This is a genomic window from Nocardia sp. NPDC004718, assembly GCF_053601535.1.
Genome location: NZ_JBSGCA010000052.1, coordinates 1 through 46,863 on the forward strand (window position 1 = coordinate 1; position 46,863 = coordinate 46,863).

47 protein-coding genes and 1 pseudogene are annotated in these 46,863 nt (G+C 70.3%); 18 read left to right on the forward strand and 30 right to left on the reverse strand.

What is annotated here, in order from left to right:
* The 3 genes and pseudogenes from ACWEH3_RS29355 to ACWEH3_RS29365 all read left to right on the forward strand — a co-directional run.
* A pseudogene (locus tag ACWEH3_RS29355) lies at positions 1–340 on the forward strand (hypothetical protein); the annotation flags it as partial.
* On the forward strand, positions 337–840 hold the full coding sequence (locus ACWEH3_RS29360) for a VOC family protein (protein WP_450024438.1): 504 nt from the start codon (positions 337–339) through the stop codon (positions 838–840). The pseudogene ACWEH3_RS29355 and the gene ACWEH3_RS29360, both read left to right, overlap by 4 nt.
* Positions 841–967: 127 nt before the next feature.
* The gene (locus ACWEH3_RS29365; protein ID WP_450024436.1) at positions 968–1,843 is read left to right on the forward strand and encodes a TIGR03619 family F420-dependent LLM class oxidoreductase; all 876 of its coding nucleotides are present in this window, start codon (positions 968–970) and stop codon (positions 1,841–1,843) included.
* A 13-nt stretch (positions 1,844–1,856) separates the two neighbouring features.
* Here ACWEH3_RS29365 and ACWEH3_RS29370 read toward each other — a convergent pair whose 3' ends face one another.
* The 5 genes from ACWEH3_RS29370 to ACWEH3_RS29390 all read right to left on the reverse strand — a co-directional run bounded on the left by ACWEH3_RS29370 (position 1,857) and on the right by ACWEH3_RS29390 (position 5,863).
* Positions 1,857–2,714: a fructosamine kinase family protein gene (locus tag ACWEH3_RS29370; RefSeq protein ID WP_450024434.1), complete on the reverse strand. Its 858-nt coding sequence runs from the start codon at positions 2,712–2,714 to the stop codon at positions 1,857–1,859.
* Complete coding sequence (locus tag ACWEH3_RS29375; RefSeq protein ID WP_450024432.1) at positions 2,711–3,490, reverse strand: helix-turn-helix domain-containing protein; 780 nt, start codon at positions 3,488–3,490, stop codon at positions 2,711–2,713. The genes ACWEH3_RS29370 and ACWEH3_RS29375 overlap by 4 nt, the downstream gene beginning before the upstream one ends.
* A 155-nt stretch (positions 3,491–3,645) precedes the next feature.
* The gene (locus tag ACWEH3_RS29380; protein WP_450024430.1) at positions 3,646–4,269 is read right to left on the reverse strand and encodes a hypothetical protein; all 624 of its coding nucleotides are present in this window, start codon (positions 4,267–4,269) and stop codon (positions 3,646–3,648) included.
* Between the two features lie 92 nt (positions 4,270–4,361).
* The gene (locus ACWEH3_RS29385; protein ID WP_450024428.1) at positions 4,362–4,925 is read right to left on the reverse strand and encodes a TetR/AcrR family transcriptional regulator; all 564 of its coding nucleotides are present in this window, start codon (positions 4,923–4,925) and stop codon (positions 4,362–4,364) included.
* Positions 4,922–5,863, reverse strand: coding sequence for an esterase/lipase family protein (locus tag ACWEH3_RS29390; protein WP_450024426.1), 942 nt, complete (start codon positions 5,861–5,863; stop codon positions 4,922–4,924). Before ACWEH3_RS29390 ends, ACWEH3_RS29385 begins: the two co-directional genes overlap by 4 nt.
* A 185-nt stretch (positions 5,864–6,048) precedes the next feature.
* Between ACWEH3_RS29390 and ACWEH3_RS29395 the strand changes: the two genes are divergently transcribed.
* The 3 genes from ACWEH3_RS29395 to ACWEH3_RS29405 are packed head-to-tail and all read left to right on the forward strand — an operon-like array spanning position 6,049 to position 6,835.
* Positions 6,049–6,429 (forward strand): inorganic diphosphatase, encoded by a 381-nt coding sequence (locus tag ACWEH3_RS29395; protein ID WP_450024424.1) that lies wholly within the window; start codon positions 6,049–6,051, stop codon positions 6,427–6,429.
* Positions 6,430–6,478: 49 nt separating this feature from the next.
* Positions 6,479–6,595: an LPXTG cell wall anchor domain-containing protein gene (locus ACWEH3_RS29400; RefSeq protein ID WP_450024422.1), complete on the forward strand. Its 117-nt coding sequence runs from the start codon at positions 6,479–6,481 to the stop codon at positions 6,593–6,595.
* A 9-nt stretch (positions 6,596–6,604) separates the two neighbouring features.
* Positions 6,605–6,835, forward strand: coding sequence for a DUF6480 family protein (locus ACWEH3_RS29405; protein ID WP_450024420.1), 231 nt, complete (start codon positions 6,605–6,607; stop codon positions 6,833–6,835).
* 67 nt (positions 6,836–6,902) lie between these two features.
* Here the strand turns inward: ACWEH3_RS29405 and ACWEH3_RS29410 are convergent, their stop codons facing one another.
* The 4 genes from ACWEH3_RS29410 to ACWEH3_RS29425 all read right to left on the reverse strand — a co-directional run bounded on the left by ACWEH3_RS29410 (position 6,903) and on the right by ACWEH3_RS29425 (position 14,384).
* Positions 6,903–7,742, reverse strand: a complete 840-nt coding sequence (locus tag ACWEH3_RS29410) for an SDR family oxidoreductase (RefSeq protein ID WP_450024418.1) — start codon at positions 7,740–7,742, stop codon at positions 6,903–6,905.
* 37 nt (positions 7,743–7,779) lie between these two features.
* A complete protein-coding gene (locus ACWEH3_RS29415) occupies positions 7,780–8,340 on the reverse strand; it encodes a hemerythrin domain-containing protein (protein ID WP_450024416.1) in 561 nt (186 codons plus the stop codon).
* A 158-nt stretch (positions 8,341–8,498) separates the two neighbouring features.
* Positions 8,499–13,103: a cation-translocating P-type ATPase gene (locus ACWEH3_RS29420; RefSeq protein WP_450024414.1), complete on the reverse strand. Its 4,605-nt coding sequence runs from the start codon at positions 13,101–13,103 to the stop codon at positions 8,499–8,501.
* 90 nt (positions 13,104–13,193) lie between these two features.
* Positions 13,194–14,384, reverse strand: a complete 1,191-nt coding sequence (locus tag ACWEH3_RS29425; protein WP_450024412.1) for an alcohol dehydrogenase catalytic domain-containing protein — start codon at positions 14,382–14,384, stop codon at positions 13,194–13,196.
* A 167-nt stretch (positions 14,385–14,551) separates the two neighbouring features.
* Between ACWEH3_RS29425 and ACWEH3_RS29430 the strand changes: the two genes are divergently transcribed.
* Positions 14,552–16,027, forward strand: a complete 1,476-nt coding sequence (locus ACWEH3_RS29430; RefSeq protein WP_450024410.1) for an aminotransferase class I/II-fold pyridoxal phosphate-dependent enzyme — start codon at positions 14,552–14,554, stop codon at positions 16,025–16,027.
* 12 nt (positions 16,028–16,039) lie between these two features.
* Positions 16,040–16,651 carry a flavodoxin family protein gene (locus tag ACWEH3_RS29435; RefSeq protein ID WP_450024408.1) on the forward strand — a complete coding sequence of 204 codons (612 nt, stop codon included), beginning with the start codon at positions 16,040–16,042 and terminating at the stop codon, positions 16,649–16,651.
* 128 nt (positions 16,652–16,779) lie between these two features.
* Here the strand turns inward: ACWEH3_RS29435 and ACWEH3_RS29440 are convergent, their stop codons facing one another.
* Positions 16,780–17,451, reverse strand: a complete 672-nt coding sequence (locus ACWEH3_RS29440) for a response regulator (RefSeq protein ID WP_450018285.1) — start codon at positions 17,449–17,451, stop codon at positions 16,780–16,782.
* The gene (locus tag ACWEH3_RS29445) at positions 17,448–18,611 is read right to left on the reverse strand and encodes a sensor histidine kinase (protein WP_450018283.1); all 1,164 of its coding nucleotides are present in this window, start codon (positions 18,609–18,611) and stop codon (positions 17,448–17,450) included. The genes ACWEH3_RS29440 and ACWEH3_RS29445 overlap by 4 nt, the downstream gene beginning before the upstream one ends.
* Positions 18,612–18,831: 220 nt before the next feature.
* On the opposite strand from ACWEH3_RS29445, the gene ACWEH3_RS29450 reads away from it, so the two are divergent.
* Positions 18,832–19,755 carry a sterol desaturase family protein gene (locus tag ACWEH3_RS29450; protein ID WP_450018281.1) on the forward strand — a complete coding sequence of 308 codons (924 nt, stop codon included), beginning with the start codon at positions 18,832–18,834 and terminating at the stop codon, positions 19,753–19,755.
* Positions 19,756–19,846: 91 nt separating this feature from the next.
* Here ACWEH3_RS29450 and ACWEH3_RS29455 read toward each other — a convergent pair whose 3' ends face one another.
* Positions 19,847–20,653 (reverse strand): nuclear transport factor 2 family protein, encoded by an 807-nt coding sequence (locus tag ACWEH3_RS29455; protein WP_450018279.1) that lies wholly within the window; start codon positions 20,651–20,653, stop codon positions 19,847–19,849.
* A 280-nt stretch (positions 20,654–20,933) separates the two neighbouring features.
* Between ACWEH3_RS29455 and ACWEH3_RS29460 the strand changes: the two genes are divergently transcribed.
* A complete protein-coding gene (locus tag ACWEH3_RS29460; protein WP_450018277.1) occupies positions 20,934–22,283 on the forward strand; it encodes a TIGR01777 family oxidoreductase in 1,350 nt (449 codons plus the stop codon).
* Positions 22,284–22,646: 363 nt separating this feature from the next.
* Here the strand turns inward: ACWEH3_RS29460 and ACWEH3_RS29465 are convergent, their stop codons facing one another.
* On the reverse strand, positions 22,647–23,492 hold the full coding sequence (locus ACWEH3_RS29465) for a MerR family transcriptional regulator (protein ID WP_450018275.1): 846 nt from the start codon (positions 23,490–23,492) through the stop codon (positions 22,647–22,649).
* 239 nt (positions 23,493–23,731) lie between these two features.
* Between ACWEH3_RS29465 and ACWEH3_RS29470 the strand changes: the two genes are divergently transcribed.
* Both ACWEH3_RS29470 and ACWEH3_RS29475 read left to right on the forward strand, forming a co-directional pair.
* Complete coding sequence (locus tag ACWEH3_RS29470; protein WP_356960837.1) at positions 23,732–24,355, forward strand: lipocalin family protein; 624 nt, start codon at positions 23,732–23,734, stop codon at positions 24,353–24,355.
* A gap of 156 nt (positions 24,356–24,511) precedes the next feature.
* Positions 24,512–25,837 carry a cryptochrome/photolyase family protein gene (locus ACWEH3_RS29475; RefSeq protein ID WP_450018273.1) on the forward strand — a complete coding sequence of 442 codons (1,326 nt, stop codon included), beginning with the start codon at positions 24,512–24,514 and terminating at the stop codon, positions 25,835–25,837.
* Positions 25,838–25,847: 10 nt separating this feature from the next.
* On the opposite strand, the gene ACWEH3_RS29480 is transcribed toward ACWEH3_RS29475, so the two are convergent.
* A complete protein-coding gene (locus ACWEH3_RS29480) occupies positions 25,848–26,336 on the reverse strand; it encodes a hypothetical protein (protein WP_450018271.1) in 489 nt (162 codons plus the stop codon).
* 457 nt (positions 26,337–26,793) lie between these two features.
* Entirely contained in the window at positions 26,794–27,771 is a 978-nt protein-coding gene (gene galE, locus ACWEH3_RS29485) for a UDP-glucose 4-epimerase GalE (RefSeq protein WP_450018269.1), read from the reverse strand.
* Between the two features lie 403 nt (positions 27,772–28,174).
* Between galE and ACWEH3_RS29490 the strand changes: the two genes are divergently transcribed.
* Positions 28,175–28,570 (forward strand): hypothetical protein, encoded by a 396-nt coding sequence (locus ACWEH3_RS29490; RefSeq protein WP_450018267.1) that lies wholly within the window; start codon positions 28,175–28,177, stop codon positions 28,568–28,570.
* Positions 28,571–28,592: 22 nt separating this feature from the next.
* Positions 28,593–29,393: a PIG-L deacetylase family protein gene (locus ACWEH3_RS29495; protein ID WP_450018265.1), complete on the forward strand. Its 801-nt coding sequence runs from the start codon at positions 28,593–28,595 to the stop codon at positions 29,391–29,393.
* Between the two features lie 295 nt (positions 29,394–29,688).
* Here the strand turns inward: ACWEH3_RS29495 and ACWEH3_RS29500 are convergent, their stop codons facing one another.
* From ACWEH3_RS29500 to ACWEH3_RS29520, 5 genes are all read right to left on the reverse strand, one after another.
* Complete coding sequence (locus ACWEH3_RS29500) at positions 29,689–31,227, reverse strand: sensor histidine kinase (protein ID WP_450018263.1); 1,539 nt, start codon at positions 31,225–31,227, stop codon at positions 29,689–29,691.
* Positions 31,224–31,940, reverse strand: a complete 717-nt coding sequence (locus ACWEH3_RS29505; RefSeq protein WP_450018261.1) for a response regulator transcription factor — start codon at positions 31,938–31,940, stop codon at positions 31,224–31,226. The genes ACWEH3_RS29500 and ACWEH3_RS29505 overlap by 4 nt, the downstream gene beginning before the upstream one ends.
* Before the next feature lie 142 nt (positions 31,941–32,082).
* The gene (locus ACWEH3_RS29510; protein ID WP_450018259.1) at positions 32,083–34,212 is read right to left on the reverse strand and encodes an ArnT family glycosyltransferase; all 2,130 of its coding nucleotides are present in this window, start codon (positions 34,210–34,212) and stop codon (positions 32,083–32,085) included.
* Positions 34,213–34,335: 123 nt separating this feature from the next.
* Positions 34,336–34,944, reverse strand: a complete 609-nt coding sequence (locus tag ACWEH3_RS29515) for a malonic semialdehyde reductase (RefSeq protein WP_450018257.1) — start codon at positions 34,942–34,944, stop codon at positions 34,336–34,338.
* A gap of 26 nt (positions 34,945–34,970) precedes the next feature.
* The gene (locus ACWEH3_RS29520) at positions 34,971–35,390 is read right to left on the reverse strand and encodes a nuclear transport factor 2 family protein (protein ID WP_355077921.1); all 420 of its coding nucleotides are present in this window, start codon (positions 35,388–35,390) and stop codon (positions 34,971–34,973) included.
* A 173-nt stretch (positions 35,391–35,563) separates the two neighbouring features.
* Between ACWEH3_RS29520 and ACWEH3_RS29525 the strand changes: the two genes are divergently transcribed.
* Positions 35,564–36,346, forward strand: a complete 783-nt coding sequence (locus tag ACWEH3_RS29525) for an SDR family NAD(P)-dependent oxidoreductase (RefSeq protein WP_450018255.1) — start codon at positions 35,564–35,566, stop codon at positions 36,344–36,346.
* Positions 36,347–36,361: 15 nt separating this feature from the next.
* Positions 36,362–36,829: an acetyl-CoA carboxylase biotin carboxyl carrier protein gene (locus ACWEH3_RS29530; RefSeq protein WP_450018253.1), complete on the forward strand. Its 468-nt coding sequence runs from the start codon at positions 36,362–36,364 to the stop codon at positions 36,827–36,829.
* Here the strand turns inward: ACWEH3_RS29530 and ACWEH3_RS29535 are convergent.
* Together ACWEH3_RS29535 and ACWEH3_RS29540 are read right to left on the reverse strand one after the other, a co-directional pair.
* Entirely contained in the window at positions 36,790–37,224 is a 435-nt protein-coding gene (locus tag ACWEH3_RS29535) for a lipocalin-like domain-containing protein (RefSeq protein WP_450018251.1), read from the reverse strand. The two genes, ACWEH3_RS29530 and ACWEH3_RS29535, sit on opposite strands and share 40 nt — an antisense overlap.
* Positions 37,225–37,253: 29 nt before the next feature.
* A complete protein-coding gene (locus ACWEH3_RS29540) occupies positions 37,254–37,748 on the reverse strand; it encodes a luciferase domain-containing protein (RefSeq protein ID WP_450018249.1) in 495 nt (164 codons plus the stop codon).
* Positions 37,749–37,851: 103 nt separating this feature from the next.
* On the opposite strand from ACWEH3_RS29540, the gene ACWEH3_RS29545 reads away from it, so the two are divergent.
* Entirely contained in the window at positions 37,852–38,217 is a 366-nt protein-coding gene (locus tag ACWEH3_RS29545) for a winged helix-turn-helix transcriptional regulator (RefSeq protein ID WP_450018247.1), read from the forward strand.
* Positions 38,218–38,350: 133 nt separating this feature from the next.
* On the opposite strand, the gene ACWEH3_RS29550 is transcribed toward ACWEH3_RS29545, so the two are convergent.
* The 8 genes from ACWEH3_RS29550 to ACWEH3_RS29585 all read right to left on the reverse strand — a co-directional run bounded on the left by ACWEH3_RS29550 (position 38,351) and on the right by ACWEH3_RS29585 (position 45,119).
* A complete protein-coding gene (locus ACWEH3_RS29550) occupies positions 38,351–39,112 on the reverse strand; it encodes an alpha/beta fold hydrolase (protein WP_450018245.1) in 762 nt (253 codons plus the stop codon).
* Between the two features lie 2 nt (positions 39,113–39,114).
* Positions 39,115–40,368, reverse strand: coding sequence for an FAD-dependent oxidoreductase (locus ACWEH3_RS29555; protein WP_450018243.1), 1,254 nt, complete (start codon positions 40,366–40,368; stop codon positions 39,115–39,117).
* Complete coding sequence (locus ACWEH3_RS29560) at positions 40,356–41,282, reverse strand: MBL fold metallo-hydrolase (protein WP_450018241.1); 927 nt, start codon at positions 41,280–41,282, stop codon at positions 40,356–40,358. Before ACWEH3_RS29560 ends, ACWEH3_RS29555 begins: the two co-directional genes overlap by 13 nt.
* Positions 41,279–42,217 carry an aromatase/cyclase gene (locus tag ACWEH3_RS29565; RefSeq protein WP_450018239.1) on the reverse strand — a complete coding sequence of 313 codons (939 nt, stop codon included), beginning with the start codon at positions 42,215–42,217 and terminating at the stop codon, positions 41,279–41,281. The genes ACWEH3_RS29560 and ACWEH3_RS29565 overlap by 4 nt, the downstream gene beginning before the upstream one ends.
* Before the next feature lie 145 nt (positions 42,218–42,362).
* Positions 42,363–42,617, reverse strand: coding sequence for an acyl carrier protein (locus ACWEH3_RS29570; protein ID WP_355077911.1), 255 nt, complete (start codon positions 42,615–42,617; stop codon positions 42,363–42,365).
* Positions 42,614–43,852, reverse strand: a complete 1,239-nt coding sequence (locus ACWEH3_RS29575) for a ketosynthase chain-length factor (protein WP_450018236.1) — start codon at positions 43,850–43,852, stop codon at positions 42,614–42,616. Before ACWEH3_RS29575 ends, ACWEH3_RS29570 begins: the two co-directional genes overlap by 4 nt.
* Positions 43,849–44,703, reverse strand: coding sequence for a beta-ketoacyl-[acyl-carrier-protein] synthase family protein (locus tag ACWEH3_RS29580; RefSeq protein ID WP_450018234.1), 855 nt, complete (start codon positions 44,701–44,703; stop codon positions 43,849–43,851). The genes ACWEH3_RS29575 and ACWEH3_RS29580 overlap by 4 nt, the downstream gene beginning before the upstream one ends.
* Positions 44,688–45,119: a beta-ketoacyl synthase N-terminal-like domain-containing protein gene (locus ACWEH3_RS29585; protein WP_450018232.1), complete on the reverse strand. Its 432-nt coding sequence runs from the start codon at positions 45,117–45,119 to the stop codon at positions 44,688–44,690. The genes ACWEH3_RS29580 and ACWEH3_RS29585 overlap by 16 nt, the downstream gene beginning before the upstream one ends.
* Before the next feature lie 198 nt (positions 45,120–45,317).
* On the opposite strand from ACWEH3_RS29585, the gene accD reads away from it, so the two are divergent.
* Positions 45,318–46,863: acetyl-CoA carboxylase, carboxyltransferase subunit beta (accD, locus tag ACWEH3_RS29590; RefSeq protein ID WP_452358421.1), on the forward strand; the 1,546-nt coding region annotated here is incomplete at its 3' end.

Here is a 46,863-nt window from a genome sequence, read left to right on the forward strand (position 1 = left end):
GACACCGGTGGCGCCGTCGGCCGCCTACGCGGTGGTCGGGCTCGGCACCGCGCTGCGCGTGGAAGCGGCCGCCGCCGGTGTCCGCGTGAGCGTGGCCGTGCCCGGCGGTGTCGCGACCGACATCGTCGATTCCGGGATCGACCTGCCCGGATACGCGTATCGCGAACTGTTGCGCCGGATGCCGATCGGGATGACCGGTTCCGAACGGGCCGCGCGGCACATCCCGCGCGGCATGCGGAAGAACCGGCCCTACATCGTGTTTCCGCACTACAACAGGGCGGTGGTCGCCGCACACCGATGGTTTCCCGGTCTGATGAGCCGTCTCGGAGGCCGCCCATGATCGCGGGCGGCCCGATCTTCCAATTGTGCTGGGTGGTGGGTGATCTGACCTCGGCCTGCGAGACGTTCACCACCCGGTACGGAGTCGGTGAATGGTTCACCATTCCGGAGGTCCACTTCGGGCCCGATGCGGCCGAATTGCGCGGGGCGCCGGCTGATTACACGATCGGTGTGGCGCTCGGTTATGCGGGTGGCCAGCAGTTGGAGCTGATCGAGCCGCGTGGCGGGGTGAGCCTGTACGCCGAGCATCTCGACCGGGTCGGCCCCGGACTGCATCACGCCGCCTGGGTGCCCGAGGACTACGACGCCGCGCTCGCCGAGGCCGCCGCGGCCGGTATCGAGATCACCGCGCGCGGCCGGTTCGATGGCGTCGGGATGGACTTCGCCTATCTCGCGGGCGGGTCGATCGGCTCGCACATCGAACTGCTGCGGTTGTCACCGCAGATGCGAGCGCTGTTCGACCATTTGATTCCGGAAGGATTCAGCAACCCATGGCAGTAGGCGGCGACCCAGGGCAGTCCGCGATGCCGTCGCGGCGGCACGGTCGCGCCTGCGGCAGTTCCCATCACGTCTCGGCAACCGCCCGGGACCCGCGCGGCGCGCTCGACGCGCCAGGAAGGCAGGCACCATGCGTTTCACCTACGCCGAGACGATGACCGACCCGTCGTATTACCTCGCTCTGGCCAAGGCCGCCGAGGAGGCGGGCTACACCTCCATGGCGGTCGCCGACAGCGTGGCGTACCCGAAAGAGTCCGACGCGAAATATCCCTACACCCCCGACGGGAACCGGGAGTTCTTGGAGGACAGGCCGTTCGTCGAGGCATTCGTGCTCAGCGCGGCGATGGCGGCGGTGACCACCACGCTGCGGTTCACGCCGTTCGTGCTGAAGCTGCCGATCCGCCCGCCCGTGCTGGTGGCCAAGCAGGCCGCGTCGGTGGCCGCGCTGAGCGGCAACCGGTTCGGGCTCGGTGTCGGCATCAGCCCGTGGCCGGACGATTTCGAGATCATGGGGGTGCCGTTCGACAAGCGCGGCGCGCGGATGGACGAATGCATCGACATCGTGCGCGGACTTTCGGCAGGCGGGTACTTCGAATACCACGGGCAGTTCTACGACATTCCGCCGATCAAGATCAGCCCGGTGCCGACCGAAACGGTGCCGATCCTGATCGGCGGCCACAGCAGGCCCGCGTTGCGCCGGGCCGCGCAGCGCGGCGACGGGTGGATGCACGCCGGTGGCGACGGCGGCGAATTGGACCGGCTGCTGGGCGAATTGGACACGTTGCGCGCGGAGTACGGCACCCGCAAGGACTTCGAGGTGCACGTCATCTCGCTGGACGGTTTCACTGTCGACGGGATCAAACGTCTCGAGGACAAAGGGGTCACCGATGTGATCGTCGGCTTCCGCCTCCCCTACACCACCGAGCAGGACACCGAGCCGCTGGAGGCCAAGATCGCCAACCTGTCCCGCTTCGCGGAGAAGGTCATCGCCCGGGTCAACGGGTGACGCCGGGTGCGGGTCAGGACCCGAGCGCGGCGGCGGCCGTGGCGAGGGTCCGCGCTCGGTAGCCCGCGCCGAACAGCGCGACGTGCACCAGCAGCGGATGCAGCTGGTGCAGCGGCGTGCGGGTGCGCCATCCGTCGGCCAGCGGGTTGGTTTCGTGGTAGACGGCGCGGATACGGTCCAGGTGTGGAGCGCCGAAGAGGACGAGCATGGCCAGGTCGGTCTCGCGGTGGCCCGCGTGCGCGGCGGGGTCGACGAGCATCGCCCGTTCCCGCGTCCACACGATGTTGCCCGACCACAGGTCGCCGTGGATGCGGATCGGTGGTTCGGCGGGGCCGGCCAGCTCATCGATGCGATCGATGACGCGTTCGATCAGGCGGGTGCCGTCGGCGCCGAGCGACGCCGCCGCCCGAGCGAGGTAGGGCGCGAGGCGCTGCTCGGCGTACCACCGCGACCACGGGCCGTCGGTCGGGGTGTTGGGCAGTGGCAGGCTCGCGATCCAGCCTTCCCACGGGGCCCCGAACAGCTCGGCGCGGGCGGCGTGCAGCGCGGCCAGTTCACGGCCGAATCGCTCGGCGGCCGCGGGGGTGGGTCCGGTCTCCTCCAGCCAGGGCAGCACCAGTGTCCGGTCGTCGGCGGCCAGGACCTGCGGCAGCAAGGCCCCGGCCGGGTCGGGCGCGGTGGCGCGCAGCCAGGACAGGCCCGCCGCTTCGGCCGCGAACACGGCTGTCGGCTCGGCCGATGCCTTAACGAAAACGGTTCTGCCGTCAGCTGTTTCGGCGCGGTACAGCGTCCACGCGTGGCTGGCGCCGAGATCGGTGACGGCGCGGACGGGCACGTCCAGCAGGGCGGACAGCTGGGCCGCGCGGCTCACCGGGTGCCCGCGGTGAGCCGTTTCATGGTGGCCTCGTCGGCGGGGAAGAACGACTCGATGGCCAGTTCGGCGACGGTGACGTTCATCGGGGTGCCGAACACCGTCGTGACGCTGAGGAACGACAACTCGTCGCCGTCGTGCTCGATCCGCAGCGGGACCACTGCCTGGTCGGGTTCGGGCACGGTGAGCTCCACTTCGCCACCGGGGTAGGACCGCAGCTCCTCGAGCAGGTCGGCCAGGTCCCTGGCGCCGGTGACCTCTACTTGTCGCGCGAGACGGGCGAGGATGTGGCCGCGCCATTCGGCGAGGTTGCGGATGCGGCCGGCCATGCCGTCGGGGTGCAGGCTCAGCCGCAGCGCGTTGACCGGCGGCTTCGTCAGTGCCGGATCGATGTCCGCGATGAGCACGGCCACGCCGCTGTTGGCGTCGATCATCGTCCAGTTCTGATCGATGGCCAGCGCGGGGTAGGGCTCGTGGCCCGCGAGGATCTGGCGCATGGCGCCGCGGACGGCGTTCATTGCCGGAGTGTCCAGACCGGGCTGCGCGTAGGCGGGCGCGTAGCCCGCGGCCAGCAGGACGCGGTTGCGTTCGCGCAACGGGATCTCCAGATGCTCCGACAGGTGCACGATCATGGTGCGGCTCGGGGTGGCGCGCCCGGTTTCGATGAAGCTCAGGTGCCGCGCCGAGGTGTCGGCCCGTCCGGCCAGCTCCAGCTGGCTCAGCCTGCGTTCCAGGCGCCAATGTCGCAGCAGGTCACCTGCCGTTGGGGTAGTCACGCCCCGATCCTACGAACGGCCGGCCGTCGCGGCCATTACCTCTCGGGTAAGGGGCGCCGATACCTCCGGCGTCCTGGTCGTTCCGCTGGCCGTGCCCGCGCGGGAACACGAATGTCCGGCCGGAAGCGTGTGCTCCGGCCGGAACTCGGGCGGTGTCAGGCCATTTCGGGGACGCGCAGATGCGCGAACGCCAGCTCGAACTCCCCCACCTCGAGCACGTTGGCGCCGACCCGGTGAGTCGCCACGCTCCTGATCCGATTGCTGTGCTCGCGGGTGGCCTCCATCGCCTCGCGAGTCGCCCACACCATCGCGCCCACCGCTCGGCCGCTGTCCCGGTCGACGAACAGGCTGGCGCTGCAGAATCCGTCGAGCGTCTCGATCTGCGGCAGCACTTCCATCCGGAACGTGTCGATCAGGCGCTCGACCTGCCCCGGGTCGACCTGCACCCAGCTGCACCTGGCGCAGGCGGCGTCGCCGGCGGGACGGTCGCGGTGCATCGCCGCGATCTCCCATTCCTCGACGCGCTCCACGCTGCCGCCGAGTCGGCGGGCCAGGCCGTCGCGCAGTTGCTGGGCCCGTCCTCTGCTGGCCTGCAATGCCTCCTGCGATTCCCACGAGGTCGTAGCGATGCAACGTCCCGTCGACCGGTTCACCAGCAACGACATGCCGACCCACCCCTGCAGCTCCGGCAGATTCGACATCACTTCATCGCGGAGGTATGCGATCCCGTCGTCCATCGATGACGGCTGGGCCGCGATTGTGCTGGAACGTGCGTACACGGGCCACCTCCCGACTGCTCAGGGCGGCGCCCCGGTGGCGCCACCGGACATACTCACCTTCCTCCAGCCCACGCCCACACGCAATGCCTCTGCTACCGCTCGGCTACCCCGACGCCGTGGTGTCCGGTGGCCAGGCGCACCAAGGCCGCACGCAGGTCCGGGCGGGTCCGCGACGCGGTCAGCTCCGCGAGCGCGATATCGGCGATCGCGGCCACGATCAGCGTCGCGACCGGTTCCGGGTCCTCCCACCCGGCGGCGGCTAGGTCGTCCGTGATGATCAGCGCGGCTTGCCGATTGCGCGCCGCGACCTGCTCACCGAGGCCCGCTTCGGAGCGCGCCTGGATCAGCAGCGCTTTCGTCGCCGGCTGGGCCAGGCAGCCGTCGAGGTAGGCGTGCATCCCCGTGGTCAGCCGCTCGATGCCCGGGGCCGCGCCGGAGACGGTGTCGAGCACCTGGGCGAACAAATCCTCGTGGAAAGCGTGGTGCAACGCTCGGATGTAGTCGCCGCGGCTGGACCAGTGCTGGTAGAAGCTGCCTTTGGCCATGTTCGCCTGCGCGACGATCGCGTTCACCGACAGTTTGGCCAGATCCGCCTGCCCCAGCAGGGTGTGGCCCGCGTGCAGCAGTGCCTTGCGGCCCGGCTCGGCCGACCTCACGACCCGGCCACCGAGGTGAGCGGTCCGACGATCGGCGCGACCACCGGGCACTCCGCAGGCCGGGCGTGCTCGGGATCCAGCGCGTTGAGCACCTCGCGCACCGCGACCGGATCGGAGGTGAGCCCGTAGTGTTCGGAGTAGTCGGTGGCGCACACGTCCTGCAGCACGATGTTGCGTGCGTTCGGCCCGTCGAGCATGCCGGTGGTGTAGGGCGTGGCGATCTCGTCGTAGCGGCTGACGATGTCGACGAACTGCACGCCGGGCACCAGCCGGGCGTCCGCTTTCAACTCCCGCAGAAACGGCGAGTCCGGCGACATCTGGCAGGGGCCGCAGTCGGCGATGGCATCCGCGGTGCCCGGCAGATCCCGCAGGGGCTTCGCCGCGGTGTCGGCGCCGCTGAGCGTCGAGCCGTGATAAGGAGCGCCCAGCCCGATGTGGCGTGCGACCTTTCCGGCGCCGCCGAGGTGGTGGAAGTAGTAGAACGGCACCGCACCGCCCATCGAATGCCCTACGACATCGACCTTCGCCGCGCCGGTGTCGGCCAGGACGCGGTCGATGAACGCTCCGATCTGGCGGGCGCTCTCGGGGACCGGCGCCACCGCGCCCAGCGCCGGACCGAACGCACCGGTGCCGTAGGTGGTGGTGTACACGCAGTAACCGGCGGCCGCCAGCAACGGCGACAGGGTCTGCCAGCTCACCGTCTCGTTGCCCAGGCCGTGCAGCAACACGACGGGATTCGGATGTGCGGCCCCCGGGCGGCAGGTCCAATCGTTGGCTCCCGGCGGAGGCGCCCCCGGCGCCGCCAGCTGCGCGGCCAACCCCGCCAGATAGCTGTAGGCAACGCTCGCGGGCTCCTGCGCCCCGGCGACGGCCGCGGCTCCCAGGAGGCACACCGCGGCGGTGGCCGTCGATGCGGCAAATCGAAGCAAGGGTCGCACCTGCTACTCCTTCACTGAACACGCTATGACCGACCGGTCGGTCATAGCGTACAGGTGGGGCAGCCTGGCGGGAAGGGCCAGCGCAACGCCCCGATCGACCGGCCTGCACCCGCGCGGCGTGATGCCGTCGACCCCCGTCGCGGCTTGCGCGCCACGGCATGATCGATCTGCCGTAGCCTGGGGCGGTGACCGATCCGGTGAAACTCGAGGATTCCGAATCGCTACGCTTGGCGCGTCTATTCCTCGGCCGCACAGTGGATCTGGTCATCGACCGCCCATACGGCAGTCACCACCCGCGATGCGGATTCCGCTATCTCGTCAACTACGGATACGTTCCGCTCACCCGCGCCCCCGACGGACAAGAACTCGACGGGTACTTCCTCAAACCGTCCGAACCGCTGGCCTTCGCCCGCGGACGCTGCGTGGGGATCATCCACCGGTTCTACGACGATGACGACAAGCTGCTCGTCGTCGCGGACGGTAGCCCCGCGCTCGACGACGCGGCGATCGCCGACGCCGTCGAGTTCCAGGAGACCGCCGGTCACTACGTGATCATTGGCAGGTGACCGGCGGGCCCTCTCGATTGGGCACGCGGATACCGGGTAGGCCCCTGCCATGGAACTGTTGGTGATTCTCGGACTCGCGGTGCTGGTCGGCGCGGTGATCCTGTATCGCAAGAGGTCCGGCAAACGGCCCCACGCACCCGAGGCACCCGGAAACGACGGCGAGTAGGGAGCGGCTATGAACGCGATGGACCCCGACCCCGCGAAAACTCCCGACCTGGAACCCGGCGGCGGAGTGTCGCCCGGCGCCACACCACCGGACACCCCGCAGACGTCCGGTCTGTCCGCGCCGGAGCCGAGCACCCGACACCACTTCCCGGTCACCGGCGTGATGGCGATGCTCATCGGGGCGCTGGTGATCCTGCTGTTCGTCGCCGTCGCGGTCGGGCTCGTGGTGACGATGCTGTGACCCGCCGCCACCGGCGGTCGGCCGATCCGGGAGATCGGCCGACCGCGGGGCTATCGTGCGCCCAGAGTCACAGGATCGGCCTGCCGCCGGTGACGGCGATCCGAGCGCCGGAGACATAGCTGCCGTCGTCGGAGGCCAGCAAGACGTAGGTGGGCGCCAGTTCGGCCGGTTGACCGGCGCGGCCCAGCGGGGTGTCGTCCCCGAAGTGGGTGACCTTCTCGACCGGCATGGTGGACGGGATCAACGGAGTCCAGATCGGTCCCGGCGCAACGCTGTTGACCCGGATCCCGCGCTCACCCAGTAGCTGCGCCAGGCTGGCGGAGAAGTTCGCGATGGCGGCTTTGGTCGCCGCGTACGGAGCAAGGGTGGGCGAGGGCATGTCGGAATTCACCGAAGAACTGCCGATGATCGACGACCCCGGCGGCATGTGCGGCAGCGCCGCCTTCACCAGGTAGAAGTAGGCGTTGATGTTCAGCTTGACGGTGTGCTCGAACTCCTCGTCGCTGATCTCTTCCAGGGTCTCGTGCGTCATCTGGAACGCCGCGTTGCTCACCAGGACGTCGATCTTGCCGAATTCCCGCACCGCCCGGTCGATGACGGCGCGGCAGTGGGCGGCCTCGGACAGGTCGCCGGGCACGAGCACGGCTTTGCGTCCGGCCTGCGTCACCAGATCGGCGACTTCCTTCGCGTCCTCGTCCTCGTTGAGGTAGGAGATCAGGACGTCCGCGCCTTCGCGCGCGTAGGCGATCGCCACCGCCCGCCCGATGCCGCTGTCCGCGCCGGTGATGACGGCGGCCTTGCCGGTCAGTTTGCCGGAACCGCGGTAGCTGTCCTCACCGCAATCCGGTACCGGAGTCATCTTGGCCTGGATACCGGGGACTTTCTGCTGCTGCTCGGGAAACCCCATGTCGGTCCTCCTTCTGGCGTTCGGGGCTGGGGGTGGTTCAGCTGTCGTGCTGCCTGCGCCAGTCGCGCACCGCGTCGCGGGCCCGGTCGAACAGCGCCAGCGGCGGGCCTGCCGCCAGGTTCGCGAGCGCGGACTCCCCCGCGTGCGGGTGCGGCCGGGTGGGCGCCACGGCCTCGGCGGCCCGCAGCGACCCGGCCATCCGCTGGAGCTGGCTGCTGGAGAACTGCGCGCGCAGCAGGGCGAATTCCTCGGCCTCCTCGTGCGCGGCGTGCTCGTCCACCGCGTCGGCGAATTCGGCGAGCCGGGCATCGAACTCGGGATGGTCCACCCCGAGGTCGTAGAGGTCGGCCAGCGCGCGTTTGGCCGCGTTCTCCTCCTCCAGCCGCGGTTGCACGATGTCGGCGTCGGCGCCGAAACGGGCCCGTCCGGCGACCGGATGCACGACCTCCTCCTCGGCGCTCTCGTGCACGGCCAGCAACCGCACCAACTCGGTGAACAGGTCCTGTTTCGCGTCGTTACCCGACTTCAGTCGCGCCAGCAGCGTGCGGATCTCCTCGTGCTGGGCGGTGAGCAGGTCGACGACATCCTGGTCGGTCATCGCAACACTCGTTTCTGTCGCTGTGGAATGCGTTCGTGGGCTCGGGTTTTCGTGCCCTGGGCGACCGGCCGCCGCGCGGACCGGGGATGATGTGCCGGTGGCGAGGTCCGTCGCCCGGCGGGTACCCGGGCGGACGGACGCCAATCAGCGCGCCGCTGCTACTCCGATTCCGGTGGGGGCAGCAGCCGCGGAACCAGCACCGCGGCGACGGTGGCGGTGGTCGCGCAGGTGGTCGCGATTCCCCAGCCGACCGGATCCAGCGGGCGGCAACCGAAGTAGCCGCACAGTCCCGGCGTCATCACGACCGCGCCGAGCACCGCACCGCTGGCGGCCGTGGTGAGCCACACCAACGGGCTGCGGTAGCCGGAGACCAGCGTCTGACCCAGCTGTGTGCCGATGAGCGCGACCAGGCCGATGGTGGCGGCGCGGCGCTGCGTGCCGGTCATCCGGCCGAGGGTCCAGGCGACCGAGGCGCTGGTGGCCGTGGCGACGCCGCGCACGCCGAGCGTGTGCAGCAGGTCGGGGCCCAGGCGTGCGGGCGGCAGTTCGGCCAGCCGCTCCGCGGCGCGCTGCGCTTGGGCCTGCGGGTCGTCGGTGTCGTCGGGATCGACCGCGTCCCGTTCCCGCGACACCGCCAGCGCCATGGCGGGGAACATGTCGGTGAGCATGTTCACCAGCAGGAATTGCCGGGTGCCCAGCGGCGCCTGGCCGCTGACGGCGGTGCCGTACAGCGTGAACGCGACCTCGCCCGCGTTGCCGCCGACCAGCACGCCGACGGCGTCGGTGACCCGCTGCCACATGCCGCGGCCTTCGACGAGGGCGTGCAACAGCACCAGGGGGTCGGGATGGGTGAGCACCATGTCGGCGGCGTTGCGGGCGGCGACCGAACCCTGTGCGGCCAAACCGATTCCGACGTCGGCGGTGCGGATCGCGGCGGCGTCGTTGCTGCCGTCGCCGGTCATCCCGACCACGTGTCCCGCGCGGCGCAGCGCCGCGACGATGCGCACCTTGTGTTCCGGGCTGACGCGGGCGAACACCGTGCTCTGTTCGATCAGTTCCGCACGCGCGGTCTCGTCCAGACCGTCGAGATCCGCGCCGGTCACCACCTTCCCCGCCTCGATGCCGAGCTGGCGGGCCACCGCCGCCGCGGTCACCGGGTGGTCGCCGGTGATCATGCGGACGCTGATTCCGTTGCGCTGCAACGCGGTGACCAGCGGGACCGCCTGCGGGCGCGGGGCGTCGGCGAGGCCGATGAAGCCGAGCAGAGTCAGTTCGGCGACCGCCGCCTCGACGTCGTCGGGTTCGGTCGGCAGGTCGCGCCGGGCCACCACCAGCACCCGCAAGCCCTGCTCGGCCAGATGGCGAACCACCTGTTCGGCGCGTTGGCGCAGGCGGTCGTCGAAGGGATGGTCGGTCTCATCGATCCGCACGCCGGTGCAGCGCGAGAGCACCACTTCGGGCGCGCCCTTCACGATCAGCCGCAGTTTGCGGGAGGTGTGGCCGAGGGTGGCGGCGTAGCCGCGGTTGGATTCGAACGGGATCTCCTCGATCGCGTCCCAGCGGCGGGGGTCGTCGCCGAGCGCCTCGGCCGCGGCCTCGACCACCGCGCGGTCGGTGGCGTGCACGATCGGGCCCTCGGCGGGATCGGGGCAGGCTCGGGTCGCCGCCCGCAGCAGGCGGCGCGCGTGCTCGGAGTCGGCGTCCGGGGACCACTGCTCGTCGAGATCGGCGAGGGTGGTCAGGCGCAGCCGCCCCTCGGTGAGGGTGCCGGTCTTGTCGAAGCACAGGGTGTCCACCCGGCCCAGTGCCTCGACGGTGCGGCTGGCGCGCACCAGCACGCCGTGTCGCGACAGCCTGCGGGCGGCGGCGAGCTGAGCGACCGTGGCCACCAGCGGCAGTCCTTCGGGGACCGCGGCGACCGCGACCGCCACGCCGTCGGCGATCGCGGTGCGCAGCGGCCTTCCGCGTAGCATGCCCAGTCCGGTCACGATGCCGCCGCCGCTGAGCGTCAACGGCAGGGCCCGGTCGGTCAGGCGGCGCAATTGCGCTTGCACACCGGCCTTTTCCGGCGGGATGGCCCCGGCGGCGGCGCGTCCGGCCTGGGTGTCGTGACCGACGGCCACCACGATCGCTCGCCCGGTGCCGTTGACCACGGTGCTGCCTTCGAAGACCATGCAGGCGCGCTCGGCCAGCGGTCGGCCCGGGGTCGCCGCGACCTGTTTCTCGACGGTGATCGATTCGCCGGTGAGGCCGGATTCGTCCACTTCCAGATCGTCCACGCGCAGCAGCCGGGCATCGGCGGGGACCACTTCCCCGGCCCGCAGCACGATCACGTCGCCGAGTGCGAGGACCTCGGCGGGCACCAGGTACTCGTGCGGTTCGGCGGTATCGAGGTCGGCGCGGTCGATCACGCGGGCGCTGAGCTGCTCGCCCTCGAACAGGCGGAACAGCGCGTTCTCCGCGCGCTGGCGCTGCCAGGCGGAGACCAGCGCGTTGACGCCGAGCACCGACGACAGCAGCACCGCGTCCGACGGCGCGCCGAGCACCGCGGTGGCGACCGCGCCGACCCCGAGGATCGGGGTGAGCGGATCGGCGAGTTCCCGGCGCAACTGACCGGCGAACGACGCCGCCGACGCGATGACGCTCACGCCGGGGATGCGGGCGACCGCGCCGGGCCGGGTGCGCTCGGGCACCGCGGGCGGCTGCGGCAACCGGCTCAGCACCTCTTCGGGTTCGAGGGCGTGCCAGGGCAGCAACGGTGCGAGCGTGGCCGGTGGGGCGGTGCGCGCCGAACGCCATCCGGTATAGGCGCCGGTGAGCAAACCGGTGTAGTGGGCGGCGGTCATGGGCGAGGAGCGGCCCGCGCTGTCCGGGGCCACCGCCAGCAGCAGACCGCCCAGCGCCGCGCCGGACAGGGCCAGTGAGCGGCCGCGTTCGCTCACCTGACGGGCCGGAGCGACGGTGGCGAGGACGCGGTCCGCCTGAGCGAGGTCGCGGCAGACCGCGTCGGCGGTCCACGGCACCTGCAGCGCGTTGTCCTCCCGCACGGCCAGACCGATCGCGACGTCGGCGTGTGCCAGCGCCTTGTGCGCGCGGGGACTCAGCACGGCGACGACGTGACCGTCCTGCTGCAGAGCGCGCACCAGCCCGCTCATCGACGTGGACGGGGAGACGAATTCGTCGGCCATGGACCGCAACTCGGCGGCGTCGGCGCTCGCGGCGAGCGTCACGCGCAGGCCCGCGCTGCGCGCCCGGCCCAGCAGCGCGTATGCCCGCGGGTCGAGCTCCCGGCCGACCAGGACCCGCCCGACCGGTGTTCCGTTGTCATGAAGTTCGCGCCACACGGGGCGGCGCGTCACACCGTGGTCGGGTTTTCCGGTCGCGGGATGCACCAGTCTGCGGTGGCCGCCGGCCGACAGGTAGCGGCCGGTGTGGTCGGGCTGCGCGTCGTCGCGGCTCTCCGCGGTCTCGTGCTCCCACAGCAGCCGCTGGCTCGCGCTCCATACCTCGGCGACCGACCATCTCGGGTCGCTCGCTTCGGCCTCGAGGACCAGACGTCGTGTGGTCAGCAGCGATTCTCCATCGATGACCAGCGCCGACAATCGGTCCAGCCGCCGCCACACCCGCGGGTGCAGCGTCAGCACGCCCGCCCGGCCCAGCATCGTGGAGACCAGCGCGCCGTAGGCCTCGCGACTGGCCCGCGCCGCCTTGGGCGCTCCGAGTTCCAGCGCGTCGGCCGCGCCGAACAGGCCACGCCCGCCGAGGACCGAGGTGACCGCGCCCGCCAGCGCACCCGCGGCCGTTTCGTCGGCGACCCGTTCGATCGGGCCCCGCGGCATCTCGACCACACGGTCGGGCGGGGTCAGCGGGTCGCGCACTTCCGCTGGGCGGCGGTCGATCTCGGCCTCCCAGTTCTGCCATTGCACGTAGCGGGTGAGCGATTCGGTCAGTGTGAAACCGCGGTGCACCGCATCGATCACCAGATTCGCCGTGCCCGCCGCCGCGCTGTTGCCCAGAGCGTTGCCGATCGCGTTCGCCGTGGTCAGCACCAGGTCGGTCCGTGGACGGCCGAGCTGATCCTCCAGCCGTTTGCGGAGGCGGGGCTGGGTGTCGACGAAGGCGGCCGCGCCGCGCAACACGCGGGCGGGTCCGCGCAACGGCATCACGGCGCTCATGGCGGACAACCCGATCGCGCACACGTCGCCCGCGACCTGGATCCCGGCCGCAAGCAACGGTTCCCGGTCCCCCGGGTGCTCGGAGCCGCGACTCCAGTCCAGATCGTCGACCGCGGTGTCGGTCTCGACGGCTTCGATGGCCGACACCAGGGCGGGCAGGTCGGCCGCACCGTGCTCGAGAGCGGCCACGATGCGGCCGGTCACCGCGTTCACCCGCCACCATCGCACATCGCGGCGGCGGTCCAGCGTCCGGTGCAGCGCCTCGGTGACGTCTCCGCTCCTGCCGGAGTCCAGGCCGCGCACCTCGACGGTGGCCCGGTCCTCGTTGAGCGCCACCCGGCGCCGGGAGCGCAGCGCGTGCGGGTCGATCAGCGCGGCCAATTCGTCGCGCAACCCCTCGTTACTGCCCGGATTCAGTAGCGACACGCCTGCCCGTGCGCCCGCTGCCACCGCCTGCACCGGCGCCTGCACCGCCTTCATTCCCACATCGACGGCCTTCTCCACGCTCGCGCGGGCCATCTCCGCCGCAACGGAGGTCGGCGCCTCGAGCCACCACGGTGAGACGACTCCGCGTAGTAAGAAGCTCATACAGGGCAGCTACCCAGGCAAGCGCAGAGCAAACCGTCCGCGGCCGCGGTGCGGGCCGCGGCCGGGTCCGGTGCGGACCCGCTCCGCCGGTCAGTTCGCGGTCGGGTCGAGCACGATCTTCACCGCGCCGTCGGTCTTCTGCTGGAAGGTGGCGTAGGCCTGCGGCGCATCGGTCAGTGGAAGCCGGTGGGTGGCGAAAGTGTCCACGCCCAGCGGGTCGCCGTCGCGCAGCAGCGGCATGATGTCGTCGACCCACCGTTTGACGTTCGCCTGGCCCATCCGCAGCTGGATCTGCTTGTCGAACAACACTCGCATCGGCAGCGGGTCGAGCATGCCGCCGTAGACGCCGATCACCGAGATCGTGCCGCCGCGACGGACGATGTCGATGGCGGAGTTCAGCGCCGCGAGCCGGTCGACGCCCGCGGTGTCCATCATCTTCTGGGCCACGAAATCGGGCAGGAACGCCGCCGAACGCTGGGCCATCGACGCGATCGGCGACCCGTGGGCTTCCATCCCCACCGCATCGATCACCGAGTCGGTGCCCCGGCCGTCGGTCCAGCCGCGGATGATGTCGCCGAGCGGCTCGTCGACGGCGTCGAGGTCGATCACTTCCATGCCGCGCTCGGCCACCCGCGCCAGCCGCTCGGGTACCCGGTCGACACCGATGACGCGATAGCCGCGATGCGCGGCCACTCGGCAGGCCATGTCCCCGATCGGGCCCAGGCCCAGCACGGTCACCGATCCGCCGTCGGGCACCCCGGCGTATTCCACGGCCTGCCACGCGGTGGGCAGTACGTCCGACAGGTACAGGAAGCGGTCGTCGGCCGGTCCGTCGGGCACGGTGATGTGGGTGGCGTCCGCGTGCGGCACCCGCAGATACTCGGCTTGGCCGCCTGGCACCTGCCCGTAGAGTTTCGAATAGCCGAACAGGGCGGCGCCGCAGCCGTATCGGCGGACCTGCGTCGTCTCGCACTGGGTGGGCAGCCCGGCCCGGCACATGTAGCAGGCGCCGCAGCTGATCTGGAACGGGATGACCACGCGGTCACCGCGTTCCAGCCCGGTGACGGCCGAACCGGTCTCCACCACACGTCCCATGGGTTCGTGTCCGAGGACGTCGCCGTCGCTCATATAGGCGCCGAGCACTTCGTACAGGTGCAGGTCGGATCCACAGATGCCGGTGGTGGTGACCTCGATGATCGCGTCCGTCGGGGCCTCGATCCGAGGATCGGGCACCGTCTCCACGGCGATTTTGTGCCGGCCTTGCCAGGTCACTGCCTTCATACGCGCGGCTCCTCCGTCGGGGTCGGTACTTGTTCCCGTCCTACCCGCACGCCTTTGCCCGAAACGACCGCGCCGGGGTTTGCCGGGGCAACACCGCAGGCCACGGGCTCGGTGTGCGGTGGGTACGCCGGATGTGTGCCGCCGGGGATTCGGGGTAGGCGGTAGCCGTGGACCAATCACGAGCTCCCCTGCTGGAAGCCCTCGCCGACTATCACCGGCTGGGCCGGTACGGCTTCACGCCCCCTGGGCATCGGCAAGGGCGCGGAACCGACGAACGCGTCCTGGACGTGATCGGCCGCGACGCCTTCGGCTCCGATGTCCTGGCCACCGCCGGGCTCGACGACCGGCTCTCGCGCGGTGGCTATCTGTCGCGCGCCGAAGCGCTCATGGCCGACGCGGTGCGGGCGGAATCGGCGTTCTTCTCCACCTGCGGCAGTTCGCTGTCGGTGAAGGCGGCCATGATGACGGTGGCGGGCGGCCACGACGGCGGCCTGCTGGTGGCGCGCGACAGCCACAAATCGGTGGTCGCCGGGCTGATCTTCTCCGGTGTCCAGCCGCACTGGATCACCCCGCGCTGGGACGCCGAACAGCATTTCTCCCACCCGCCCTCGCCGCGGCAGGTGTCCGAGGCGTGGGAGGAACACCCCGACGCCGCGGGCGCGCTGATAGTGAGCCCGAGTCCCTACGGCACCTGCGCGGACATCGGCGGCATCGCCGAGGTGTGTCACGAGCGCGGCAAGCCGCTCATCGTCGACGAGGCGTGGGGCGCGCATCTGCCGTTCCACGACGACCTGCCGACCTGGGCGATGGACGCCGGGGCGGACCTGTGTGTGGTCAGCGTGCACAAGATGGGCGCCGGTTTCGAGCAAGGCTCGGTCTTCCACGTCCAAGGCGATCTGGTCGACACGGTCAGGCTCAGCGAATGCGCCGACCTGCTGATGACCACCAGCCCGAACGTGCTGATCTACGCCGCGCTCGACGGCTGGCGCAGGCAGATGGTCGAACGGGGACAGGAACTGCTCGGTTCCGCGCTGCGCCTGGCCGAACAGGCCAGGCGCAGGCTCGCCGAGATCCCCGGCATCAGGGTGCTGGAAGACGAACTACTCGGTGTCGAAGCCTCCCACGACCTCGACCGGTTGCAGGTCCTCATGGACGTGTCCGGAACCGGGGCCAGTGGTTATCAGGCCGCTGATTGGCTGCGCGAGCACCGCCGCATCGACATGGGATTGACCGATCACCGCCGGTTGCTCGCCACGCTGTCGCTCGCCGACGACAAGGACACCATCGATGGCCTGGTCGACGGCATCGCCGCGTGGCGCGACCAACTGAGCGATCCGCGGCCGCCGCGCGTCCGGTTGCCCTCGCCCGAGGACCTGCAACTGGAATCGGTGATGCTGCCGCGCGATGCGTTCTTCGGCCCGGTGGAGACAGTGGACGCGCGCGACGCCGTCGGCCGGATCGCCGGCGAACAGCTCACGCCGTATCCGCCGGGCATTCCGGTGGTCATACCCGGCGAGCGCATCGACGCCGCCGTCGTCGACTACCTGCGCACCGGGCTCGACGCGGGCATGAACGTCCCCGACGCGGCCGACTCCCGGCTGCGCACGATCCGCGTCGTCGCCCGCGAGCGAACCGAAACATAGGAGGTTTCCTTCATGGCCGGACCGACCGCGCTCGCCCTGGTGTGCACGCTGAAGAAGTCCCCCGCCGAATCCAGCAGTGATGTCATCGCCCGGCAGGTCCTCGACGAGCTGGCCGAACACGACGTGCAGGGCACGGTGCTGCGGCTGGTGGACTACGAGGTGCTCCCCGGAGTGACCGCCGACGAAGGCCCCGGCGACCAGTGGCCGTCCATCCGCGAACGGATCGCGGCGGCCGACATCCTGCTGGTGTCCACCCCCACGTGGGTCGGGCACATGTCGTCGGTGGCGCAGCGGATGCTGGAGCGATTGGACGCCGAACTGTCCGAAACCGACGACGCGGGTCGTCCCGCGATGGTCGGCAAAGTGGCCACGGTCGCGGTCGTCGGCAACGAGGACGGCGCGCACAAGATCGTGGCCGACCTGTATCAAGGGCTCAACGACATCGGATTCACCATCCCGGCACAGGGGTGCACGTACTGGAACGATCAGGCCATGGGCGGCACCGACTATCAGGATCTCGATTCGGTGCCGAAGGCGGTGGCGTCGGCGACCGCGGCGCTGGCCAGGAACGCCGCGCACCTGGCCCGGGTGCTCGGCGCCCAGCAGTACCCGCCCGCTGCATGATTCCCACGCCCGTGGGGCCGCCCCCCGGCCCCGCGGCCGCGCCCCCCCCCCCCACGACTCGTGAACGACGCTCGTGCCGACGGATGCGGCGATTCGTCGTGGTTCAGGCCACGGTCGGTATACCCGGGTCAGTCGGAGCGCGCCGATTCGGGCGACACCAGACCGTGCTGATGGGCGTAGACCACGGCGTGGATGCGATCGCGGACCCCGAGTTTGGCCAGGATGCGGGAGACGTGGGTCTTCACCGTCTCCTCGCCGACGCCGAGCTGCGCGGCGATCTCGGCATTGCTGCGCGCGTCGGCGAGCAACAGCAGCACCTCCAGTTCGCGGGCGGTGAGCTGATGGACCTCCGGTGGGGTGCGCGGCGGTGCGAGCGTGTTCGCGAAGCGGGAGACCAGACGGCGGGTCATCGACGGGTCGATCAGCGCGTCTCCGCGCGCCGCGATCCGGATGGCCGTGACCAGTTCTTCCGGCGGCAGGCTCTTCAGCAGGAACCGGCTCGCGCCTGCCTGCAGGGCGCGATACAGGTTGGCTTCGCTGTCGTAGGTGGTGAGCACAAGGACGTGCGTGCCGCCCGCGGCCACGATCGCGGCGGTGGCGGCGAGCCCGTCCAGTTTCGGCATACGGACGTCGAGGATCGCGACATCCGGTCGTACCCGGGCGGTCTCGCTGATCGCGGCGCGGCCGTCGCTCACCTCGGCGACGCAATCCAGATCCGGCTGACTGTCGACGACGGCGCGCAGGCCGGAGCGGAACATGCTGTGGTCGTCGGCGATCAGGACGCGGATGGGCAGGTTCACGATCCTCCGATCGGCACCGACACCGTGGTGTGCCAGTGCGTGGCGTCGCGGCCGCAGTCCAGGTCGCCGTCGAACAGCTCGGCGCGGCGGCGGATTCCGTTGAGGCCACGCGGTACCGAGGTGTCCGCGGTGACCGGTTCGGGGGCGAGGGGATTGGTCGCGCGCAGCACCACCCGCTTGGGCAGGTACTCCACCTCCAGTCGCGCGTGCGTACCGTCTCCGTGCCGCAGCGCGTTGGTCAGCATCTCCTGCACGATGCGGTACAGCGTGATGTTCAGCGAATCCGGCAGTTGCACCGCCTCGCCGCGCACGCTTGTCTCGACGTCCAGCCCGGCCGCGCGGACGTGCTCGATCAGGCCGTCGATGTCGGCCAGTCCCGGCTGGCGCTGCCCCTCGTCCTCGTGGCCGTGCAGTAGGTCGAGCTGGCGGCGCAGATCGACCATCGCGGCCCGGCTGCTGGACTCCACCGCGGACAGCGACCGGGCGGCGGCCTCGCCCGCCGTGCCGCCGAGGGCCAGCCGCGCCGCGCCCGCGTGGATGCCGATCGCGCTGACGTGATGCGAGATCACGTCGTGCAGGTCGCGGGCGATGGCTGCCCGCTCCTCGGTGACCGCTCGCTCCACGGCTGTCCGGTGCTCCTGCTGCCGCAATCGGGCGCGCTGCTCCAGATCGGCGATGTAGGCGCCGCGCGCCGCCGTGTAGCGGCCGACCAGCCACGGTACGCAGCCCGCGGAGACGGTCGCGGCGAGCAACAGCCGCCAGTCGTGCGCCGCGGCGCTGTCGGTGAACAGGTGCGCTCCCGCGACTCCCGCGCACAGCAGCAGCATGGTGAGCACGGAAGTCGGCCCGGCGAGCCATGCCCCCGCGCGATATCCGGCCACCAGGAACCCGACGTCGGCGAATCGCACCGGGAATCCGTGCCGGTACAGCAGCAGCGCGGCCAGGAGACGGACGAGCACTTGTACCGCCGCGACCACGCCCGCCGTCCGGGGCGGCGCGGCCAAGGCGAGATCGGCGGCGACGATCGCCGTGACCGCGGCGACCGTCTGCCACGGCGCCACCGCGAACACGCCGCACAGACCGAGCACCACCGCGTCGATGGCGGCGGCCACCACGGCGACCACCACCGACTGGCGAGCCAGCGACCTGCTCACGTCCACCAGTTCGTCACCGCCTCCATTCGGTTCCGGTGCCGAGCCCTGAGGGTGATCCTAATGATCGGGCTCCGTCCGAAGACGCCGCACGGACGACAACTCTGCCCCGGTGCGGCCGCGCCCGCGTCCCCCGTGCGGGGGACGCGAAGTCCCTCGTCGGCGCGATGTTTTCCCAGGCCCGAGCCCGTAGCGTCGGGGAGCGACGGCAGACGAAGAAGGAGTACCCATGGGCCGTGTGGAGTTCGAGTTGCTGACCTACGCCATCCCAGCATTCGCGGCGCTCATGCTGGTCGAGTGGATCGCCTACCGCCGTGATCCCGACCGATCCGGCAACGGCGGATCGGCCCGCGACACCGCATCCAACGTGACGACGTTCACGTTGGGCAGGCTGGTCAAGCCGCTGATGCAGCATCTGGTGCCGTTCTCGGCGGTCGTAGTCGCCGCGGCGCTCACGCCGCTGCACCTGTCGCCGCGATCGTGGTGGGTCTGGGTGCTCGGCGTGATCGTGACGGATCTCTGCTACTACTGGGCGCACCGGGCCGATCACCGGGTCCGGCTGATGTGGACCGCGCACAACGTGCACCACTCCAGCGAGCACTTCAACCTCTCCACCGCGCTGCGCCTCTCCTGGCTGCATCCGATTCCCAACATCCTGCGTGGACTGGCGTGGGTGCCCGCGGCGCTGCTCGGCTTCCCGGCCTGGATGATCTTCCTGTTGCAGGGCATCGGGCTGCTCTACCAGTTCCCGATCCACACCCAGCGGGTCGAGACGCTGCCGCGCCCGATCGAGTTCCTGTTCAACACCCCGTCGCACCACCGCGTGCACCACGGGTCGAACAAGCCCTACATCGACAAGAACTACGGCGGCATCCTCATCATCTGGGATCGCATGTTCGGCAGCTTCGCCGCCGAGTCCGAACCGGTCCGCTACGGCCTCACCAAGAACATCGGCACCGACAATCCGTTGAAGGTCAACTACCACGAACTGGCGGCGCTGATCCGCGACGTGCGCGGCGCGAGCACCTGGCGCGGGCGGCTCGGGTACGTCTTCGGCCCGCCCGGCTGGACCGAGCACCCCGCACCGCCCGCCTCGATCGAGCCGCCGGTCCGCGCCGAGGAGCACGTCCCAGCCGTGCGGCTCGCGTCCTGATCGACCGGTGGCGGGTAGCCGGGCGGCACGAGCCGTCCGGCTACCGGCGTCATCGGTGCCGCTCGAGACCGGCGGATGACGTGAGCTCGGATCAGACGGAATCGAGATAGAACCGCAGACTCGCGATGCCGTCGCCATCGGTCGCGAACTCCACGACCGCGACTCCCGGTACCGCGCCGAACCGCACACTCGCCGTGACGGTGCGTCCGGCGGCGATCACCTTGCTCCAGCGCATGTTGCGCGCTCGATTCGTGAACTCCTCCACCGACACCGGTGTGCCCGCGGGCAGTTCGATGTCGACCCGCTGCCCGAGCAGCTCGCGCACGCGGCTGAGGTCGGTGCTCGCCGCGGCCGCGAAAAGCCTTGTGGTAGCCCGCTTTCCGCGACGACCCACGCCGCCGAGCGCCCGCAGCATGCCCAGCGCCCCGCCGACGCCCTGGTTGACGATCAACTGCGGTCCGAGCTTCAACGCGGCGGCGAGCCCGGGCAACCCGGTGCGCAACAACTGCCAGATCATGCCCGCCAGCTCCCAGTGCGCGGCCAGGTAGGCGATCTTCCAGACGCCGTCCTGTTCCACCAGCCGGTAGCGCAGATGCATCGGGACCGAGACGGTGGCGCCGGTCGACATGGTGGTGACGATGGTCAGGTCGCGCAGCACCGTCGGCGGATGGACCAGGTCGCGGTCGACCCGGAACGCGATGGTGTTCGGCCCGATGAAGGTGTCGTAGAAGCGTTCGATGGCGGCGCGGCCGACGTGCGGGCGCGAGCCCACCGGGTCGTTGACCTCCGCGTCCTGGGCGAACAGGCCGACCCACGCGGACTTGTCGTGCGCGGCGACCGCGAGCGGCGACGCCTCGACGGCCGTCAGCAACGCTGCGCTCGAGTGATCCAGCGGCATGGCAGAACCTCCGTCGACGTGAGCGGGACTCGACACATGGTAGAACAAGTTCTAGTTTTGGCGTCGCGTTACGGTGTGTCCGCGCCGGTCGCCTCCGCACGACAAGGGAACTCGATGGACTGATCCACTGCGGGCCCTGTGCTGCTCGCGAAGGTATCGAGCCAGCTGAATTGCATCGGACCAAACTTGTTGCGGGTGGTTTCCTGCGGTCTTTTCGGAGATTTTGGCTAAAACGATGCGAAAACGCTGCGGCTGGGCGATTTCGGGCTACAGTCGGGTCATGGGTATCGAGTACGCGAGCGTCATCGATCTACCCCGGTCCGAGGTGTTCGCCTGGCACGCGCGCCCCGGCGCCATGACCCGCCTGGCGCCGCCCTGGCAGCCGGTGTCGCCCCGCGCCGAATCGGACTCGCTCCGCGACGGGCGGGCGGTGCTCGGACTGCCCGGCGGCCTGCGCTGGGTGGCCCGGCACGATCCTCGTGAGTACGACCCGCCGCGCCGATTCGTCGACGCGGTGACCGTCGACGGAATCGGGTCGCTGCCCGCCGGCCTGCTGCCGTGGCGGCACACCCACGATTTCGAGGTCGTCGACAAGACGCGCACCCGGGTGGTGGACCGGGTGGACGCGCCGGTGCCCGCCGCGGTGCTGCGCCCCATGTTCGCCTACCGTCACCGGCAGCTCGCCGACGATCTCGCGGCCCGCGCGCGGGCGGCGGGGGCGGGGTTCGTGTCGAAGACCGTCGCGGTGACCGGAGCATCCGGCACGGTCGGTTCGGCACTGGCCGCGTTCCTGTCCGCCGGCGGGCATCGCGTGGTGCGGCTGGTCCGGCATGCACCACGCGCCGCGGACGAAAGACAATGGGCCACCGCCGATCCCGCGCCGGATCTGCTCGACGGCGTGGACGCGGTGGTGCATCTGGCGGGCGCTTCCATCGCGGGCCGGTTCACCGAGGGGCACAAGCGAGCCATCGCCGACAGCCGGATCGGACCGACCCGCGCACTCGCCGAAGTGGCGGCCCGGGCGGCGGTGCCGGTGTTCGTGAGCGCTTCCGCGATCGGCTACTACGGCGCCGACCGGGGCGACGAGGCGCTGACCGAGCAGTCGGCGCGCGGTGCGGGCTTCCTCGCCGACGTGGTCGAAGGCTGGGAGGCAGCGACGGCGCCCGCCGCGGAGGCGGGGGTGCGGGTGGTGCGCGTGCGCACCGGAATCGTGCAGTCCCCGCGCGGCGGCACGCTGCGGCTGTTGCGCCCGTTGTTCACGGCCGGGCTGGGCGGGCGCATCGGTGACGGTCGGCAGTGGCTGTCGTGGATCGGGATCGATGACCTGATCGACGTCTACCACCGGGCGCTGTGGGACACCAGCTTGTCCGGCGCGGTCAATGCGGTTGCCCCGCAACCCGTTCGGAACGCGGAGTACACTGCGGTCCTCGCGAGCGTGTTGCATCGGCCCGCGCTGTTCCCGGTGCCAGGGTTCGGTCCGGCGCTGCTACTGGGGAGCGAAGGGAATCGGGAAGTGGCTTCGGCCAGCCAGCGTGTCGTGCCCGCGCGGCTGACCGAAGCCGGTCACCCGTTCCGTACCCCGGCCCTGGAACCGGCGCTGCGGCACCTGCTCGGCAGGCCCGTGGACTGACCTCGGCGACACCGAGGGGACGCCTGAGGCGGTTCTGGGTCCGGCGGGATGTCGTTCATGGGCGAGTGCGCCTCCGGTCGGTGGCCGCAGCCGACGCGAGGCGTTGCAGACGAGGGCCGAATGGTGTTACGGCGCATCGCTGCCGACGAGTGGCGACAGCTGGGACGGCGGTGCGTGTGCTCGATCATCGCCCGTCTTCCTACTGTGGTGCTGCGACAGCGATATGCCTCCTCGGTAATGCATCAATTCTGCATCGAATAGTGGGAGAAGGATCGATGGCGTCAGTCGTCGATCGGCTCCCACATGATCTGCGCCGGAGAACGATTCGCAGCGAGTGTTCCGTTCCGCGTATCTCGACGCACCTCAGGCGAGCAGGTCGGCGGCGTCGAGCAGACTGCCGACACGTTCCACGCCGTCGGGGAGGAAGACCGCCTCCCAGCCGGGGCCGCCGACCAGGACTCGGGCCCCCGCGTCGAGGCACGCGCGCACCGCGGAGGTCAGCGCGGTGGACTCCTGCTGCGACCACAGCAGCACGGCGGCGGGGTTTTCGAACCGGGCCAAGGTGTCGGCGAGCGCGGCGGCGGGCACGTCGGCGCCGAGCATCCGCGCCCCCACGCCGCGTTCGGCGAGGGCCGCGCGCAGCACCTCCAGCGGAAGCGAATGCGTTTCCCCGCTGGTGCAGGCGAGTACCACCGGCGTCGTGCCGACGGGCGCCGACGGCGGGTTCGTCCGGTGCAGCACCGAGATCACGCACCAGGACAGCAAGTGCTCCACATCGATGCAGCCCTCTCCGCTGAGCTGGCGGTCGACGATGTCGGCGAAAGCCGGTCGGCACAGCAGATCCCAGGTGTCCACCACGCCGAACGCGCGGACATGCGCTTCGATCCGATCGGAGACCGCGGTGGTGTCCAACGCGAAGGCCGCCTCCAGCAACGATTCGCGGCGCCCGAGGGTGGGCGCGGGCCCGCGCACCGCGGCGGCCGCACCCGCCGGGCTCGCGCCCGCGCGGATCAGGGTCAGCATCCGCTCGAGCATGGCGATGTCGGCCTCGGTGTACAGGCGGTGCTTGCCCGGGCGGTGCTGCGGCGGGCCGATGTCGTAGCGGCGGTTCCAGCTGCGCAGCGTCGCGGTCGGGATACCGAGGCGTTCGGCGACCGCGCGCACCGTGTATCCGGCCGCGTCGGACACGGGGACGGGACCGGCGGGCATCGCACTATTCTGCCCGCCGCCGGCGGGATTCGTTCCACCCGGCCGGTCGACGGGTCCGCGCGGCGGCGCCACGTCATCCTCGATCCCGGGCCGGGCGGTCGCGCGTGAGCCGGCGGGCCGTCGCCGTGCGACGGGACGCTGTCCGCGGTGTCATCGATCCTCCGTGAAGAGCTGTTTGCATCAATTATGCATCGTTCTATGCTAGTGTGGATCGCGTCGCCGATTTCCGAGGAGTTAGCGTGCACCGTCGCAATCTGCTGCGTACGTCCACCCGCCTGCTCGTCGCGGCGGTGTCGGCCCTGTCCGTCACGGCGCTGGCGGCGGGCGGCGCCTCCGGGGAGCCCGGTCAGGTCGCCGGGCCCGCGCCGGTGCCGCGCCTCGAACTGGAGCGGTATCTCGGCACGTGGCGTCAACTCGCCGCCATCCCGCAGTACTTCAACCTCGCCTGCGCGCGGGACACGCAAGCGAACTACGCACTCGATCCGCAGGGGAACATCGCGGTGCGCAACACCTGCACCACGTGGGCGAACACGCAGAACGAGATCAACGGCACCGCGGTGGTCAACGATCGGGAGACCGGGGCGCAACTGCACGTCAGCTTCCCCAGCGTGCCGACCCAAGACGCCTTGGACGGGCCGACCAATTACATCGTCACCGCGCTCGGCCCGGACTATTCGTGGGCGGTGGTCACCGACCCGAGCCGGGCGTCCGGATTCGTCCTGGCTCGCGCGGCGTCGCTGGAGGCCGATGCGTGGCAGCAGGTGCGCGCGGCGATCACCGCCGCGGGCCAGAACACTTGCCTGTATCTGACCTCACCGACGACAGGCGGTGAGTCGCGCATCGTCCCGCTCTGCGCGGGGTGAACCGGCGTGTTCGGCGCTCGCGAGGGTCGCGTCGCGCGGTATGGCTGAGCCGCCCGATGCCGTCCCGGCGCGGCCCTCATGGGCGCCGAGCACGACCGCACCGTCCGAAGGAGGCTCGAGAATGACCATTCGTGCCGCATGGCGGGAGCGTGCGCGGTGACCGTCACGATCGCTTTGTTCACCCGCGACCTGCGGGTGCGAGACAATCCGGTGCTGACCGCCGCGCACCGGGAGAGCGCCGCGGTGGTGCCGCTTTTCGTGCTCGACGACGCTATCCTCTCCGGCCGCTTCGCCGCGCCCAACCGCGCCGGGTTCCTCGCCGCCGCCCTCGCCGAGTTGGACGACGAACTGCGCGCCATCGGCGGCGGCCTGGTCCTGCGCCGCGGTGACGTGGCCGCGGAGGTCGATCGCGTGGCGGCGCAGGTGCGCGCCGCGAGCGTGCACGTCGCCGCCGACGTCAGCGGCTACAGCCGCCGGCGGGAACGCGCGCTGCGCGAGCTTCTCTCCCGCCGCGACTGCCTGCTGCACACGCATCCCGCCACCGTCACCGCCGCCGATCCGGAGACGCTGTTGCCCGCCACCGGTCGCGACCACTTCGCGGTCTTCACCCCGTATTTCCGGCGCTGGTCCGACGCGCCACAGCGCAAGCCGCTGGGCAAGCCGCGTAACCTCACGGTGCCGCGGGTGTCCGGCCTGCCGCTGCCGGACGCGGCTGAGCTGTGCGCGGCTCCGATGTCGCCGCAGCTCACGGTGGGCGGTGAGACGACGGGCCGGAAGATCCTGCGCGACTGGTTGTCCGGGCCGGTGGAACACTACGCGCGCGACAACGACGACCTCGCCGCCGACGCCACCTCACGGCTGTCGCCCTACCTCCATTTCGGCTGCTTGTCTCCGGTGGAGCTGGCGCACCGGGTCGACATGTCGACCGAGGGCGGCCACGCGTTCGCCAGGCAGCTGGCCTGGCGCGACTTCTACCACCAGTTGCTGGCCGCCCGCCCGTCCGCGGCTTGGTCGGACTACCGTCCCCGCCCGATCCGCTGGCGCGACGACCAGCAGGCGGTCGACGCCTGGCGGGACGGGCACACGGGGCACCCGGTCGTGGACGCGGGCATGCGGCAGTTGCGCGCGGAAGGCTGGATGCACAACCGGGCACGCCTGATCACGGCCAGTTTCCTGACCAAGTCGCTGCGGGTCGACTGGCGGGTCGGAGCGGAGCACTTCCTGCGCTGGCTGGTGGACGGCGATCTGGCGAACAACCAGCTCAATTGGCAATGGGTCGCGGGTACGGGGACCGACACCAGGCCGAACCGGGTGCTCAATCCGCTGCGCCAGGCGCAGCGCTACGACCCGGACGGCGCGTACGTCCGGCGCTGGATTCCGGAGCTGGCGCATCTACCCGGCGCGCGCATCCACCGACCGTGGCGGGAAAACGTCGATCCGGCGGACTATCCGGCGCCGATCATCGACGTCGTCGGGATGTAGTGCGGCCGAGTCACCCGGACAGCTCGTTCGGCGGCTGCACGACGAGCACGGCGTCGGCGACCGACTCGAAGGCTCTGATCACGTTCTCCAGTTCGTCGCCGACCTCCCGCATCCCGGCGATCGCGGTCAGATCGTCGATGTCGAAGTACCACCGTGCGAACAAGCGGCGGAACGCGTCGTCGGCGTCGCTCGCGAGCCACCGGATCTCGGCGCGATAGCGCGCCGCCCCGACCGCATTCCACGGTGCCGCGAACGATCGGGCCGTGTTCCGGCCGCATTCCTGGACGATACCGATGATCTCGGCGAGTTCGTCCGCGAGCGCCGTCACCCGGTGCCGGTGGGCGAGCTCGGCTGTCGTCGCGAGGTGGACCACGACATCGCGCAAGGCGCGGGTGAGATCGCAGTCCGGCTCGCCGGGCAGCTCGCACGCGATGTCCTCGGCGAGTGTCGAGAGCCGAGCGTGTACCGCGTCGGGAACGACGGGGAGCATGTCGAGCATCGCCGCGGCTCGCCCGACCATATCCGCCGCACGCCGAGAACAGTCGTGCGAGTGTCTCCGGGCCAACGGTTGCGACGATGTCACAGGTGCTCCTGACGGTCGATCGAAAGGTCTGCGCGCGGCGACGTTCCGCCTCGCGGTCGCGACCGGTGCCGCGACACAGATGATTCGAAGAGCGAGGACACGCGGATCAAGCCGCCTCGACCACATACGTTCCCGCGTGAGCTTGGCGAATCCCGTTCGCGCGCGTTTGAATTGATGTGTCGAGGATTTGCCATGTCCGAGGAAAGGGGCCTGTCATGGGCACCGTCGAAATCGCGATCACCATCGGCCGCATCGTGGACACCCTGCAGAAGGCGCTGATCCTGCTCATCCTCTGAGCGGCTCGTGTTTCCGGGCCTGCCGACGAGGGTTGCCCGGGAATCACGGAGATTCGCCGGATCGTTCTCCCGGTCGATCAGTCGCCGTGCACCGACCGGTGGAAGTCCCATGCGTCGGAGACGATGTCGGCGAGGTCGGGGCGCTGTGGCTTCCAGCCGAGCCGGGTCCCCGCCTTGCCGCTCGCGGCCACGCAGACGGCCGGGTCACCCGGCCTGCGCGGGCCGTAGTGGACCGGGAAGTCCCGTCCGGTGACTTCGCGCACCGTGTCGAGCACCTGCCGGTTGGAGTACCCGCTGCCGTTGCCGAGGTTGTACACCTCGTATTCGCCGGGACGGATGGCCTCCAGCGCCAGCAGGTGCGCGGCGGCCAGATCGGCCACATGCACATAGTCGCGGATGCAGGTGCCGTCCGGCGTCGGGTAGTCGGTGCCGTAGAGGGTGAACGAATCGCGTTGTCCCGCAGCGGCTTGCAGCAGGATCGGGATCAGGTGCGACTCGGGCTCGTGCCGCTCGCCCAGGTGCGTGTCACCGGTGACGACGGCGCCGGAGGCGTTGAAGTAGCGCAGCGACGCCGCGCCGAGTTCGCTCGCGCCGCACTCGCCCGCGATCATCAGGTCCACCGTCGCCTTGGTCGCCGCGTACGGGTTGGCCGGACGCACCTCGGCGCTTTCGTCGAAGGGTGTGCTGCCGTCGCCGGTGTACATCGACCCGGTGCTGGAGAAGATCAGGCGCGGGGTGCCCGCGGCGCGAACGGCGCGCAACAGGGCGAGCGAGCCTTCGATGTTGTTCCACCAGTACTTCTCCGGATTCGCGACCGATTCGGCGACCTCGATCTTGGCGGCGAAGTGCAGCACGCCGTCGAAGCCCGCCGCCGGGGTGAGCACGTCGGCGACGCGGTGGATCGACAGCTCGTGGAACGTCGCGCGCGGCGGAAGGTTCGCCGGGAAGCCGGTGGACAGGTCGTCGAGAATCACCACTTCATGGCCCGTGTCGACGAGTTGATGCGCGACGACGCTGCCGATGTAGCCGGCGCCGCCGGTAACGAGAAGCTTCACGAATGTCCTCTCCTGAGGTGGCTGGCGGAAGATCTCAGAGTAGGCCGTGACGAGGGCGCCGCTGGCCGGGTCTGGGTCCCGAACCATCATCGCGTCCGAGCCCGGCCGGGGGACGCTGTCGAAGCTGTGAATTCGCTGGAGATATCGATCCGGCTGCCAGCTATTTCCCAGCGCAGTATCGGGCTCCCTCGAGATCCCGGGCCGAGGATCGTTCTCGCGGTCGAAGTCCGGCCGATGGCCCCACGGGCCGATACCAAGGAGAACGAGTATGAAGGCGTTGAAGTCCAAGGTGGTGAAGGCCGCGGTGGGTCCCGCTGCCCTGAGTCTTTCGACACGCCGCCGATCAGGTCGATTACCTCGCTGGTAATCGACCTGATCGGCGTTGTGGGCGAGGCTCGGGAGCATGGTGACGAACAGCACGCGGCGAAACCGCCCCGCACTGACCGGTGCGCTGCGCGGCTTGGCGCTCGGACGGGTCGCGCTCGGCTCGGCCGCGCTCGTGGCCCCGCGGACGCTGACCACGGCGCTGGGCGTGCGGCCCACGCCCGAACTCGACTACATGACCCGGATCTTCGGCGCGCGGGCGATCGCGCTCGGCCTCGGGTATCTCACCGCGCCCGCCGAGGAGCTGCCGCGCTGGCAGCGCTTGGCGTTGCTGGTGGACATCCTCGACACGACACACGGCGGGGTGCGCGTCCTGCGTGGCGACGTTCCCCGGCCGACCGCGGTCGCACTGGTCGCCCTGACCGGCGGGTACATGCTCGTCGGCGCGACCAGGCTGGCCAGGGATCTGCTGTGAATGTCTTTGGCACACTGGTGCGATGGCGACCGTTGTGGCATTCCACGCGCATCCCGACGACGAGACGCTGCTGACCGGCGGGACGCTGGCCGAACTGTCGGCCGCCGGGCACCGGACCGTCATCGTGGTGGCCACCGACGGCCATATGGCCGATCTCGACGGCCGGAAGGCGCTGCGGCTCGATGAGTTGGAGGCGAGCGCCGCCGCCCTCGGCGTGCACCGCGTAGCGCACCTCGGTTACGCCGACAGCGGGCACGGCCCGGTGCTGTACGCCGACCCACCCGACCGGATGCGATTCGCCCGCGCGGACCCCGAGGACGCGGCGCGTCGGCTGGCCGCGATCCTGCGCGAGGAGAACGCGGAGATCCTGCTCAGCTACGACCGCAACGGAGGGTACGGCCACCGCGACCACATCCGCGTGCACGAAGTGGGCAAACGCGCGGCCGAATTCGCCGGGGTAGCGCGCGTTCTGGACGCCACCCTGCCCCGCGATGGTTACGCACGTCTCGTGCGTTCGCTGACGTGGCTGGGACTTCCTTTCCGCTACGACTTATCGGTGCTCGACTCGTTCTACAGTCCACGTTCGGCGATCACCCATCGAATCGACGTCTCCGCCCAAGCCGCCCGCCGCAAGACCGCTCTGGCCGCCCACCGGTCCATCATCGAGGGCTCCAGCCGCTTCGCGGCCATCGCGAAGGCGCTACTCCGCATGCCGACGCCGGTGCTCGCCCGGGTGATGCGCTGGGAGTGGTTCGCCGAAGAAGGCGCTACCTCGACCTCGGGAACTCCGCTCGACGACATCTTCCGGCCCGCGTCCCGCTGAGCGGTGTGCCCTCGGGTTCGCGACCCACCGCGTTACTTGTGCGATTGCGCCGACAAGATTTCTCGAAGCAAGCAGCATTCGGTTTCGGCGCGGGTCGTGATGCGCGGGCTGTGCCGACTCGATCCGGACGAGCGCCGCCGGGACCGCGCTGAACCCGGGCGCTCCCAGCCGGTGCGCCGATGCCGATAGGGCACGGCCGGTGGTTACCCGCGCGTCCACGGGAAGCCGACCGGTGTTCGACGGTTACGCCAGGTGAGCGGTGAGGTTCGGTGCGGAAGCCTCCTTCGCGGCGGCCCTACTGCGGTGGCATGTCACCTGCGAAGCGCGTATCGGCGGGTTCCCGAGGCAACACCACGGTGAAGGTCGCACCGCGGCCCGGTTCGCTGTCGACCGACACCCGTCCGCCATGGGCCGTCACCAGGGCTTGGACGATGGACAGACCGAGGCCGGCGCCGCCGCTGGTGCGGGTGCGTGAGGCGTCCGCGCGGTAGAAGCGTTCGAAAGCCCGGGCGGCGGCCTCAGGAGACAGGCCGGGGCCCGCATCGATCACGTCGACCTGGACACGATCGCGGGCGGCCGTGAGCCGCACCGTGATCGGCGTTTCCCGGGGGGTGTGGATCAGGGCGTTGCCGAGCAGGTTGCTCAGTACCTGGCGCAGGCGGGCCTCGTCGCCGATGACGTCCATGGTTCCCTCGCCGTCGCCGAGTGCCAGTGTGATCGGGCGATCGGGCGCGTCGGGCGAGGGTTTCTGGCGGGCGGCGATGGCCCTTGCGTTGTGCACGGCGTCGCCGGCGAGGGCGAGCAGGTCGACGGGTTTGCGCTCCAGCGGGCGTTTCTCATCCAGCCGCGCCAGCAACAGCAGATCTTCGACCAGCAGACCCATCCGCTCGGCCTCGGCCTCGATCCGGCCGACCACCATCCCCGCGTCGCTGCTGGCGCCCTGACGGTACAGCTCGGCGAAACCGCGGATCGTGGTCAGCGGCGTGCGCAGTTCGTGGCTGGCGTCCGCGACGAAGCGGCGCATCCGCGTCTCCGAGCGGCGGGCCGCTTCCTCCGAGGCCTCGGAGGCGGCCACGCCGTGCTGGATCTGCGCGAGCATCTCGTTCAACGAGCGCGCCAGATGATCGACCTCGGTGTCGACGCCGCGCACCGGGACCCGCCGGTGCAGGTCGCCGCCTGCGATCGCCGCCGCGGTCTGCTCCACCTCGCGCAAGGGCCGCAGGCTGCGCCGGATGACCAGGTAGCCGACGGCGCCGAGGGCAAGCAGTGCCGCCGCCCCCGTGCCGATCTCGAAGAAGATCAGCCGCGATACCGTCTCCTGGTTGTCGGTGAGTGGCAGGCCGATGGTGGTCGAGCCGTACTGGTTGGTGGTGGTCAGTACGCGCCAGCGCACCGAGGAACCGTCCGCGGAACCCACCGTCTGCGGGGTGTGGGCTTTCGCGCCGCTGAGATCCGGGTTGCCCGCGGCGCTGTTGGCGCCCGGTAGGTCCTGATACACCTGCCCGTCGGCGCCGGTACGCAGTTCGAAGAACCGGCGCGGCTGTTCGCCCGCCGACCTCGGCTGTACCGGCAGGGCCGGGAGATCGGCCGGAAGCCATTGCACTCGACCGTCGCTGGTGGTCACTTGGCGCATCGGACGCGGTTCCGCCCACTGCCGTGCCGCGTCGTAGAGCTGCTCGTCGGTGCGCTGGGTGAGCGATCGGCTCAGCGCCGAGGTCACCGCCGCGCCCGACGCGAACAACGCCGCCGCGGTCAACAGCAGCAGCACGATCACCAGCCCTATCCGCAGCGGGACCGCCGACACTCGCCGCGCGAGTTTCTCCCGTACGCTCACGTCCGGCTCACCTGCGGTTCGCGCAGCACATATCCCACGCCACGCAGCGTGTGCAGCAGCTTCGGTTCGGTGGTGTCGATCTTGCGCCGCAGGTACGACACATACGACTCGACCACGCCCGCGTCGCCGCCGAAGTCGTAGCGCCAGACGTGGTCGAGGATCTTCGGCTTGCTCAGCACCTTGCCCGCGTTGACCATGAAGTACCGCAGCAGGGTGAACTCGGTCGGCGACAGCGACACCGGCGCGCCCGCTTTCCACACCTCGTGGCTGTCGTCGTCGAGCACCAGGTCGCCGACGGCCATCCGGCAGGCGTTCTCCTGGACGGACTGTATTCCGCTGCGGCGCAGGATGACTCGGAGCCGGGCGATGACCTCCTCGAGGCTGAACGGCTTGGTCACGTAGTCGTCCGCGCCGAGGGTGAGGCCGGTGAGCTTGTCGTCGACGTCGTCGCGCGCGGTCAGGAAGAGCACGGGGGCGTCGACCCTGTCGGCGCGCAGCCGCCGCAGCATCCCGAACCCGTCCATGCCCGGCATCATCACGTCGACGACGAGCGCGTGCGGCCGGAAGGTGCGCACGCGGTCCAGCGCCTCGGTTCCGCTGAGCGCGGTGGCCACCTCGAAGCCCTGGAACCGCAGGCTCACGGCGAGCAGCTCGATGATCATCGGTTCGTCGTCCACGATGAGGACGCGGGCCTCGGGTTCGGTGCCGGTCATGATCCCATGATTGCGCCGCAGGCACGGAGCGACCTGCGAGCAAGCTGGGTATTTCCTGGGAGCCACGCGGGCACGGACACGCGAACGGAGTATCGCCGCGTCGTGGGACGCGGCGATACTCCGTCGGCAGGGATCGGAATCGTCAGCCGGTGGGTGCGGTCAGGTCGTAGACCGTGACGTTGCCGACCGTCTTCGCGGTGTAGTGCGCCTTCACCCACTCGGTGATCTCGTCCGCGGCCGACTTCTCGTTCCCGGAGCCTGGCCGCATGCCCTGCCCCTGCGCGATGAACCAGTGCACCTCGCCATCGGCCACGTACTGCTGGAACCGAGCCAACGTCGGCGCGTCGTCGCCGCCGCTGAAGCCGCCGATCGCGATCACCGACGTGCCGGTGCGCAATTCCAGGCTCGACGCGGTGCCCGAGCCGATGCTCGCCGCCGACCAGCGGCTGTCGGTGTTCTCCAGCAGGGCGTTCAGCTCGGCGTTGTCGGCGCTGCCGTCCGGTCCACCGCCGCCGGGAGCGCCGCCCGCGGGAGCACCGGCACCGGTCGGCACGCCGCCGTCGGCGGCCATGTCCCCGGTGGGCAGTTCGCCGCCGGTGGGAGTCGCGCGGCCGGCCCCGGACGCTCCGCCGGTGGCCTCGGCGCGGCCGTCGTCTGCTCCCCGGCCACCGGCTCCGCCCGCACCGGGCCCGCCCATGGAACCCGCCTGCGCGGGTCCGGAGGTGGGGATGCCGCCGCTGTGCGCGTGGGTGACCGTTTCGACCGCGTAGGCCGTCGACCCGGCGAATCCGGCGAGCAACGCCGTGGCTGCGATCGCGACGGCGATCCGGCGCGACCGGTGCGCGCCGACCAGCAGCGCCACCGCGGCGATCGCCGTCGTGGCCACTACCGCCCAGCGCAGCCACGGCAGCCAGTCCGGCGTGCGGTTCAGCAGAACAAAGGCCCAGGCGCCGGTGACCGCCGACAGCAGTGCCAAGGTGATCCTGGCCGCCACGTGCCCGCGCCGCCGCCACAGTTGCGTCACCGCGATCGCGGCGACACCGGCGACGCCCGGCGCCAGGGCCACCGTGTAATACGGGTGGATGATGCCGCTCATGTAGCTGAAGACCAGGCCGGTACCGAGCAACCAACCGCCCCAGAGGAGCAACCCCGCCCGCAGCCGATCGGTGCGCGGCGCGCGGCCACTCAGCCAGAGCCCGGCGACCGAGCCGATCAGCGCGACCGGAAGCAGCCAGGACACTTCGGTCGCCATGCTGCCGCTGAACAGCCGGGCCAGTCCGGTGTCGCCGCCGAACGCGCCGCCCATGCCGCCGCCACCGCCGGGACCGCCGGAGCCCCCTCCACTCGGATTGCCGCTGCCGCCGAGCAACCGGCCCATGCCGTTGTAGCCGAGCGCCAGCTCCCACAGGCTGTTGTCGGTCGACCCGCCGATGTACGGGCGCGAATCCGCGGGCCACAACTCCACCAGCAGCACGTACCAGCCGCCCGCGACCACCATGGCCGCGCACGCGGTGACCAATTTGCCGATGCGGGACCAGAATCCGCCCGCTCCCGCGACCAGGAACACCAGACCCAGGGCGGGCAGGACCAGGAACGCCTGCATCATCTTGGTCAAGAACGCGAAACCGATGGCGACACCGGCCAGCGCGAGCCAACACGTGCTCGCCGAACGCCAGCGCGGGTGGTGCGAGTCGATCGCCCGCACCGTGCAGTAGGCCGCCGCGATCAACAGCAGGGTCAGCAGCGCGTCCGGGTTGTCGAAGCGGAACATCAACGCGGCGACAGGAGTCGCCGCCAACGCCGCACCCGCAAGCAGGCCCGCGCCGAGCCCGCTCCAACGCCGCACCGCGGCGTACAGCAGGGCCACCGAGCCGACGCCCATCAACGCTTGCGGCGCCAGCAGCGACCACGAGCCGAATCCGAACAGCCGCCCCGACAGCCCCATCACCCACAGCGCCGCGGGCGGCTTGTCCACCGTGATCGCGTTGCCCGCGTCGTGCGCGCCGAACAGCAGTGCCTTCCAGCTCTGCGTGCCCGCCTGCGCCGCGGCGGCGTAATACTCGTTCGCCCAACCGGATACCGTCAGATTCCACAGATACAGCACCGCGGTGGCGACGAGCAGCGCGAACAACGCCGGGCGCGCCCATCGCGGTTGGCTCGCGGGCCCGAAGAACACGCGATCCGCCCGGGACCGGCGTGCCGGTGCGCGATGGGCGCCGACGAGTCGCTCGTCGGCCGCAACGCCCGGCGGGACGCTCGTGATCAGCGCCATGATTTCGCCTTCCTTTCGTCTGAACCTCTGCTCGAAGGCTAGGAAGGCAGCCTGCCCGCAAGCTGGGGCAAACCTGGGAGTGCGCTGTGCGGCCGAGCGGCCCTCGTCACTCGCTCGGCGGGATCACACTGTGCTGACCACCTCCTCGTACGCCAGTCGCGGCGAACGCGGGAACCACGCGTTCGGGCCGGGCTTGCCGATATTGACCACGACAAGGCCGGTGTATTCGCCGCCAGGGAAGAAGTCCTCGTCCAGGCCCGCGCCGTCGAAGCCGTTCATCGGGCCCGCCGCCAGCCCGGCGGCACGGACGCCGAGGATGAAGTAGCCGATCTGGATCAGGGCGTTGAAGCGCGCGGACTCCGCGCGGTAGTCGGCGTCCGCGAAGTAGTCCTTGGCCTGCGGCGCGTGCGGGAACACCGTGGGCAGGTGCTCGTGGAAATTCAGGTCGGCGGCGAGGATCGCCGACAGCGGCGCGGCGGCCGTCTTCGGCTTGTTGTTGTCGATCATGTGGGTGACCAGCCGGGCCCTGGCCTCGGGGCTGCGCACCAGAACGATCCGCAGCGGTTGCTGATTCATCGAGGTCGGTCCGTATTTGACCAGCTCGTAGATCGCGCGGACCTGCTCGTCGGTGACCGGCTCGTCGGTGAAGGCGTTCGCCGTGCGGGCCTCCCGGAACAGCAGGTCCCCGGCGTCGGCGGCGAGTGTGAGCAAGTCCGGCTGAACGGAGTTCACAGGGTTTCTCCTCGATAGTGGTCGGATCAGTCGTGGACGACGCGCCGCGACCGGGTCAGCAAGGCGCCGTCGGCGCGGACGAGCACGTCGTGCACGACGCAGCTCGGCGCGATCTCCGGTTTGCTGTTCGGGCGGATCTTCACTACCAGGCAGTAGGCGGTGGACACGATGGTCCCGTCGTCCTGCGGCTGCAGGTTGATCATGTTGAACCAATGCCTGCGCTGCATCGGGTCGGTTTCGAAGCGCTTGTGGAACTCGACCAGGTCGGCGATGATCCCGGCCCTGGTCCGGGCCGGCGGAATGCCCGGTGTGTGCTCGAATTCCGCGTCCTCGGTGAAAGTCGCGGCGTAGCCGGGGATGTCGCGGTTGTCCAGCCGCTGCATCTGTTCGGCGTAGAACTGCTGGACCTCGGCGTACAACTCGGTGCGGCTGGCGACGGTGGTCATGGTTGCTCCTGTGGTCGCGGCGGGGCTCGGCTGCACGCCAGCGTCGCCGACGCCGCTAGAGCCTCGGTTGAGCCGACGCCCGTCGCCCGCGGTTGACCGGATCTATAGGACGCGGGTCGACCCTGGTGGTCGAGAAGCCCGGCGAGTTCGGAAGTTCGACCGATGGAGGAGTCATGGCGGAAAATCGGCGCGTCGCGCTGGTCACCGGAGCGACCAGCGGAATGGGCCTGGAGATCACCAAAAGCCTGGCGGCCAAGGGGATCGCGGTGTTCCTCTGCGCTCGCGATCAGCAGCGGGTGACCGACACGGTGAAGAGTCTGCAGGACGACGGTCATGAGGTGGACGGCACCGTCTGCGACGTCGGCGACGCCGCGCAGGTCCGCGAGTACGTCGACGCGGGTGTGCGGCGCTACGGCCCGATCGACATCCTGATCAACAACGCGGGCCGCAGCGGCGGCGGCGTCACCGCGCAGGTGACCGACGAACTGTGGTTCGACGTGATCAACACCAACCTCAACAGCGTGTTCCTGATGACGAAGGCGGTGCTGAACGCGGGCGGCATGCTCGAACGCGGCAGCGGCCGCATCGTCAACATCGCCTCCACCGGCGGCAAACAGGGCGTGGTGCACGGCGCCCCGTATTCCGCCTCCAAGCACGGCGTGGTCGGCTTCACCAAAGCGCTCGGCCTCGAACTGGCCAAGACCGGGATCACCGTGAACGCCGTGTGCCCCGGATTCGTGGAGACGCCGATGGCCGAGCGGGTGCGGGAGGTGTATTCGGGGCTGTGGGGCGTGGACACCGACGAGGTGCACGCCCGGGTCAGCGCGCGAGTGCCGATCGGCCGCTACGTGCAGCCGTTCGAGGTGGCGGCGATGGTCGACTATCTGATCGGTCCCGGGGCGGGCGCCGTCACCGCGCAGGCGCTGAACGTCTGCGGCGGCCTGGGTAATTACTGACAAGGAGTGACGGCAATGACCGCAGTGGAGGAGAACGTCCCCACCACCGGACACGAGGACTATCTGCGGGTGCTGGAGGCGATCCAGGCCGGCGCGTTGCAGCTGCTCGCGGGCTTTCCGCAGCAGCCGAGCGCACTGCGCTTCCAGGTGGGGGAGGTGACCGTCGAGGCCGAGTGGGCGGCCGTGCCCGCCCCGATCGCGGCGGCCGCGGTGGAAGCCGTCGCCGCGCCGGAGGCTCCCGCGCTCGGCGCGGTCGTCCGCGCGCCCAGCGTCGGCGTGTTCTATCGATGCCCCGAGCCGGGCGCGGACCCGTTCGTCGAGGTCGGCGATCGGGTGAGCGCCGGGCAGCAGGTCGGCATCGTCGAGGCGATGAAGTTGATGATCCCGGTGACGGCGCAGGCGGGCGTGATCACCGGGATTCTCAAGGAAGACGGCGAACCGGTTCAATTCGACGAGCCCCTGTTCTCGTATTCGCCGGAATGACGGTGCTTTTCGAGCGGGCGGCCGCGACGCCAGGTGAGCACCCGGCGTTGTGTCCGCCCGCCGACCTGTGCGGCGCCGATGAGCGTCAGCACGTCGCCGTTCAGCGACATCTGCCGCACCTGCTCGGTCTGCGCCCAAGCCGGGTTGGAGCAGACGCTGATCGCGTGCACCACCTCCGTGCCGGTGCGCCGCCAGGTGCCCGCGTACCCCATGAACGGGGTGGCTCCCTGGGCTCCGTCAGTGCGCATCATGCTCACCGACATGTAACCGTGCGCGCCGTAGATCAGCAGGCCGCGTGGTGCGTCGCCGAGCGGGCCCGCGCTGGTGACGTCCTGCTCATCGATGTCGTAGTAGGACACCAGTTCCCAGGTGCCGACAAGATCGGTTGCGTTCATGACACCGACGATGGCGGCCGCCGCTCTAATCACGCTGTAGCCGGTTGCCGGGCGAAGCGGTGACTGGCCCGTACCAGCTGCCAGACGACGTCCAGCTCCTCGCGATCGCGTGGCCCGTACACCATCACCAGCGTCCCGGGCAGGTATCCCTGCCGAGCCATCGGATGCGCCTCCGCCCAGCCCAGCCGAACCGCCTGCGCCACTGTGTCTTTCGGCAGGCACATGTGCAGACTGCCGTCCCCGTGCCCGTGCAGGTGGGCGAACTCGGTGCCCGCGAGGTACGCCTCGCCGGGTCCGTGGGCGATCGTCGGCCGCAGGTGCAGGGCCCGGGTGTCGGGCAGGGAGACTCCACTGTGGCCGAGCAGAACGCCGTCGAGCGTGGTCATCCGCGACCACAGCTCCTCTTGCAACTCCGGCGGAGCGATCTGGTCGAGTTGCTGGTGCGGATTGTGCGCGCGGGTGCGCGGCCGGTCACCGGAGCGCCGCGGCAGATCCAGGCGTCCGTCCACTGTTGTCGTCGTCATGACTGTGCTCCCTTCGGATTTCGCGTACTCGCGACCCCTGGAAACACATTACTTTCCAAAGTATAGTAGTAACCAAGGAGAAAGTGACTTACCGGGAGGACGTATGACAACCGCGCCGGTCGACCCTTGTCCGATCACACCCGTCATCGACCTGGTGTTCGGCCGCTGGTCCACCCAGGTGCTCTGGGTACTCACCCATGACGGCAAGCTGCGCTTCACCGAACTGCAACAGCGCATTCCCGGCCTGACACCCAAGGTCCTCACCCAGCGCCTGCGTCAGCTCGAACGCGACGGCCTGGTCGCGCGCACCTACCACCCCGAAGTCCCGCCGCGCGTCGAATACGAGGCGACCCCACTGGCCAGAACGCTCACCCCGGTGTTCAGCAGCATCGTGACCTGGTCCTCCGAACACCTCGGCGAGGTCCTGGCTGCGCGCGCCGCCTACGACGCCGGCGAGCGCGCGAACTGACCCGTGAGATCAACGAAAAGGACTTGCTGCCACTGACTGACCAGCGGCAGCAAGTCCTACTTCATGTCACGAATATCGCATGCACTCCCGCTCTCATCGTGACGAGAGGGCACGAGTTCGTGACTGCTCGCAATCAACGGGTGGATGCTGGGCGCGGCGCCACCGTGAGCAGGCATCCGGCCAATTCGCGCGGCATCGTGATCATGCAGTCGTGCCCGGTGGGGAGTACGTGGAGGCGGCCGGGAGGCAGATCCGCGGGTGGCAGGGTGCGGGGCATGGCCGCGCGCATCGCCTTGAAGTCCTCGCCGCCTTCGCCGCAGTGGACGTGCGTCACCGGAATCTTCGCCAGTGCAGCGGGATTCGTCAGTGTCATCGGTTGCTGGAAGGTCTTCAGCGATTGCGGCGTCTGCATGGACGCCAGCCAACCGAGATCGGGGTCCTCGGTGACGCCGTAGAGGCCGCCGTCGCCGGTCGGTTCGGTTTGCGGCGGCACCAGCCAGCCGTCGCCGGTGGCGGCCGCCGCGGCGGCGAAGGCGTCGACCATGCCCGGCATGATGTCGGCCACCGCCTCGCCGTCGCGCGGCACGAACGTGTCGATGTAGACGAGTTCGGCGATGCGGTCCGGCACGGCGTCGGCCAGCGCGGTGACGACGATGCCGCCGTAGCTGTGGCCCACCAGGACGACTTCGATCGCGTCCTCGGCGGTGACCAGCTCGATCAGATCCTGCACATGGGTGTCGAGCCCGACATCCGGGGTCAGCAGGTGCGCGCGGTCGCCCAGACCGACCAGCGAGGGGGCCAGCACGCGGTGACCGGCGTCTTCCAGCAGCGGAGTCACCCGCTGCCAGACCCATCCGCCGTGGAAGGCGCCGTGAATGAGCAGGTAGGTCGACACGATCAGTTCTCCCTGAGTTTCGTTAGGGTCGTGACGGTTTCGGTCGCGGGCGGCACCGGCTCCGGACGGATGCCGAGACCGATCACCCTGGCCACCAGCCGGGGCAGGCGCGGGAAACGGCGCAGCAGCCGCACCAGCAGCGGCTTGTCGGTCCCGGGCCGTCCCGCACTCGGGTAGAGGTCCGACAGCAAGTGCAATTGCGCGAATTGCACCACGCGCATGGGGAATTCGCGGCGGCGCTGAACGGTGCGCAGCTGCGTCGTGGACGCGGTCGCGCCCGCGGCGAGGATCGGCGCCAGCAGGCGAGCGGTCGCGATGGCGTCCTGCACCGCGAGATTGATGCCCACCCCGCCCGCCGGGGACATCGCGTGCGCCGCGTCCCCGATCGCCAGCAGGCCGGGACGGTACCAGCGGCGCAGCCGATCCACTCGGACGTCGAGGGGTTTCACGTCGTCCCAGTCCAGGATCTCCGCTTCCAGACGCGGCGCGAGCACGGGATAGATGGTGGACAGATCCGCACGGAACCGCGCCAGCCCCGCCGCCCGGATCGTCGCGAAGCCGCCCTTCGGAATCATGTAGGCGACCTGGAGATAGTCACCGCGATCGATACAGACGATGAAGAATCCCTTCCCGCTGCGGACGGTGGGCAGACGCTCGCCCTCCGGCTTGCCGACGCGGAACCAGAGCACGTCCATGGGCGCCGCGCTGGCGGCGACCTCGAGCAGCCCCGATCGGCGCACGATCGAGTGCCGCCCGTCGGCCGCGATCACCAGGTCGGCGCTGACCTCCAGCGAACCGTCAGCGGTCTCGGCGCGTACGCCCGCCACCGCACCGCCGCGCTGGATCAGCTCGGTGACCTCCGCTTCCTGCACCAACCGGAAGCCGGGGTAGCGCCCGCCCGCCTCGGCGAGGAAGTTCAGCACATCCCACTGCGGCATGAACGCCACGAACGGGAAGGGCCCGGGCAGGGCGCTGAAGTCGGCGAACACCACCGGACCGGTGGCGGTCGCCATCGGCAGCCGGGGTAGCTCGACGTGCGGCAGCGCGAGGAATTCCTCGGCCAAGCCGAGTTCGTTCATCGCGAGCAGTGTCGAAGTGTGCACGGTGTCGCCCCGGAAATCCCGCAGGAAGTCCGGATGCTTCTCCAGCACCAGCACTTCCACGCCGGAACGCGCCAGCAGCAGGCCGGTCATCAGTCCGGCGGGGCCGCCGCCGATCACGCAGACCCGCACCGATTCGGTGCTCACGCCAGGCATGTGGGCACCTGCCCGCCGTTGTAGAGCACCATTTCGTCGAAGATCGCCTGCACGTCCAGTGGCTCGCCGAGTTCGCCGCCGGACAGCTCCGCGTCGGCGCGGTACAGGTTGCCGACCAACCGCTCCTGGTCGACCAGGTCGGCGAACTCACCGTGGTCGGCCTCCAGCGCGATCGCCAGCGGCGTCAGCCCGAGTGCGCGTCCCTCCGCGGCCAGGTCCTGCACCCAGCGCAGGTAGCGCAGCGTCTGGTCGAAGATCTCCGGTCCGGTGACGGGGCCGTGTCCGGCGACGACCGTCTCGGCGCCCAGCGCGGCCAGCCGCCGGATCGCGTTGACGGAACCGCTGACCGACCCCATCAGGCAGAACGGCGCAGCGCCTGCCATCACCAGGTCTCCGGCGAACAGCACGCGCTCCTCGGGCAGCCACGCCACCACGTCGTTGGTGGTGTGCGCGGCGGTGCCGAAGTGAATGAGCTCCACCCGGCGCTCGCCCTGGTGCAAGGTCAGGTGATAGCTGAACGTGATGCTCGGCAACGTGACCCGCACATCGCCCCATTCGACATCCGGCCACAGCTTCGTCAGCGCCAGGCCGGTCTCGATCATCTCCGGCCGGATCCGGTCGTGGCCGACGACGACGGCGGCCGGGCCGAACAGGTGGTTGCCGAAGTTGTGGTCGCCGTGGTGATGGGTGTTCACGATGACACGGGCCGGGCCGGTACCCAGCCCGTCGACGAACTCGACGAGTGCCCGGGTGCGCCCTTCCGTCGCCAGCGTGTCGATCACCACCGCGCCGTCCGGCCCGGTCAGCACGCCGGCGTTGCTGACGCACCAGCCGCCGCGGCTGTGCGTGTAGGCGTGGACGCCGTCGGCGATCTCCTGTACGCGCGGCGTCGCGCTCGTCTCGGTGGCGGTCATGTCGGTGACTTCGTCGTCGCGGCACAGCGTTCCGCGCACCGCAGCGTGTTGCGGCTGTTGGCGGACAGCGCTTCGGTGAGGTACGCGCGGGCGTCGGCGAGATCGGTGTTCGCGCCGAGGATCTCGCGCGCGGCCTCGGGATTGATCGCGACCGTGTGCCGCGCGGTCACCACCGCGCCGTCCGGACCCTCGGCGAATTCCCACGCACCGCTGTGGCCGAACAGGATCGCGGGCGGCACCAGCTGTTTGTAATCGATTCGTTCGCCGGGAACACACACCCGGATGGACTTCGTGGTGTGCGGGATACCGCCCGCCGTCACCGTGTCCATCTCCATCAGCTGCACGCCCTCGGCATCCTCGGTGAGCTCGATGCGGCCGACGTGCGGCACCTGCTCGGGCCAGCGTTCGCTGTGGTAGACGAAGTCATACGCCGCGGCGGACGAGCATTCCAGCGTCACGGTGTCCTCGAAGGTGTGGATCACCTCGTCCACCGGATGGCCGAGCTCGGCGACGCGGGCCAGCGCCGCGAGCTCGACCACGCTGTTGCGATCGACCGACGCGGCGACCTGCGCGGCATCGGCCCCGTCCACCACCGCGAAGTGGTGGTCCAAGGTGACCTTCGTCGCGCCGGGACCGATCTCGCGGAACGACCAGCCGCCGCCCATCGACGCGATCGGCGCCTGGCTGCGTTCCTGCTCGAACACGATGCGGCGCTGCTCGGCGTCCAGCACCCGCCGCGACGTCCAGTTCTTCACCGCGCCGCCGACGGTCGCCCACAGCCGGAAGCGCTCCTCGTCCTGCCCCCGGTGCAGGTGGCGCACCAGCACGCTCGGCTCGAAGATCACCGGCCATCTGGTCACGTCGGCGACCAGGCCGTAGACAACGTCCGGGGCGGCCTGCACCACCCTGCTGTGGGACATCACTTCGCCGGTCATGCTCTGTCCTCTCCGGCACGAGCGGGGCCCTGCGTGGTCACGCTGCGCTGCCTCCTCCGGGCCTGACCGCTCATGCGGTGTGTGCTTTCGGCATGAGCGGGGCCCTGCGTGGTCACGCTGCGCTGCCTCCTCCGGGCCTGACCGCTCATGCCGCACCGCGCAGTTGGGCGTTCACGATGTCGACCAGCTCTTGCGGCGTCTTGACCTCGACGAGTTCTTCCTCCGGGATCGTCACGCCGAAATCGCGCTGGATCCGCGCCGCGGTCTCGATGAGCGCGAGCGAGTCGTAGCCCAGCTCCTCGAATTCCACGGCGGCGATGTCGCCGCCGAGTTCGGCGAGGTCCTCGCCGCCCGCGCAGTCCACCAGAATGCGGCGTAGTTCGGTGATGGTCATGGTCATGATTCGCTCCTCGGCAGATCTCGATCGGACACGGCGCGCACGACGACCGCGGAGTTGAAACCCCAGCGCCCGCGTGCCAGGACGAGCGCGCCGCCGACGGTGGCGGAGCGCGGGGCGCCGAGAACCAGATCGATCCGGTAGTCCTCGGCGAGCGTGGTGGTGCGCGGGGTCGGCGGGATCACCGAGTCGCGCATCGCCAGCAACGCGGTGACGACGTCGAGCGGACCCGCACCGGAGAACAGGCGTCCGGTCAGCGGTTTCGACGCGGTGACCGGAACGCCGCCCGGCCCGAACAGCGCCTCGATGGCGGCGGCCTCGTCGCGGTCGCGGTGGGGTATGCCGGAGGCGTCGGCGAACACCACGTCGATGTCACCGGGCGTCATCCCGGCGTCGGCCAGCGCGAGTTCGGCGGCGCGGCGCAGGCCCGACGGACGGCCGGAACCGGGCGGCGGGTCGAAGGTCGAGGCGTAGCCGGCGATCTCACCGTGCACTTTGGGCACGCCACGGGCCCGCGCGGCGGCGGCGTCCTCCACGACCAGCATCGCGCCGCCTTCGCCGGGCACGTAGCCGGCGGCGCGGGCGTCGAACGGCAGATAGGCGCGGTCGGGGTCGGTCGCGGCGCTCACCCCGCCGCTGGACAGATGCGAGGCCCAGCCCCACGGGTCCAGCGCCGAGTCGACACCGCCGGTGACCACCAGCGGCGTCCCGCGCCGCACGGTGCGCCGCGCGTGGCCGATCGCGTCCAGTCCGCCCGCCTGCTCGGCGACCAAGGCGCTGCTCGGTCCGCGCATGCCGTGCCGGATGGAGATCTGGCCGGTGTTGACCGCGTAGAACCACGCGAAGGACTCGTACACGCTGACGTGCTCGGAGCCGAGCGACCACAGCTTGTTGAATTCGCGATGGGTGAATTCGAAACCGCCGGAGGCGTTTCCGGTCACCACGCCCATGTCGTAGTCGGTCATCGTCGCCGTGTCGACCTTCGCGTCGTCCAGCGCCCACTGCGCGGCGACCAGCGCCATCCGGGTCGAGATGTCCGTCTGCGGCAGCAGCCTGCTCGGCAGGTGCTCACCGGCGTCGAAATCGGCCACCTGCCCGGCCAGTCGCGCCGACGAGCCGCTGGTGTCGAACCGGGTGAGCGGCGCTATCCCGCCGCGACCGGCCAGCACGGCGTCCCAGAAGCGCTCAACGCCCATGCCGTTCGGCGCGAGCACTCCCATTCCGGTCACGAGGATCATGCCGCCACCGCCTCCGCCTTGCGCAGCACCATCGCGCTCTGGAAGCCGCCGAACCCGCTACCCACGGTGAGCACGGTGTCCATCCGATGGTCGCGGGCGACCAGCGGCACGTAGTCCAGATCGCATTCGGGATCGGGTTCGTGCAGGTTCGCCGTCGGCGGCACCACCTGGTATTCCAGCGCCAGCAGTGAGGCGGCGATCTCGACCGAGCCGATCGCGCCCAGCGAATGCCCGACCATCGACTTGATCGAGCTCATCGGCGTGGCGTAGGCGTGCGCGCCGAGACTGCGCTTCACCGCCGCGGTCTCGTGCCGGTCGTTCTGCCTGGTGCCCGAGCCGTGCGCGTTGATGTAGTGCACACCGGTCGGGTCGATCCTGGATTCGTCGAGCGCGACCCGGATCGCCTCGGCCATCTCGCGGCCGTCGGCCTTGAGGCCCGTCATGTGGTAGGCGTTGCACCTGGTCGCGTACCCGGATATCTCGGCATAGATGTGCGCGCCCCGCTTGCGTGCGCTCTCGTACTCCTCCAGCACGAACATCGCGGCGCCTTCGGCGAGTACGAACCCGTTGCGCGAGTTGTCGAACGGCCGCGAGGCCACCTCCGCCTCGTCGTTGCGCGGGGTGGTCGCCTTGATCGCGTCGAAGCAGGCCACCACGATCGGTGTGATGGGCGTGTCCGACGCGCCCGCCACCATGACGTCGGCGGAGCCCTCGCGGATCAGCTGCACCGCGTGGCCCACCGAGTCCAGTCCCGAGGTGCATCCGTTGGAGACCATCGCCACCGGTCCCTCGGCGCCCACGCTCCAGGCCACTTCGGCGGGCATCACGCTGGGGATCATGTAGTCGAACATGTGCGGAGAGAGAGATACGTCTCGTCGACCAGCCAGTTCTTCCCGGAGTCCGACAGCACCAGGTATTCGCGCTCCAGGCTGGTGGCCGCGGCGACCGCACTGCCGAGGCTCACGCCGAGCCGGTGCGGATCGACCGCCGCGAGGTCGAGCCCGCTGTCGGCCACCGCCTCCCGCGCGCAGACCACGGCGAACTGCACAGCCCGGTCCATGCGCCGAATCTCCCTGGGAGACAGCCCTTCCAGCGCCGCGTCGAAGTCCGCTTCGCCGGCCACCTGGGACCGGTACGGCGAGGCGTCGAAGAACGAGATCCGGCGCGTCGCCGTGCGGCCCTCGGACAGCAGCTTCCAGAACTCGTCCTTGCCCGACCCGCCGGGCGCGCGGACGCCGAGCCCGGTGACGACAACGCGGCGGCTCATCGCGCACCACCGGATGCATTGGTGTTCATGGCGTTCTCCCTTCGATGGTGCGATCGAGCATCGAGGACGGTCCTCGAACCTCGCTCGAGCGAGCGAGTCGAGTTGTTCTCGAGCGGTGGGGCGCAGGCTGTCGCTGTGATCGCCCGGCCGGCGCCGCCCGGATCGATCACCTGTTCCCGAGCACAGGAGACACGCGTGATGAAGTCAGCACACGGCCAGCACGGCGCCGCGGACTGGGTGCTCTGCCCGGCATGCCTGATCCCGCTGTACGGCAAGCGGTTCGCCCGCGACCTCGGCGTCTGCGGCGAATGCGGCAGGCACACGCCGATCACCGCGCGGCAGCGCATCGAGCAGCTCGCCGACGAGGGACGCTTCGAGCCGCTGCCGGTCGCCGCCACCGACGAGGACCCGCTGACCTTCACCGACACCAAGCCCTACCCGGACCGGCTGGCCGCCGCGCGCTCCCGCACCGGCATGCACGACGCGGTGCTGTGCGCGCTGGCCGCGATCGAGGGCAGGCCGGTGGTGATCGCCGCCATGGACTTCCGCTTCCTGGGCGGCAGTCTCGGCACCGCGGTCGGCGAAATGATCACCGCGGCCGCCGAAACCGCGCTGGCCCATCGTGTTCCGCTGATCATCGTCACCGCGTCCGGGGGCGCCCGGATGCAGGAGGGCCCGCTGTCGCTGATGCAGATGGCCAAGACCAGCGCGGCGCTGGAGCAACTGGACCGGGCGGGCATCCTCACCGTCACCCTGATCACCGACCCCACCTACGGCGGCGTCGCGGCTTCCTTCGCCACCCTTTCCGACGTGCTGATCGCCGAACCGGGCGCGCGGCTCGGGTTCGCCGGACGGCGAGTGATCGAGCAGACCATCCGGCAGGAGTTGCCGCCGAAGTTCCAGACCGCCGAATTCCTGCTGGAGCGCGGGCTCATCGACATGATCGTGCCGCGGGCGGGCCTGCGCCAGGCGCTCGGCGCACTGCTGCGGGCCGCGGGTCCGGTCGATTCCGCCGAGACCCTCGTCCCCGCGGACGCGGGCGTGATCACCGATCCGGCCCGCGTTCCCGCGACCGATCCCTGGACACAGGTGCGCCGGGCGCGGTCTCCGCAGCGGCCGACCGCGCTGGACTACTTCGCACTCGCCTTCGACGAGTTCCGCGAGTTGCGCGGCGACCGGATCTCCGGCGATTGCGCCGCGGTGGTCGGCGGAACGGCGTGGCTCGGCGGGCGGCCGGTCATGGTGATCGGCCACCAGAAAGGACACGATCCCAAGGAGCTGATGGAACGCAACTTCGGCATGCCGACTCCGGCCGGCTATCGCAAAGCGGCTCGTCTGATGCGCCTGGCCGAGAAGCTCGGGCTGCCCGTGGTCACCTTGATCGATACGCCCGGCGCCTATCCGGGCGCGACCGCCGAGGAGCAGGGGCAGGCGATCGTCATCGCGGAGAACATCCGGTTGATGTCCGCGCTGCGGGTGCCGGTGATCAGCGTGGTGATCGGCGAAGGCGGCAGCGGCGGAGCCCTTGCGCTCGGCGTCGCCAACCGGGTGCTCATGTTCGCGAACGGCACGTACTCGGTGATCAGCCCGGAAGGCTGCGCGGCGATCGTGTGGAACGACCCCGCCGCCGCACCGGAGGCCGCGGCCGCGCTGTCGCTGACCGCGCGGGACCTGCTGCGTCTGGGTGTGGTCGACGCGGTGCTGCCCGAGCCGGGCGACGACGTGGGCGCGGCCCCCGTGGCCG

What these genes read in the sequence shown, in the direction of transcription:
- ACWEH3_RS29580 (WP_450018234.1), bottom strand. Translation starts at nt 44,703, where the DNA reads ATGTTCGACTACATGATCCCCAGCGTGATGCCCGCCGAAGTGGCCTGG.
- ACWEH3_RS29425 (WP_450024412.1), bottom strand. Translation starts at nt 14,384, where the DNA reads ATGAAGGCAGTGACCTGGCAAGGCCGGCACAAAATCGCCGTGGAGACG.
- ACWEH3_RS29520 (WP_355077921.1), bottom strand. Translation starts at nt 35,390, where the DNA reads ATGACCACCGTCGCCAGCCGCACCGAGTTGTACGCCGAGGTCCAGCAG.
- ACWEH3_RS29525 (WP_450018255.1), top strand. Translation starts at nt 35,564, where the DNA reads ATGGCGGAAAATCGGCGCGTCGCGCTGGTCACCGGAGCGACCAGCGGA.
- ACWEH3_RS29480 (WP_450018271.1), bottom strand. Translation starts at nt 26,336, where the DNA reads ATGCTCGACATGCTCCCCGTCGTTCCCGACGCGGTACACGCTCGGCTC.
- ACWEH3_RS29465 (WP_450018275.1), bottom strand. Translation starts at nt 23,492, where the DNA reads ATGCCCGCCGGTCCCGTCCCCGTGTCCGACGCGGCCGGATACACGGTG.
- ACWEH3_RS29530 (WP_450018253.1), top strand. Translation starts at nt 36,362, where the DNA reads ATGACCGCAGTGGAGGAGAACGTCCCCACCACCGGACACGAGGACTAT.
- ACWEH3_RS29555 (WP_450018243.1), bottom strand. Translation starts at nt 40,368, where the DNA reads ATGCCTGGCGTGAGCACCGAATCGGTGCGGGTCTGCGTGATCGGCGGC.
- ACWEH3_RS29460 (WP_450018277.1), top strand. Translation starts at nt 20,934, where the DNA reads ATGGGTATCGAGTACGCGAGCGTCATCGATCTACCCCGGTCCGAGGTG.
- ACWEH3_RS29415 (WP_450024416.1), bottom strand. Translation starts at nt 8,340, where the DNA reads ATGACCGACCAGGATGTCGTCGACCTGCTCACCGCCCAGCACGAGGAG.
- ACWEH3_RS29565 (WP_450018239.1), bottom strand. Translation starts at nt 42,217, where the DNA reads ATGACCGGCGAAGTGATGTCCCACAGCAGGGTGGTGCAGGCCGCCCCG.
- ACWEH3_RS29420 (WP_450024414.1), bottom strand. Translation starts at nt 13,103, where the DNA reads ATGAGCTTCTTACTACGCGGAGTCGTCTCACCGTGGTGGCTCGAGGCG.
- ACWEH3_RS29435 (WP_450024408.1), top strand. Translation starts at nt 16,040, where the DNA reads ATGGCCGGACCGACCGCGCTCGCCCTGGTGTGCACGCTGAAGAAGTCC.
- ACWEH3_RS29490 (WP_450018267.1), top strand. Translation starts at nt 28,175, where the DNA reads ATGGTGACGAACAGCACGCGGCGAAACCGCCCCGCACTGACCGGTGCG.
- ACWEH3_RS29455 (WP_450018279.1), bottom strand. Translation starts at nt 20,653, where the DNA reads ATGCCGCTGGATCACTCGAGCGCAGCGTTGCTGACGGCCGTCGAGGCG.
- ACWEH3_RS29575 (WP_450018236.1), bottom strand. Translation starts at nt 43,852, where the DNA reads ATGATCCTCGTGACCGGAATGGGAGTGCTCGCGCCGAACGGCATGGGC.
- ACWEH3_RS29410 (WP_450024418.1), bottom strand. Translation starts at nt 7,742, where the DNA reads ATGGGGTTTCCCGAGCAGCAGCAGAAAGTCCCCGGTATCCAGGCCAAG.
- ACWEH3_RS29495 (WP_450018265.1), top strand. Translation starts at nt 28,593, where the DNA reads ATGGCGACCGTTGTGGCATTCCACGCGCATCCCGACGACGAGACGCTG.
- ACWEH3_RS29400 (WP_450024422.1), top strand. Translation starts at nt 6,479, where the DNA reads ATGGAACTGTTGGTGATTCTCGGACTCGCGGTGCTGGTCGGCGCGGTG.
- ACWEH3_RS29450 (WP_450018281.1), top strand. Translation starts at nt 18,832, where the DNA reads ATGGGCCGTGTGGAGTTCGAGTTGCTGACCTACGCCATCCCAGCATTC.
- ACWEH3_RS29570 (WP_355077911.1), bottom strand. Translation starts at nt 42,617, where the DNA reads ATGACCATGACCATCACCGAACTACGCCGCATTCTGGTGGACTGCGCG.
- ACWEH3_RS29585 (WP_450018232.1), bottom strand. Translation starts at nt 45,119, where the DNA reads ATGAGCCGCCGCGTTGTCGTCACCGGGCTCGGCGTCCGCGCGCCCGGC.
- ACWEH3_RS29365 (WP_450024436.1), top strand. Translation starts at nt 968, where the DNA reads ATGCGTTTCACCTACGCCGAGACGATGACCGACCCGTCGTATTACCTC.
- ACWEH3_RS29540 (WP_450018249.1), bottom strand. Translation starts at nt 37,748, where the DNA reads ATGACGACGACAACAGTGGACGGACGCCTGGATCTGCCGCGGCGCTCC.
- ACWEH3_RS29535 (WP_450018251.1), bottom strand. Translation starts at nt 37,224, where the DNA reads ATGAACGCAACCGATCTTGTCGGCACCTGGGAACTGGTGTCCTACTAC.
- ACWEH3_RS29560 (WP_450018241.1), bottom strand. Translation starts at nt 41,282, where the DNA reads ATGACCGCCACCGAGACGAGCGCGACGCCGCGCGTACAGGAGATCGCC.
- ACWEH3_RS29545 (WP_450018247.1), top strand. Translation starts at nt 37,852, where the DNA reads ATGACAACCGCGCCGGTCGACCCTTGTCCGATCACACCCGTCATCGAC.
- ACWEH3_RS29405 (WP_450024420.1), top strand. Translation starts at nt 6,605, where the DNA reads ATGAACGCGATGGACCCCGACCCCGCGAAAACTCCCGACCTGGAACCC.
- ACWEH3_RS29510 (WP_450018259.1), bottom strand. Translation starts at nt 34,212, where the DNA reads ATGGCGCTGATCACGAGCGTCCCGCCGGGCGTTGCGGCCGACGAGCGA.
- ACWEH3_RS29360 (WP_450024438.1), top strand. Translation starts at nt 337, where the DNA reads ATGATCGCGGGCGGCCCGATCTTCCAATTGTGCTGGGTGGTGGGTGAT.
- ACWEH3_RS29505 (WP_450018261.1), bottom strand. Translation starts at nt 31,940, where the DNA reads ATGACCGGCACCGAACCCGAGGCCCGCGTCCTCATCGTGGACGACGAA.